Origin of the sequence: Lentzea sokolovensis (genome assembly GCF_033949975.1) — a bacterium.
GTDB lineage: Bacteria > Actinomycetota > Actinomycetes > Mycobacteriales > Pseudonocardiaceae > Lentzea > Lentzea sokolovensis.
In genome coordinates, this window is the sequence record NZ_JAXAVU010000008.1 from 1 (window position 1) to 57,671 (window position 57,671).

At 68.7% G+C, this 57,671-nt stretch carries 49 protein-coding genes, 1 tRNA gene, 1 pseudogene and 1 riboswitch (1 of these 52 running past the window's edge); of the genes and pseudogenes, 22 read left to right on the plus strand and 29 right to left on the minus strand.

Annotation, left to right across the window (positions count from 1 at the left end; genetic code table 11):
* The first annotated feature begins 743 nt into the window (after window positions 1-743).
* Window positions 744-944 carry a hypothetical protein gene (locus SK854_RS14530; RefSeq protein ID WP_319975616.1) on the plus strand — a complete coding sequence of 67 codons (201 nt, stop codon included), beginning with the start codon at window positions 744-746 and terminating at the stop codon, window positions 942-944.
* A 100-nt stretch (window positions 945-1,044) separates the two neighbouring features.
* Here the strand turns inward: SK854_RS14530 and SK854_RS14535 are convergent, their stop codons facing one another.
* From SK854_RS14535 to SK854_RS14555, 5 genes are all read right to left on the minus strand, one after another.
* A complete protein-coding gene (locus SK854_RS14535; protein WP_319975617.1) occupies window positions 1,045-4,215 on the minus strand; it encodes a S41 family peptidase in 3,171 nt (1,056 codons plus the stop codon).
* A gap of 29 nt (window positions 4,216-4,244) precedes the next feature.
* A complete protein-coding gene (locus SK854_RS14540; protein ID WP_319975618.1) occupies window positions 4,245-5,165 on the minus strand; it encodes a MazG family protein in 921 nt (306 codons plus the stop codon).
* Window positions 5,162-6,103, minus strand: a complete 942-nt coding sequence (locus SK854_RS14545) for a hypothetical protein (RefSeq protein WP_319975619.1) — start codon at window positions 6,101-6,103, stop codon at window positions 5,162-5,164. The genes SK854_RS14540 and SK854_RS14545 overlap by 4 nt, the downstream gene beginning before the upstream one ends.
* A gap of 14 nt (window positions 6,104-6,117) precedes the next feature.
* The gene (mfd, locus tag SK854_RS14550) at window positions 6,118-9,672 is read right to left on the minus strand and encodes a transcription-repair coupling factor (RefSeq protein WP_319975620.1); all 3,555 of its coding nucleotides are present in this window, start codon (window positions 9,670-9,672) and stop codon (window positions 6,118-6,120) included.
* Between the two features lie 169 nt (window positions 9,673-9,841).
* The gene (locus SK854_RS14555; RefSeq protein WP_319975621.1) at window positions 9,842-10,159 is read right to left on the minus strand and encodes a hypothetical protein; all 318 of its coding nucleotides are present in this window, start codon (window positions 10,157-10,159) and stop codon (window positions 9,842-9,844) included.
* Window positions 10,160-10,211: 52 nt separating this feature from the next.
* Here SK854_RS14555 and SK854_RS14560 point away from each other — a divergent pair, with 52 nt between their 5' ends.
* A complete protein-coding gene (locus SK854_RS14560) occupies window positions 10,212-10,745 on the plus strand; it encodes a DUF4291 domain-containing protein (RefSeq protein ID WP_319975622.1) in 534 nt (177 codons plus the stop codon).
* 7 nt (window positions 10,746-10,752) lie between these two features.
* On the plus strand, window positions 10,753-11,862 hold the full coding sequence (locus SK854_RS14565; RefSeq protein ID WP_319975623.1) for a PQQ-dependent sugar dehydrogenase: 1,110 nt from the start codon (window positions 10,753-10,755) through the stop codon (window positions 11,860-11,862).
* Between the two features lie 87 nt (window positions 11,863-11,949).
* On the opposite strand, the gene SK854_RS14570 is transcribed toward SK854_RS14565, so the two are convergent.
* Complete coding sequence (locus tag SK854_RS14570) at window positions 11,950-12,549, minus strand: TetR/AcrR family transcriptional regulator (protein WP_319976106.1); 600 nt, start codon at window positions 12,547-12,549, stop codon at window positions 11,950-11,952.
* A 33-nt stretch (window positions 12,550-12,582) separates the two neighbouring features.
* Window positions 12,583-13,524, minus strand: coding sequence for an acyl-CoA desaturase (locus SK854_RS14575; RefSeq protein WP_319975624.1), 942 nt, complete (start codon window positions 13,522-13,524; stop codon window positions 12,583-12,585).
* 173 nt (window positions 13,525-13,697) lie between these two features.
* On the opposite strand from SK854_RS14575, the gene SK854_RS14580 reads away from it, so the two are divergent.
* From SK854_RS14580 to SK854_RS14625, 10 genes are all read left to right on the plus strand, one after another.
* Window positions 13,698-14,837: an alpha/beta hydrolase family protein gene (locus tag SK854_RS14580; RefSeq protein ID WP_319975625.1), complete on the plus strand. Its 1,140-nt coding sequence runs from the start codon at window positions 13,698-13,700 to the stop codon at window positions 14,835-14,837.
* Between the two features lie 88 nt (window positions 14,838-14,925).
* Window positions 14,926-14,996, plus strand: a tRNA-Gln gene (locus tag SK854_RS14585).
* 14 nt (window positions 14,997-15,010) lie between these two features.
* On the plus strand, window positions 15,011-16,708 hold the full coding sequence (locus tag SK854_RS14590; RefSeq protein WP_319975626.1) for a GGDEF domain-containing protein: 1,698 nt from the start codon (window positions 15,011-15,013) through the stop codon (window positions 16,706-16,708).
* Between the two features lie 47 nt (window positions 16,709-16,755).
* Window positions 16,756-18,228: a bifunctional UDP-N-acetylglucosamine diphosphorylase/glucosamine-1-phosphate N-acetyltransferase GlmU gene (glmU, locus tag SK854_RS14595; protein WP_319975627.1), complete on the plus strand. Its 1,473-nt coding sequence runs from the start codon at window positions 16,756-16,758 to the stop codon at window positions 18,226-18,228.
* 14 nt (window positions 18,229-18,242) lie between these two features.
* Complete coding sequence (locus tag SK854_RS14600; protein ID WP_030482093.1) at window positions 18,243-19,214, plus strand: ribose-phosphate diphosphokinase; 972 nt, start codon at window positions 18,243-18,245, stop codon at window positions 19,212-19,214.
* An 851-nt stretch (window positions 19,215-20,065) separates the two neighbouring features.
* Window positions 20,066-20,665 carry a 50S ribosomal protein L25/general stress protein Ctc gene (locus SK854_RS14605; RefSeq protein ID WP_319975628.1) on the plus strand — a complete coding sequence of 200 codons (600 nt, stop codon included), beginning with the start codon at window positions 20,066-20,068 and terminating at the stop codon, window positions 20,663-20,665.
* Window positions 20,666-20,727: 62 nt separating this feature from the next.
* Entirely contained in the window at window positions 20,728-21,234 is a 507-nt protein-coding gene (locus SK854_RS14610; protein ID WP_319975629.1) for a DivIVA domain-containing protein, read from the plus strand.
* Window positions 21,224-21,787 carry an aminoacyl-tRNA hydrolase gene (pth, locus tag SK854_RS14615; RefSeq protein WP_319975630.1) on the plus strand — a complete coding sequence of 188 codons (564 nt, stop codon included), beginning with the start codon at window positions 21,224-21,226 and terminating at the stop codon, window positions 21,785-21,787. Before SK854_RS14610 ends, pth begins: the two co-directional genes overlap by 11 nt.
* An 83-nt stretch (window positions 21,788-21,870) precedes the next feature.
* Window positions 21,871-22,086, plus strand: coding sequence for a hypothetical protein (locus SK854_RS14620; RefSeq protein ID WP_319975631.1), 216 nt, complete (start codon window positions 21,871-21,873; stop codon window positions 22,084-22,086).
* On the plus strand, window positions 22,073-22,399 hold the full coding sequence (locus SK854_RS14625) for an NAD-dependent epimerase/dehydratase family protein (protein WP_319975632.1): 327 nt from the start codon (window positions 22,073-22,075) through the stop codon (window positions 22,397-22,399). The genes SK854_RS14620 and SK854_RS14625 overlap by 14 nt, the downstream gene beginning before the upstream one ends.
* Here SK854_RS14625 and SK854_RS14630 read toward each other — a convergent pair.
* Complete coding sequence (locus SK854_RS14630; protein ID WP_319975633.1) at window positions 22,396-24,009, minus strand: fatty acyl-AMP ligase; 1,614 nt, start codon at window positions 24,007-24,009, stop codon at window positions 22,396-22,398. The genes SK854_RS14625 and SK854_RS14630 overlap by 4 nt on opposite strands.
* Window positions 24,010-24,109: 100 nt before the next feature.
* Here SK854_RS14630 and SK854_RS14635 point away from each other — a divergent pair, with 100 nt between their 5' ends.
* A complete protein-coding gene (locus SK854_RS14635; protein ID WP_319975634.1) occupies window positions 24,110-25,447 on the plus strand; it encodes a DivIVA domain-containing protein in 1,338 nt (445 codons plus the stop codon).
* Window positions 25,448-25,460: 13 nt separating this feature from the next.
* Here the strand turns inward: SK854_RS14635 and SK854_RS14640 are convergent, their stop codons facing one another.
* The 9 genes from SK854_RS14640 to metG form a co-directional block, all read right to left on the minus strand.
* Entirely contained in the window at window positions 25,461-27,227 is a 1,767-nt protein-coding gene (locus tag SK854_RS14640) for an ABC-F family ATP-binding cassette domain-containing protein (protein ID WP_319975635.1), read from the minus strand.
* 64 nt (window positions 27,228-27,291) lie between these two features.
* Entirely contained in the window at window positions 27,292-28,254 is a 963-nt protein-coding gene (locus tag SK854_RS14645) for a 4-(cytidine 5'-diphospho)-2-C-methyl-D-erythritol kinase (protein WP_319975636.1), read from the minus strand.
* Between the two features lie 57 nt (window positions 28,255-28,311).
* On the minus strand, window positions 28,312-29,109 hold the full coding sequence (locus SK854_RS14650; RefSeq protein ID WP_319975637.1) for a MetQ/NlpA family ABC transporter substrate-binding protein: 798 nt from the start codon (window positions 29,107-29,109) through the stop codon (window positions 28,312-28,314).
* A gap of 28 nt (window positions 29,110-29,137) precedes the next feature.
* A complete protein-coding gene (locus tag SK854_RS14655) occupies window positions 29,138-29,821 on the minus strand; it encodes a methionine ABC transporter permease (protein ID WP_319975638.1) in 684 nt (227 codons plus the stop codon).
* Complete coding sequence (locus SK854_RS14660; RefSeq protein ID WP_093606456.1) at window positions 29,818-30,816, minus strand: methionine ABC transporter ATP-binding protein; 999 nt, start codon at window positions 30,814-30,816, stop codon at window positions 29,818-29,820. Before SK854_RS14660 ends, SK854_RS14655 begins: the two co-directional genes overlap by 4 nt.
* Window positions 30,817-31,035: 219 nt before the next feature.
* A riboswitch (SAM riboswitch) is annotated at window positions 31,036-31,129 on the minus strand.
* Window positions 31,130-31,217: 88 nt separating this feature from the next.
* Window positions 31,218-32,048: a 16S rRNA (adenine(1518)-N(6)/adenine(1519)-N(6))-dimethyltransferase RsmA gene (gene rsmA / locus SK854_RS14665; RefSeq protein WP_319976107.1), complete on the minus strand. Its 831-nt coding sequence runs from the start codon at window positions 32,046-32,048 to the stop codon at window positions 31,218-31,220.
* A gap of 220 nt (window positions 32,049-32,268) precedes the next feature.
* Complete coding sequence (locus tag SK854_RS14670) at window positions 32,269-33,678, minus strand: transglycosylase family protein (RefSeq protein WP_319975639.1); 1,410 nt, start codon at window positions 33,676-33,678, stop codon at window positions 32,269-32,271.
* Between the two features lie 302 nt (window positions 33,679-33,980).
* A complete protein-coding gene (locus tag SK854_RS14675) occupies window positions 33,981-34,802 on the minus strand; it encodes a TatD family hydrolase (RefSeq protein ID WP_319975640.1) in 822 nt (273 codons plus the stop codon).
* 7 nt (window positions 34,803-34,809) lie between these two features.
* Window positions 34,810-36,600, minus strand: a complete 1,791-nt coding sequence (metG, locus tag SK854_RS14680; protein WP_319975641.1) for a methionine--tRNA ligase — start codon at window positions 36,598-36,600, stop codon at window positions 34,810-34,812.
* 54 nt (window positions 36,601-36,654) lie between these two features.
* On the opposite strand from metG, the gene SK854_RS14685 reads away from it, so the two are divergent.
* From SK854_RS14685 to SK854_RS14695, 3 genes are read left to right on the plus strand one after another with little or no spacing between them, the layout of a single operon-like run.
* Complete coding sequence (locus SK854_RS14685; protein WP_319975642.1) at window positions 36,655-37,209, plus strand: PadR family transcriptional regulator; 555 nt, start codon at window positions 36,655-36,657, stop codon at window positions 37,207-37,209.
* Window positions 37,210-37,267: 58 nt separating this feature from the next.
* Complete coding sequence (locus SK854_RS14690; RefSeq protein WP_319975643.1) at window positions 37,268-38,200, plus strand: ATP-binding cassette domain-containing protein; 933 nt, start codon at window positions 37,268-37,270, stop codon at window positions 38,198-38,200.
* Window positions 38,190-38,903: an ABC transporter permease gene (locus SK854_RS14695; protein WP_093606461.1), complete on the plus strand. Its 714-nt coding sequence runs from the start codon at window positions 38,190-38,192 to the stop codon at window positions 38,901-38,903. The genes SK854_RS14690 and SK854_RS14695 overlap by 11 nt, the downstream gene beginning before the upstream one ends.
* Here SK854_RS14695 and rsmI read toward each other — a convergent pair.
* Window positions 38,895-39,740 carry a 16S rRNA (cytidine(1402)-2'-O)-methyltransferase gene (gene rsmI / locus SK854_RS14700; protein WP_319975644.1) on the minus strand — a complete coding sequence of 282 codons (846 nt, stop codon included), beginning with the start codon at window positions 39,738-39,740 and terminating at the stop codon, window positions 38,895-38,897. The two genes, SK854_RS14695 and rsmI, sit on opposite strands and share 9 nt — an antisense overlap.
* A 24-nt stretch (window positions 39,741-39,764) precedes the next feature.
* Here rsmI and SK854_RS14705 point away from each other — a divergent pair, with 24 nt between their 5' ends.
* Window positions 39,765-41,303, plus strand: a complete 1,539-nt coding sequence (locus SK854_RS14705; protein ID WP_319975645.1) for a dolichyl-phosphate-mannose--protein mannosyltransferase — start codon at window positions 39,765-39,767, stop codon at window positions 41,301-41,303.
* 112 nt (window positions 41,304-41,415) lie between these two features.
* Window positions 41,416-43,536 carry an acyltransferase family protein gene (locus SK854_RS14710; RefSeq protein WP_319975646.1) on the plus strand — a complete coding sequence of 707 codons (2,121 nt, stop codon included), beginning with the start codon at window positions 41,416-41,418 and terminating at the stop codon, window positions 43,534-43,536.
* On the opposite strand, the gene SK854_RS14715 is transcribed toward SK854_RS14710, so the two are convergent.
* Both SK854_RS14715 and SK854_RS14720 read right to left on the minus strand, forming a co-directional pair.
* Window positions 43,523-44,182: a hypothetical protein gene (locus SK854_RS14715; protein WP_319975647.1), complete on the minus strand. Its 660-nt coding sequence runs from the start codon at window positions 44,180-44,182 to the stop codon at window positions 43,523-43,525. The genes SK854_RS14710 and SK854_RS14715 overlap by 14 nt on opposite strands.
* The gene (locus SK854_RS14720) at window positions 44,172-44,693 is read right to left on the minus strand and encodes an RNA polymerase sigma factor (protein ID WP_319975648.1); all 522 of its coding nucleotides are present in this window, start codon (window positions 44,691-44,693) and stop codon (window positions 44,172-44,174) included. The genes SK854_RS14715 and SK854_RS14720 overlap by 11 nt, the downstream gene beginning before the upstream one ends.
* A 64-nt stretch (window positions 44,694-44,757) precedes the next feature.
* Between SK854_RS14720 and SK854_RS14725 the strand changes: the two genes are divergently transcribed.
* Window positions 44,758-45,354, plus strand: coding sequence for a hypothetical protein (locus tag SK854_RS14725; protein ID WP_319975649.1), 597 nt, complete (start codon window positions 44,758-44,760; stop codon window positions 45,352-45,354).
* A 142-nt stretch (window positions 45,355-45,496) separates the two neighbouring features.
* Here SK854_RS14725 and SK854_RS14730 read toward each other — a convergent pair whose 3' ends face one another.
* From SK854_RS14730 to SK854_RS14755, 6 genes are all read right to left on the minus strand, one after another.
* The gene (locus SK854_RS14730) at window positions 45,497-46,891 is read right to left on the minus strand and encodes a hypothetical protein (protein WP_319975650.1); all 1,395 of its coding nucleotides are present in this window, start codon (window positions 46,889-46,891) and stop codon (window positions 45,497-45,499) included.
* A 97-nt stretch (window positions 46,892-46,988) separates the two neighbouring features.
* A complete protein-coding gene (locus SK854_RS14735; protein WP_319975651.1) occupies window positions 46,989-48,971 on the minus strand; it encodes a serine/threonine-protein kinase in 1,983 nt (660 codons plus the stop codon).
* 256 nt (window positions 48,972-49,227) lie between these two features.
* Window positions 49,228-49,782: a hypothetical protein gene (locus tag SK854_RS14740; protein WP_319975652.1), complete on the minus strand. Its 555-nt coding sequence runs from the start codon at window positions 49,780-49,782 to the stop codon at window positions 49,228-49,230.
* A gap of 41 nt (window positions 49,783-49,823) precedes the next feature.
* On the minus strand, window positions 49,824-51,605 hold the full coding sequence (locus SK854_RS14745) for a peroxidase family protein (protein WP_319975653.1): 1,782 nt from the start codon (window positions 51,603-51,605) through the stop codon (window positions 49,824-49,826).
* Between the two features lie 144 nt (window positions 51,606-51,749).
* On the minus strand, window positions 51,750-52,124 hold the full coding sequence (locus SK854_RS14750) for a cupin domain-containing protein (protein ID WP_319975654.1): 375 nt from the start codon (window positions 52,122-52,124) through the stop codon (window positions 51,750-51,752).
* Window positions 52,125-52,217: 93 nt separating this feature from the next.
* The gene (locus SK854_RS14755) at window positions 52,218-52,973 is read right to left on the minus strand and encodes a hypothetical protein (protein ID WP_319975655.1); all 756 of its coding nucleotides are present in this window, start codon (window positions 52,971-52,973) and stop codon (window positions 52,218-52,220) included.
* A gap of 27 nt (window positions 52,974-53,000) precedes the next feature.
* On the opposite strand from SK854_RS14755, the pseudogene SK854_RS14760 reads away from it, so the two are divergent.
* Window positions 53,001-53,995, plus strand: a pseudogene (locus SK854_RS14760) (IS481 family transposase).
* Here the strand turns inward: SK854_RS14760 and SK854_RS14765 are convergent.
* Genes SK854_RS14765 through SK854_RS14775 form a run of 3 tightly spaced genes read right to left on the minus strand, consistent with a single transcriptional unit; the run spans window position 53,992 to window position 56,478 of the window.
* Entirely contained in the window at window positions 53,992-54,987 is a 996-nt protein-coding gene (locus SK854_RS14765; RefSeq protein ID WP_319975656.1) for a mevalonate kinase family protein, read from the minus strand. The pseudogene SK854_RS14760 and the gene SK854_RS14765 overlap by 4 nt on opposite strands.
* A complete protein-coding gene (locus SK854_RS14770; RefSeq protein ID WP_319975657.1) occupies window positions 54,968-55,354 on the minus strand; it encodes a cupin domain-containing protein in 387 nt (128 codons plus the stop codon). Before SK854_RS14770 ends, SK854_RS14765 begins: the two co-directional genes overlap by 20 nt.
* 14 nt (window positions 55,355-55,368) lie before the next feature.
* Complete coding sequence (locus tag SK854_RS14775) at window positions 55,369-56,478, minus strand: radical SAM protein (RefSeq protein ID WP_319975658.1); 1,110 nt, start codon at window positions 56,476-56,478, stop codon at window positions 55,369-55,371.
* A 144-nt stretch (window positions 56,479-56,622) separates the two neighbouring features.
* Between SK854_RS14775 and SK854_RS14780 the strand changes: the two genes are divergently transcribed.
* Window positions 56,623-57,671: the 5' portion of a UTP--glucose-1-phosphate uridylyltransferase gene (locus SK854_RS14780; protein WP_319975659.1), read on the plus strand. 277 nt of this gene lie beyond the right edge of the window; the window shows 1,049 of its 1,326 coding nt (coding positions 1-1,049); the start codon lies at window positions 56,623-56,625; its stop codon lies off the right edge, out of view.

Here is a 57,671-nt window from a genome sequence, read left to right on the forward strand (position 1 = left end):
AGCAACAGGCGTGCCATCAACCCGCGCACGGCGTAGACCCCGGCTTTTGATCAGATTGGCGGGGTCTGGGGCGGAGCCCCAGGAATCAGCCGCCACACCAGCAAGCAACCCAACCACCTACGGACTCGCAGCGCGCACCCGCCGACGCAACCGGGGGACGACCCACCCAACCGACGCGCAGAAACGACGCAGAACCGGAGGAGGGCTGGGGCCAGGCGGAAGAAGGCCCCAGCCCCCTCTCTCAAACCCCTGCCAAGGGCGCGGAGGACGTGGCCAGATCCTCAGCAGGGGAAACCACAGGCACCTCACCCGACTCCTCCGAAGGAGGCTCGGCCCGATCACAAGGAGGCACAACAGGCGAAACAACAGGCGGAACAGGCTCCTCAGCCCGAGGCGTGGAAGGCGGAGCCTCACCAGGCGGAGCCACAGGCGGAGCCGTGGAAACAGGCGGCACAACCACAGGCGTCTCCACAGACGTCTCCACCGGCGGAGGCTGCACACTGGACCCGGTGGACGGCACCGAAGTCGTGACCACAGGCGGTGAAGCCGACTCAGAAGACGACGGCGAAGCCGGCTCTTCCTCCTCAGGCAAGTCAGGCTCATTCCGCCCGGTAGCAGCAGGCTTGGTGGAAGAAACCCGAACAGTCTCGGTGACAGTGGCCCCGACAACCCGAGTCTGCGTAGCCAGACGAGCCGCCCGAACCTCCCGAGCCGCCCCCTCCACCATCACGGTCTCGGTAACGGTGGCCAACGAGACCCCGGTCTCGAAGGGCTCAGTCCACCACTGGGACGTGGAGGGCCGAGCAGGTGGAGGCGCAGCCAACGGCGCCTCCGACGGCGACCCCGTCAAGGCGATCAACGCGAACATGCCGCCCAGTGCCAGGAACGGCACGACGACCACGGCCCCGAAGCACCCGCGGCCACTGCGCGGCTCATCACGGTGACTCATCTTCAGCACACCCCCGAACGGTGAGAACTGTTCCATCTGGTTGATCGTCCACATGGAACAGTCCGTCACAGTTCTTTAGTCACACGATGGGGTGTTCAGCTCAGCGGAGGCAACTCCGGAGCGTGAGCGGCGGGTGAAGATGAAAGGGTTTCCAGGGCCAGCGAAACGGCCTTCTCCAGCTGTGGATCGCGGCCGGAAACGCGGTCGGACGGTGTCATGACCACCTCGATGTCCGGGTCTACACCGTAGTTCTCCACCGCCCAGCCGTGGCCCTTGAAGTAGGACGCGTACCTCGGCTGGGTGACCATCGTGCCGTCGACCAGCGTGTACAGCATGTCGATGCCGATGACACCGCCCCAGGTGCGCACCCCGACGACGGGGCCGATCCCGAGTTCCTTGATGGCCACGTTGACGATGTCGCCGTCCGATCCGGCGTACTCGTCGGCCACCGCCACCACGGGGCCACGAGGTGCGTCCTGCGGGTACGACTCGGACGCCGTGTAGCCACGCGCGACGGACCAGCCGATCACCTTGCGGCCGAGCTTCTCGATGACCAGCTGCGAGGTGTGCCCGCCGCCGTTCTCGCGGACGTCCAGCACCAAAGCCTCGCGAGTCAGCTCGACCCGCAGGTCCCGGTGCAGCTGGGCCCAGCCGGCGCCCATCATGTCCGGCACGTGCAGGTAGCCCACACGGCCACCGGACTGCGCGTGTGTGAACGCACGACGGTTGGCGACCCAGTCGTGGTAGCGCAGAGGCTCCTCATCAGCCAAAGGCACCACCACGACCCGACGCAGCTCGCCGCCACCGCCGGGCCGCACGGTCAGTTCCACGGGCTTCCCGGCGGTGCCCACCAGCAACGCCCCCGGCCCGGCCAACCCGACCGGGCGGCCGTCCACGGCCACGAGAGCGTCGCCAGCGCGCACGGCGACACCAGGCGCGCACAGCGGCGAACGCGCGTGCGGGTCGGACGTCTCGCCGGGGATCACGCGCTCGACGACCCATGAGTCGCCGTCACGAACCAGGTCGGCGCCCAGCAGTCCCTGACGACGCGAGGCGGGCACGTGCGGCGATGAGCCCCAGACGTACGCGTGCGAGGTGCCGAGTTCGCCCTGCACCTCCCACAGCAGGTCGACCAGGTCGTCGTGGCTGCCCACCTCGGCCACCAGCGGCCGGTAGCGGTCCAGTTCGCCCTGCCAGTCGACGCCGCCCATGTCGGTGCGCCAGAAGTGGTCGCGCATGAGCCGCCCGTTCTCGGCGTACATCTGCGCCCACTCCAGCGCGGGATCGACGACGACGCGCACGCGCGCGAGGTCGATCTCCACGTAGTCGGCCGAGTCCTCGTCGGCCTTGCTGTCGGACGGCACCACCCGCAGGTCACCGCGGTCCTCGACGACCATCCGCTTGCCGTCGCCGGACACCGCGAACGCGTCCGCGCTGTCCGCCAGGCACTCGGTCTTCTGCTTGGTGAAGTCGTAGCGCTCCAGCACGGTGCGCGGCGGGCGCGCCTCGGGCGACGCCAGGTTGTCCCCCAGCACGCCGAGCAACGGCCGGCGCAGCCACAGCAGACCGCCGCGAGCCGCCTTCAACGACACGTAGTCGGCGGCCGCGACGGGCACCGGCACCACGCGGTCGGCGAGGCCTTCGAGGTCGACCTTCGTGACCGAGGCCTTCTCGTCGTCGTCCTCGGAGTCCTTGTCCTCGTCACCGACCGGGCGGCCGCCGTGCATCGGGGCGAACGGCGACGGCGTCGTGGCGGCCAGCGGCACGAGGTGCGGGCGGCATCCGGTCGGGAACGACAGGTCGAACACGTGCGCGTCGTAGACCGGGTCGAACGTCCGGATCGACAGGAACGCCAGGTACTTGCCGTCCTCGGTGAAAGTCGGCGCGAAGTCGGCGAACCGCAGCGGCGTCACGTCCACAACGGACAGATCCGCCGCGTTCACCATCTTGATGTGCCGCAACGGAGTCGGCCCGGGATGCGACCACGCGAGCCACGCGGAGTCCGGCGAGAACGCGAGGTGCGTGATGTGCGCGTTCGCACCGCGAACGACCTCACGGATCTCACCGGAAGCGATGTCCACCAACAACAAACGGCCGTCGTGCGTGGCGACGGCGACGCGCGAACCGTCCGGCGCGGCAGCCAGGGACATGACCCGCCCGAGCTCACCGGAGGCGATGCGGCGTGCGGTGTTGCCCGGCTCGACCCCGCCGACGGGCGCGACCTCCAGGGCCTCCTCGCCCTCGACGTCGGTCACCCACACCACGTGATCGGTCTCGCCGAGCACCTTCGGCAGGCGCGCGCGGACGTCAGAGCGGTCGGCCAGCACGCGAACGGGGCCGTCGCGATGCGTCACCCAGTGCACGGAGCCGCGGACCTCGACGGCCGAGGCGCGGCCGGTGTGGTCGACGCTGAACGACTCGACGTTGCCGGAAGCCTTGACGTGCCGCGGTTGCAGGCCGGTGCGCGGACCGCCGAGCTTGATGTCGAGCTTGCGCAGTTCGGACAACCCGTCGAGCAGCCACAGCTCACCGGCCTGGTGGAAGATCACCCGCGAGCCGTCGGTGGAAGCGTTGCGGGCGTAGAACTCCCCGGAGGTGTGGCGCTGGAGGTCGGTGCCGTCCGGCAGCACCGAGAACACGCTGCCGACGCCGTCGTGGTCGGAGATGAACGCGATGCGCCCGTTGACCCACATCGGGTTCGCCAGCGACGACTGCAGGCCGGACAGCACGCGGACGAAGTCGCCGGAGCCTTCGGCGTCCACCCAGAGCTTGCCCGCCGTGCCACCGCGGTACCGCTTCCACCACGCCGGTTCCTGCATGTAGCTGGAGGAGGCGACGACCTGGCCGTCCGGGCCGAACGACACGTCGTTCACCCACCCGTACGGCAGCACCTCGGAAGGTCCGCCGTCCAGGGGAACGGCGTGCGCCTGCTTGCGGTGCCGCGACATCTGGCCCGTGGTCGACACGGCGAGCACTCGCCCGTCCGGCGTCCACCCGGACACGGCCGTCCGGGCCACGCCCCAGTGCGTCAACCGGCGTGCGGGGCCACCGTCCACAGGAGCCACGCGCACTTCCGGGGCGCCGTCGATCCAGCTGGCCCAGGCCAACTGCGTGCCGTCGGGCGAAAACCGGGGCGTGCGCGCCGGTACCTGATCAGCGGACGCGCGCCAGGCCCTTCCTCCGTCGACGGGCGCGAGCCACACGTCGTCCTCGGCCACGAACGTCACCAAGTCACCGCGCAGATGCGGATACCGAAGGTAAGTCACGAGATCGACGTTAGCCCACGCTCACCGTTTCAGGAGGGCAAAAAACGCCGCCAGTCCTCAGCCATAAGAGAATCTAGACCTTCGGCCCGTGCCTTGGCCTCCGCCTCGCGGACGTTCGCGGCGAAACGGCGGCAGACCTGGCGAAGCTCCGTCTCCGGGTCCTCACCGGCGAGCTTGGACAAAGCGGTCACGGCGAACAAAGTCGTGCCCGTGTCGTCACCCTCCGGCAGCAGGTCGACGGGGAAGCCCGCGCGTTTGGTGCGCTGCACCAGCTTCGCGGCCAGCGCGACGGCCGGCTGACCCAGCGCGACACCGTCCACACTGGACTCGCGCTGCTTCTCGGCCTGCTTGAGCTCCTCCCAGCGGTGCTGCTGCGAGGTCGCGTCGTGCACGGCCGGGTCGTTGCCCTCGAAGACGTGCGGATGCCGTCCGACGAGCTTCGCGACCAGTTCGGACGCGACGGCGTCGATGTCGAACGGGTCCTCGGGGTCCTCGGCGGCGACGCGGGCGTGGAACAGCACCTGCAGGAGCACGTCGCCGAGCTCCTCGCGCATCGACGCGCGGTCGCCGTCCTCGATCGCCTCCAGCAGCTCGAAGGTCTCCTCGACGAGGTACTGGCGCAACGAGTCGTGGTCCTGCTCGGCGTCCCACGGACATCCGCCCGGCGAACGCAGCCGGTGCATCACCGCGGCCGCGTCGAGCAGTGCGGCACCCAGCGGCTCCGGCGTCGTGATCACGGTCGCGTCCGGGTACTGCGAAGCGTTGGTGGTGATCACCACCGCGCCGTCCTCCACGACGGCGGGCGCGAGGCCGTCGACCCCGAGCGAGGACCAGAACTCCAGCGGCACGCCCTCGCCCGCGTAGACGGCCGTGGCCGTGCGCAACGCGGGCAGGGCGGCGGCGGGCAGCACGGCGTCGAGCCGCTCGCTCAGGACGACGACGGTGATCAAGACTTGTTCTTGGTCGAGCTCACGCCGACGAAGCCGGCGCGCTCGCCGGGGTTGCCGACGATCTGCGCGTTGGTCGGGTCCCACACGCCGTAGCGGGGGTTGACCTCGATGTTCAGGTCAGCGGTGAGGAACTGCGCGATCCGCAGGCCGAAGGCGGCGAGCAACTGCGGGTCGATGCGCTCGATCAGGTCCTCCTCGCCGGGCGTCGGCGAGACCTTGTTGCGCTCCTTGACCAGCGCGACCATCCAGCTGGACTGCTGCTCGTCGGCCGGGAAGGCGACGACGGTGCCGGGCTTCACGCCCCACAGCATCGTGTGCACCAGCGACGGGTTCTCGGTGACGCGGACCTTCTGGTTCGTCGCCGACGCCTGCTGGCCGCTGGTGGTGCGCGGCGCCTCCTGCACGAACTTCGACATCTTCGAGGAGTCCGCGGTGACCTCGGCGGCCTTCTCCTTGGCCTCCTTCGGGTCCTGGACCTGGAAGAAGTCGATGACGACCTCGAGCGTGGAGAGGTTGCGGCGGGCGAGCTCACCCATCACCAGCACGTCGCGCTGACGGCGGTAGATCGTGGTCTCGTCCTGCTCGCTCTGCTTGGCGGCGGCCTCGGGGCCGCCCTTCTCCTTGATCGCGTCGAACACCTTGGTCTCGTCGACCGTGATGTTCTCCAGCTGACCGGCCCGCTCGGCGATCTTGTGGTTGATCTCGTCGGCCAGCACCAGCTTCGAGACCTGGTCGAGCTTGCCCTGGTCCTGCATCTGCTGGGCCGCGGGCTCCTTCTTGAGCACCTTCACGGTGCGGTCCTGGACGGTCTGCAGACCGATCGCCTGGTCCCCGACGATCGCGGCCGAGGTGGCCTTCGCGGGCCCGGTGCCGCAACCGGTGGCAAGCAGCGCCACAGCCACACCGACCAGCGAGAAACGCTTCAGAACAGTGCTCACGAGGATCTACCCTCTCACGCCTTGGTGACCGGGGTCACGGGAGTCCCCGCGAGTGAGTCGAGGAACGCACCGCACCAGTTCAACAGCTCCTGGTCGCGCAGCTGTGGTGCACCCATCCGGCCGCCCGCTGCTCCCTCCGTCGGCCTAGGGACGGTGACCGTCCCCATGGACTGCTTGTAGACGGCCTTGGGGAACAGCCGCCGCAGCCTGACCAGCTGCGAGTCGAGCAGTTCCAGCTTCGCGAACCGCAGGTTCTGCCCCATCGCGATCACCTCGGTGACCCCGTGGCGGCGGCAGGCGTGGCGCAGGCGGGCCACGCCGAGCAGGCGCTCGACCGGCTCCGGAGGCGTGCCGTAGCGGTCCTTGAGCTCGTCCCAGACGGACGTCAGCGCGGCCTCGTCGGAGGCGGCCGCGATCTTGCGGTAGGCCTCCAGCCGCAGCCTTTCCCCCGGCACGTACTCGTGCGGGATGTGCGCGTCGACCGGGAGATCGACGCGGACCTCGGCGAGGTCCTCCTCGATCTCGCCGCCGTCGGCGCCGGCGTGCTTGCGGAACGCCTCGACGGCCTCGCCGACCAGCCGGATGTACAGGTCGAAGCCGACACCCGCGATGTGACCGGACTGCTCGGCGCCCAGGATGTTGCCGGCGCCGCGGATCTCCAGGTCCTTCATCGCGACGGCCATGCCGGCGCCGAGCTCGGTGTTCTGCGCGATCGTCGCGAGCCGGTCGTGCGCGTGCTCGGTCAGCGGGGTCTCGGCCGGGTACAGGAAGTACGAGTACCCGCGCTCGCGGCCACGGCCGACCCGGCCGCGCAACTGGTGCAGCTGGGCCAGGCCGAGCAGGTCGCCGCGCTCGACGATCAGCGTGTTGGCGTTGGAGATGTCCAGGCCGGTCTCGACGATCGTCGTGCAGACGAGCACGTCGTACTCGCGTTCCCAGAACCCCTGGATGAGGTGTTCGAGCTTGTCCTCGTTCATCTGGCCGTGCCCGGTCACGACCCTGGCCTCGGGCACCAGTTCGCGGATGCGCTTGGCGGCCTTCTCGATCGTCGAGACCCGGTTGTGCACGTAGAAGACCTGGCCGTCGCGCATCAGCTCGCGCCGGATGGCCGCGCCGACCTGCTTGTCGTCGTACGCGCCGACGTAGGTGAGGATCGGGTGCCGTTCCTCCGGCGGGGTCAGGATCGTGGACATCTCGCGGATGCCGGCCAGCGACATCTCCAGCGTGCGCGGGATCGGCGTCGCGGACATCGTCAGCACGTCGACGTGCGTGCGCAGCGCCTTGATGTGTTCCTTGTGCTCCACACCGAACCGCTGCTCCTCGTCGACGATCACGAGGCCCAGGTCCTTGTACCGCACGTTCTTCTGCAGCAACCGGTGCGTGCCGATCACGATGTCGACCTCGCCGTCCGCGAGACCGGCGATGGTCTGCGCGGACTCCTGCGCGTCGGTGAAGCGGCTCAGTCCCTTGACGTTCACCGGGAACTGGCGCATGCGCTCGGCGAACGTGTTGAGGTGCTGCTGGGCGAGCAGCGTCGTCGGCACCAGCACGACGACCTGCTTGCCGTCCTGCACCGCCTTGAACGCCGCGCGGACCGCGATCTCCGTCTTGCCGTAGCCGACGTCGCCGCAGATGACGCGGTCCATCGGCACGGACCGTTCCATGTCGGCCTTGACCTCGTCGATCGCGGCCATCTGGTCCTGCGTCTCGGTGAACGCGAACGCGTCCTCCAGCTCGCGCTGCCAGGGCGTGTCGCTCGCGAACGCGTGGCCGGGGGCGCTCTGCCGGGCCGCGTAGAGCTGCACCAGCTCGGCCGCGATCTGCTTGACCGCCTTGCGCGCCTTGGACTTCGTGTTCTTCCAGTCGCTGCCGCCGAGCTTGTTCAACGACGGCAGCTCGCCGCCGACGTACCGGCTGACCTCGTCGAGCTGGTCGGTCGGCACGAACAACCGGTCGCCGGGCTGGCCGCGCTTGCTGCTGGCGTACTCGAGGACCAGGTACTCGCGGGTGGCGCCCGCGACCGTGCGCTGGACCATCTCCACGTACTTGCCGATGCCGTGCTGCTCGTGCACCACGAAGTCGCCGGCTTTGAGCGCCAGCGGGTCGACCGCGTTGCGCCGCTTGGACGGCATCCGGCGCATGTCCTTCGTGGACGTGCCGCCGCGGCCACCGGTCAGGTCGGTCTCGGTGAGCACCACGAGCGCGAGATCCGGCAGCACGAACCCGTCTTCGAGCGCGCCGCGCACGACCGTGACGGTGCCCGCTTTCGGTGCCGCGTCAAGGGATTCGACGCAGACGGCCGAGACTTCGGCTTCCCCAAGCCGTTCGACGGCGCGCTGCGCGGTACCGGCGCCGGGCACGACCAGCACGGCCGCGCCACCCGTCGCCGTGTGCGCCTTGAGGTCCGCGAACGCGCGCTCGACGTCGCCCTGGTAGGCCTCGACCGGCTTGACGTCGAGGTGCACGACGTCGCGGGCGTCACTGGTGAGCTGGCTGAGCGTCCACCACGGACGGTCGTTCGCCTTGGCGTGCTCGGAGATCTCGCCGATGCCCTGGTATCCGCTGCGGCCGAGGTCGATCGGCGCCTTGCCACCGGCGGCGGCCGCCATCCAGGACGCTTCGAGGAACTCCTGCCCGGTGCGGACCAGGTCGGCCGCGCGGGCCCGGATCTTCTCCGGGTCGTTGAGCAGGACGTGCGTGCCCTTCTCGACCACGTCCGTGAGCAGCTGCAGCTCGCCGGGGCACAGCGCCGGGATGAGCGCCTCCATGCCCTCGACCGCGATGCCGCCCGAGATCTTCTCCAGCATCTCCGCGAGGTGCGCGTCGGACCGGTGCTCCTCGGCCAACTCGGCCGCGCGGTGCCGCACGTCGTCGGTCAGCAGCAGCTCACGGCACGGCGGCGCGACGAAGTCGGTGACCTCCACCGGCAGCGAACGCTGGTCCTGCACCGAGAACGGCCGGATCTCGCTGACCTCGTCGCCCCAGAACTCGACGCGGAACGGGTGCTCCGCGGTCGGGGGGAAGAGGTCGAGGATGCCGCCGCGCGTCGCGTACTCGCCGCGCTTCTCGACCATGTCGACGCGGCTGTAGGCGTTCTCGGCGAGCCGCGTGATCAGCTCGGCGAAGTCCTGCTCCTCGCCGACCTTCAGGTGCACGGGCTTGAGGTCGCCCAGGCCCGGCGCCATCGGCTGGATGAGGCTGCGGACCGTCGTGACGACGACCCTGATCGGGTCGCCCTCGGGATGCTTGAGCCTGCGGAGGATCTGCAGCCGCGCGCCGACCGTGTCCGCGCGCGGGCTCAGGCGCTCGTGCGGCAGCGTCTCCCAGCTGGGGAAGAACGCGACCTTGCCCGGGCCGATCAGGTCCTTGAGGACGTTCGTCAGCTCTTCGGCTTCCCTGCCCGTGGCGGTGACGGCCAGCACCGGCCGGACCGTGGACAGCGCGGCGGTGACGAGCGGGCGGGCGGCCAGCGGACCGTCCAGCTCCAGCTCGGGGACACCCGCCGATTCGATCAACGTGCGGAGGGCTTTGTCGGGCAGGACACCATCGAGCAGGCCGAGCAGCGACATGTGAGAAACCCCGGTCGAGTGCGGAATGGCGCACGAGGTGCGAACGCCGGACAGACCCCTGCCTGGGACGAGGGGTCTCACCATCCACCTTAGCTCGTTCCGCGACCCCTTATCGGGTGGCTTGAGCGCGGCTCCGGGAGCGCGGCGGTCAGGCCTGTCCCGACGATCGTCACGTGGTGGTGGCCGGGCGGTTCGCGCAGGCAGCCCGCCAGGTGGCGAGGGCTTCCTCGATGGCGCTCGACGAGTGCACCTCGACGCCTGCGCCCCCGTGCCGGACCGTGGTTCGCGCCGAGTCCGTCCACACCAGGCCGAACCCGTGCACCCGCACCAATGCCGACCACACCATCGGATCGTCGACCCGCGGGTCGTCGGCCTCGACCCAGCGCGCCGCCCAGCGGTGGGCGGCGGCCCGGTTGAGCGTGCCGTCCAGCACGGCCTGCCACACGAGCTCGACCGTCTCCCTGGTCGCGTGATCGGGAACGATCACGTCCAGCACACCTCCGGTTCTATTCGGTTGACCGCGGCCCGATCCTGAAATCGTGTCAACGAGAGAGATCAGGGCTGACTACGACGATCAGTCCATCGTGGTCTACCAGGCCTATTCACCCGCCATCGCCGACCCGGCCGTGGCGGCGCAACGGTTCGTGCCGCCGTTCAAGACGGAGCGGATGACGTGGATCAAGCCGTCGTTCCTCTGGATGATGTACCGCTGCGGGTACGCCCGGAAGGAAGGCCAGGAACGCGTCCTGGCCGTGCGCATCACCCGTGCGGGGTTCGATTGGGCGGTCTCCAACGCGGTCGAGAGCACCATCGGGGGCAAGCCGTCGGTGCGGGTGCAGTGGGATCCCGAACGCGGGCTGAACCACGAAGCGCTGGAGCACCGCTCCATCCAGATCGGACTGACGCGCGAGGCCTCGGCCATGTACGTCAACGAGTGGATCACGAGCATCACCGACGTGACGGCCCTTGCGCGTGAAATCCACGGGAAGGTCCGTGCACTCGATCTGGACGGAGCGCGCGCGTTGCTGCCCGTTGAGCGGCCTTACGGAACCTCCACGGCACAAATCGCATAGTTGGGACATGCGCGCACTCGTTGCTGCTGGGTTGGTGCTGGTCGTCGCGGCGTGCTCGTCGCCGGAGCCCGGGGGCAACGCGCCGTCGAAGGCTCCCGCGCCGGCGGGGCTCAAGGTCGAGGAGGTCGCGGGCGGCTTCCAGCACGCCTGGGACGTCGGGTTCCTGTCTGACGGCTCCGTGCTCGTCACCGAACGGCCGGGCACCATGAAGCTCGTCAGGAACGGCCAGGTCACGCCTGTCGACATCGACCTGCAGGACATCCAGGCGCGCGGCGAGGGCGGCCTGATGGGGCTGGTGATCCACCCCGACGACCAGCGCTTCACGGTTTGCCACAACACGTCCAAGGACGTGCGGCTGGTGACGTTCCGCCTGGACGGCGCGAAGGCCACCAAGACCAAGGACCTGCTCACCGGCATGCCGTCGAACTCCAGCGGCCGCCACTCCGGCTGCCGGCCGACGCTGGCGCCGGACGGCTCGATGTTCGTCGCGACCGGGGACATCGCGCAGGCCCGCAACCCGCAGGACCGGACCAGCCTCGGCGGCAAGGTGCTGCGGATCGACCCGGAGACCGGCGAGGGCGCGGCCGGCAACCCGTTCATCACCTCGGCGAACGCCAACGAGCGCCGGATCTACTCCTACGGGCACCGCAACGTGCAGGGCGTGGTGTTCCGGCCGGGCGGCGACCAGATCTTCTCCAGCGAGCACGGACCGGACGTCGACGACGAGGTCAACCTCGTGCAGAAGGGCGCCAACTACGGCTGGGACCCGTCCAAGGGCGGTGCGCAGAACAGGTACGACGAGAGCGTGCCGATGACCGACCTGCAACGGTTCCCCGACGCGGTGCCGGCGGTGTGGTCGTCGGGATCGTCGACCGAGGCGATCTGCCAGGCGGCGTTCTGGAACGGCAAGCTCGCGATCACCGCGCTCAAGGGCTCGAAGCTGCTGCTCTTCACGCTCGACGCCGCCGGCAAGGTGCAGAACGTGAGCATCCCCGATGAGCTGAACGACAAGTACGGACGCCTGCGTGCCGCCCGCACCGCTCCAGACGGGTCGCTCTACATCACGTCGTCGAACGGCACGGACGACAAGCTGCTCAGGCTCACCGGAACGGTCTGAGACCCTGGATGGCCGCCCGACCCCTCGACGAACGGCCACCCCGAGGAACATCGCTCCAGGGGGCCCGGACCGTTTCAGCGAAACAGATCAGGAACGGCTGCGCAGCCTGGGCTTGTGCTCCATCGCGGAGAGCCCGTTCCACGCGAGGTTGACCAGGTGCGCCGCCACCTCGTCCTTCTTGGGCTTGCGCGCCTCCAGCCACCACTGGCCGGTCAGCGCGACCATCCCGACCAGCGCCTGCGCGTACAGCGCGGCGAGCTTGCGGTCGTAGCCCTGCTTGGCGAAGTGCAGCCCGAGGATGTGCTCGACCTGCGACGCGATGTCGTTCAGCAGCGAGGAGAACGTGCCCGAGGACGACGCGACGGGCGAGTCGCGCACCAGGATGCGGAACCCGTCCGTCGAGCCCTCGATGTAGTCGAGCAACGCGCAGGCGGCCTGTTCGAGCAGCTCACGCGGGTGCGAGCCGCCGTCGAGGGCCGTGATGATCTGGTCCATCAGGCGCTGCATCTCGCGGTCGACGACGACGGCGTAGATGCCTTCCTTGCCGCCGAAGTGCTCGTAGACGACGGGCTTCGACACGCTGGCGCGGTGTGCGATCTCCTCGACCGACGTCGCGTCGAAGCCCTTCTCGGCGAACAGGGCCCGGGAGACGTCCAGGAGCTGCTCTCGGCGTTCCTTGCCCGTCATCCTGACCCTGACCATCGAGTCAGCCTACAAAGCTCACGTCTTCGCGGTGATCCTGGCCAGCCGCTGTTCACTCGGCCAGCGCACGTTCGTCGCCCAGCCGAGTTTCTCGAACCCCCAGATCACACGGGCCGAGATGTCGATCTGGCCGCGCCTCACGCCGTGCCGCGCGGAGGTCGGGTCGGCGTGGTGCAGGTTGTGCCACGACTCGCCGAAGCTCAGGATCGCCAGCGCCCAGACGTTGGCGGAGCGGTCGCGGGCGGCGAACGGGCGGTCGCCGACCATGTGGCAGATCGAGTTCACCGACCACGTGAGGTGGTGCAGGAACGCGACGCGGACCAGACCGGCCCAGAAGAACGCGGTCAGGCCTCCCCAGAACGACCACGTGAGCAGGCCGCCCAGCACGCCGGGCGCGGCCAGCGAGATCGTCGTCCACAGCACGAAGTGCTTGTCGACCCACACGATGTCCTTGTCGGCCAGCAGGTCCGGGGCGAAGCGCTGGTGGTTGGTCTTGTCGCGGTTGAACAGCCAGCCCATGTGCGCGTGCCAGAAACCCTTGGCCAGTGCCGCGGGGCCGCTGCCGAACAGCCACGGCGAGTGCGGGTCGCCCTCGCGGTCGGAGAAGGCGTGGTGGCGGCGGTGGTCGGCCACCCAGTCGATCACCGGGCCCTGCAACGCCATCGAGCCGGCGATCGCGAGCGCGATCTTCAGCGGGCGCTTGGCCTTGAACGAGCCGTGCGTGAAGTACCGGTGGTAGCCGGTCGTCACGCCGAGGCCGGAGAGGTAGTAGAAGCCGACGAAGAGGATCACGTCGACCCAGCCGAGGCCCCAGCCCCACGCGAAGGGGACGGCGGCCAGGAGAGCGATGAGGGGAACGACGACGAACACGTACACGCCGGATTGCTCGGCGTTGGTTCGTCGTTTGCCGAACAGCGGCTTGGGGCCCTGATCCGTGGACTGGTTGATCGTCGTCGTCATGCGCGAACCTCTGGGGGTGAGGGGGCGAACGGACCTACGCGACCGTAACTTACGGAAGCGTAGGTTAGGGCCGCCTGCTTTCGCCATACCCCGCGTGGAAACTCTCGGACAGTTCTCAGGATCAGCACGCTGTGTCGCCTGGAATCGAGACCTCGACCCGGCATCATCGGAAGATGGCCAGACGCAAGATCATCCGGATCACCGTGACCTCGTTGCTCGTCGTGCTCGTGCTGGTCACAGCGGCTCTGGGCGTCGTCGGCTGGTACTACAGCGGTGAGCTGCTCGAACCGGAGGAAGTGCCGCGGCGCTACCCGGAGACCGCGCTCGGCGTCGACGACAAGAACGTCGTTCTCGCCGAATCGAAGCTCACGACGCTGCGCGGCACGTTCGGCATCGTCTGGCCCGGCGGCACCGCGAAGGTCGGCGACGTCGCCTCGGCCAAGGACGGCCGCGTGGAACGTCCTCTGCTCGAAGGCACCGCACCGCCGGAGGGCACGAAGGTGCGCATCGAGACCGACGTCTACGAGGGCACCCCCAAGACGTCGCTCGGCCTGGTCTACAGCGACGTCGCGATCCCCGGCGAGCTCGGCGACATGCCCGCGTGGTTCGTCCCGGGATCGAACCAGGACACGTGGGTCATCACCGTGCACGGGCGGGGCGCGTCGCGTGAGGAGGCGCTGCGCGTGGTGCCTCAGTTGCACGGCGCGGGCCTGCCCGTCCTGCTGATCACCTACCGCAACGACGCCGGCGTGCCGAAGTCTCCGGACGGCCTCTACCACCTCGGCGACACCGAGTGGCACGACGTCGAGGCCGCCATCAAGTACGCGCAGGGCCAGGGCGCGAAGAAGATCGTGCTCTACGGCTGGTCGATGGGCGGTGCGATCGTCGGCCAGACCCTCGCCCGGTCCGGCCTCGCGGCGGCCGTGACGGGCGTGGTGCTCGACTCCCCCGTCACGAACTGGACGCAGACGCTGAACCTGCAGGCCGCGAACCGGGGCGTGCCGACGTGGCTCACGCCGGTGGCCGAGCTGGTGTCCGGCTGGCGCGCGGACATCGACTTCGACCGGTTCGACCTGGTCCGCAACCCTCCGGCGCTCAAGCCCCCGACGCTGCTCATCCACGGCTCGGCGGACGGCACCGTGCCGGCCCAGTCCTCGCGCGACCTCGCGACGGCGGCGAGCGGGCTCGGGTGGCCGCTGCAGTACGTCGAGATCCCCGGCGCCGACCACACGTCGGGGTGGAATGTGGCGACGGACACGTATCGCGGCGCGCTCGGCGACTTTCTGACCAGGTCAGTCGGCGCCAAGCCGTGATCTTGAACTGAGCCGAGCGAGTGGTGGTTGGACAAGAAGAGGACCACTCGTGACAACATGTGCCCTGAGCGGACGCGAGTTCGTTCATTCCGCCATGGTGTAAAGGCAGCACCTCTGATTTTGGTTCAGATGGTCCAGGTTCGAATCCTGGTGGCGGAGCAGGGCACGAGTCAGTGTGGTCTTTGGGAGGTGCGAAGCTGCCCGAGGAAACGGTCGACGAGCAGGGCAACGTGGGCCACCGCCATCACGAGATGTCCGACGCGTGGCTGGTTGGTCGCGCGTCCGAACTCGTCGCCGTGGCCCAGAGCAGCCACCTCGCCGCGCAGCTGGACGCGGCCACGGAGATCGACCGCATCCTCGCCGAGGCGCAGGGTCGTGGTGAACCCCGGATCGTCGCGCAGCTGCTCAGAGCCGCGGCCGTGGTCAGGCTGGTCACGCCGGGCCTCGTCGACATGTCCGATCCACAGCTCGACGAGATGCTCGCCCACTGCCGCCGTCACGGCCTGATCGTGCTGGAGGCGGACGCGCGGGCGTTGCGCGGACGCCGGTTCCTGCTGGGCAACGCCGAGGACAAGGCGCTGACCGAGATCGCGTCGGCGCTCGCGATGATGCTCGACGAGGAACCCGAGGTCGACCCGGTCTTCGACAAGCGGATCTGGGACCAGCTGCTCGCCACGACGCTGCAGGACATCGCCCTCGTGCTGACCCAGCTCGGCGTCTACGAGATGGCGGACGACGTGCTGGCGGGCGCGAACAACGCGTTGCGCGAGAGCGGCCAGCCCCACCAGATCTACGTGCACCTGGTCAACCGCGCCCGGCTGCGGATCGGCTGGGGCCTGCGGCTCGAACGGGTGAACCTGCACGACGCCGCGCACGAGCAGTTCAAGGTCGCCTCCGGGCTCGCCGAGGCAGCCGAGGTGCCGTTCCGGCAGTCGCTGCACCCCGGCAGGCGCGACCTCGACGCCGCCGAGCAGGTGCCGATCCTCGGCGCCGCGCACGCGCTGACGAACCCCAAGGAAGGCCACCTCGACCGGCTGTGGTCGTTGCGCGGCCTGTCGATGTACGCGCGGGAACTGATCATCGTCGCGATCGCGCTGGCCAGGTGCCTGGTCGAGGCGAACCGGCTGGACGACGCCCTCAAGGTGCTCGACGACACCCGCACGCAGATGGAGCACGACACGTCGGAACCGTCGCTGGTGCTGTCGCTGGAGCGCGAGTACGCGCACATGTCCGGGCCGCACACGACGTCGGCGTTGCAGGCCTACAACGCCGCCCTGGAACTGGAGCTGTGGCAGATGCGGGAGTCCCGCGTGGCCACGTTGCAGACGCGCCGCGAACACGAACGGCTGACGCGCGCGCACGGCCAGATAGCGCAGCAGGCGTTGCAGGACCCGCTGACCGGACTGCCGAACCGCCGCGCGCTCGACGACAAGATGGGCGAGCTCATCGCCGGTCAGGTCGATCCGTTCTCGATCGCGCTGGTCGACCTCGACGGGTTCAAGGGCGTCAACGACCGGCATTCACATGCCGAGGGTGATGATGTTCTTCGGGTGATTGCCAGCACACTCCGGCAGGCCCTGCGGGGTGACGACATGGTGGCCCGCTACGGCGGCGACGAGTTCGTCGTGCTGCTGCCGGGAGCCCCTCTGCACGCCGCGGAAGCGGCACTCGGCCGCGCCGTGGATGCCGTGGCAGGCTTGCCAATCGACCTCTCCCGGGGTGTGACGCTGTCGGTCGGCGTCATCTCGCTGCGCCCCCGCGAATCCGCCAACCAGGCCCTGTCAAGGGCGGACTCGGCGATGTACGTGGCGAAGCGTCAGGGTGGCTGCCAGGTTGCGGCCGTGGCCGGGGAGCCGTCCGCGGAGGCTTAGGCTGGTCCGCGGACTTCGAAACACCCAGCCTGTTAGGGAGAGCATTGATGCTCGAGGGCCCTGTCAGCACGGTCGTGCTCGCCGCCGGGGAAGGCACCCGCATGCGGTCGTCCACGCCCAAGGTGCTGCATCGGATCGCCGGACGCTCACTCGTCGAACACGCGGTGCGCGCGGCGGCCGGCACAGATCCCGACCACCTGGCCGTCGTCGTCGGCCACGGCCGTGAAGCCGTCACCGAGCATCTGGACACCCTCGCCGGTGCACTGGGGCGCAAGGTCACCGTCGCGGTGCAGGCCGAGCAGAAGGGCACCGGGCACGCCGTCTCGTGCGGCCTGGCCGAGCTGCCCGACGGCCTGGGCGGCACGGTGATCGTCAGCTACGGCGACGTGCCGCTGCTCGACACCCAGACGTTCACCGCGCTGCTGGCCGAGCACTCGGCCGCGGGCAACGCGGTCACCGTGCTCACGGCCGTGCTGGAGAACCCCACCGGGTACGGCCGGATCGTGCGCGACGCCGACGGCACCGTGCAGCGGATCGTGGAGCAGAAGGACGCCTCCGCCGCCGAGCAGCTGATCACCGAGATCAACTCCGGCGTCTACGCGTTCGACGCCGCGGTGCTGCGCGACGGCCTCTCGCGGTTGTCCACCGACAACGCGCAGGGCGAGCTCTACCTGACCGACGTCCTGGGCATCGCCCGCGGCGACGGCCTCCGCGTCGGCGCGCTGATCGCGGCCGACCCGTGGCTGGTCGAGGGCATCAACGACCGCGTGCAGCTCTCGGCCGTCGGCGCCGAGATGAACCGCCGCATCGTCGAGGGCCTCATGCGCTCCGGCGTGACCGTCGTCGACCCCGCCTCGGTGTGGGTGGACGCGGACGTGCAGGTCGGCCAGGACGCCCTGATCGAGCCGAACGTGCAGCTCCGCGCGGGCACGGTGATCGGCTCGCGGGCGACCGTCGGCCCGGACACCACCCTGTCCGGCGTGACCGTCGGTGCCGGCGCCTCGGTGATCCGAACCCACGGCAGCGACTCGGTGATCGGCGACAACGCGTCCGTCGGCCCGTTCGCCTACCTGCGCCCCGGCACGTCGCTGGGTGTGAAGGGCAAGATCGGCACGTTCGTCGAGACGAAGAACTCGCAAATCGGCGACGGTTCGAAGGTCCCGCACCTGTCCTACATCGGCGACGCCACGATCGGCGACCACAGCAACATCGGCGCGGCTTCGGTCACCGTCAACTACGACGGCGTGAACAAGCACCGCACGATCGTCGGATCCCACTGCCGCACCGGTTCGGACAACATGTTCGTAGCGCCGGTGACCGTGGGCGACGGCGCGTACACCGGCGCGGGCACCGTCCTGCGCCGCAACGTCCCGCCGGGCGCGCTCGCCGTGTCCGGAGGCCCGCAGCGCAACCTCGAAGGCTGGGTCCTCAGCCGTCGTGAGGGCACGGCCGCCGCTCAGGCAGCAGCCGACGCCCTGGCGAAGCAGAATGCCGACGAGAACACAGAGGAGGGTCGCTGACCGTGAACCCGCAGATGCCCGGCACACCGAAGAAGAACCTGATGCTCTTCGGCGGGCGTGCCTACCCGGAGTTGACGGAAGAGGTCTCGAAGCACCTCAACGTCACGGTGACTCCTCAGTCGGCCTACGACTTCGCGAACGGCGAGATCTTCGTCCGCTTCGAGGAGTCCGTGCGCGGCTGTGACGCCTTCGTCATCCAGTCGCACACCGCGCCCATCAACCAGTGGCTGATGGAACAGCTGATCATGGTCGACGCCCTGAAGCGGGCCTCCGCCAAGCGCATCACCGTGATCATGCCGTTCTACCCGTACAGCCGTCAGGACAAGAAGCACCGAGGCCGCGAGCCCATCTCGGCCCGCCTGGTGGCCGACCTGTTCAAGACGGCAGGCGCCGACCGCCTCGTCTCAGTCGACCTGCACACCGCCCAGATCCAGGGCTTCTTCGACGGCCCGGTGGACCACCTGTGGGCCATGCCCCTGCTCGCGGACCACATCCGCGGCAAGTACGCGGGCCACGAGATCACCGTCGTCTCCCCCGACTCGGGCCGCACCAAGCTGGCCGAGAAGTGGGCGGACACCCTGGGCGGCACCCCGATCGCGTTCATCCACAAGACCCGCGACCCCCTCCGCCCGAACGAGGTCGTCTCGAACCGAGTGGTCGGCAAGGTCGAGGGCCGCCTCTGCATCGTGATCGACGACATGGTCGACACCGGCGGCACCATCGCAGGAGCCGTGAAGCAACTCCTCAACGAGGGCGCCTCCGACGTGGTCATCGCCGCCACGCACGGCATCCTCTCGGGCCCGGCAACCCAGCGCCTGCAGGACTCGGGCGCCCGCGAGGTCGTGTTCACCGACACGCTGCCGATCCCAGCGGAGAAGCGCTTCCCGAACATGACCGTGCTCTCGATCGCACCGCTCCTCGCGCGCGTGATCCAGGAAGTGTTCGAGGACGGCTCCGTCACCTCACTGTTCGACGGCAACGCCTGACCTTCAGCTCAGGGGGCCTCCCGCTGTCCATTGGACGCGGCAGGCCCCCTTTGCTTTCTGCGAGGCCGAAGGCGAGCCGTCCTTACCGAGCGGGCCCGGCGGTGGGGTCCCGTCACGAGTCGCACCACAGCACTTGCTGCATCTGGAAGGGGAGGACAAGTCGACACGCTTTTCGTCGACTTGACCTCCCCTTCCAGATGTGGCCCGCTCCTGGTGCGGCTTGGGACGGGACCCCACCGCCAACGCAACTCTCTAAGCAACCGGCGGCCGCCCAACGCAACAGGCGTGCCATCAACCCGCCCACGGCGCCACCCCCCGATCAGATTGCCGGGGGTCTGGGGGCAGAGCCCCCAGGGGAAGCACGCAACGCAAGGTCGCCGCCCGCAAAGTAACCACCCGCCCGGCCGCGGTTGGCAGGGCAACCACCCGCCAGGTCGCGGTTGGCAAGGCAACCCCCGCCCGGCCGCGGCTGGCAAGACAACCACCCGCCCGGCCGCGCCCAGCAAAGCAACCACCCGCCCGGCCGCGCCCAGCACGACAACCGCCCGCCCGGCCACGCCCAACACGGCAACCACCCGCCCGTGACCACCCGCGAGCCCACGAACCGCCCCCCACCCCACAACCCGACCCCCGATTAGGACCCCACCCCCACACTCACCTACACTGGTCGGGTTGCCTCGGCGAGGGCGAGCTATCCAAGCTCAACGTGATCGACGCGGTGGCTTGATGCCGCGCGTGTTGACGTTATCCGCGTGCTGCTCGCCGCCGCTGGCCACCACCCCAAAGCTGAACCGCTGATACTTGTGCACCGCCCCGACGTACAAGGCCAGACTTGTAAGGAGTACCCCACCGTGTCCGAGGTCCGTCTCGCCGCTGAGCAGCGCACTGAATTCGGCAAGGGCGCCGCCCGCCGTACCCGTCGCGCCGGCAAGATCCCCGCGGTGCTCTACGGCCACGGTTCCGACCCGCAGCACCTGGCCCTGCCGGCGCTCGAGTTCGCCCGTGTTGTCCGTGAGCACGGCCAGAACGCCGTCCTCACTCTCGCCCTCGAAGGCGCGAGCGAGCTGGCGCTCACCAAGACCGTCACCACGCACCCGATCAAGAACTACATCGAGCACGTCGACCTGCTGCTCGTGAAGCGCGGCGAGAAGGTCACCGTCGAGGTGCCGCTGGTCATCTCCGGCGAGCCCGCGTCGGGCACGCTGCTGACGCAGGACCTCAGCACGATCCAGATCGAGTCCGACGCGATGAACATCCCGGACCAGATCGAGCTGTCGATCGCCGGTGTCGCCGCGGGCACGCAGATCCACGCCAGCGACCTGACCCTGCCCGAGGGTGCTGTCCTGATCACCGACGCCGACGCTCTCGTCGTCGCGATCAACGAGGCGCCGTCCGCGGCGCAGCTCGAGGGTGACGAGGCCGCTCCGGCCGAGGCCACCGAGGAAAGCTGAGCCCCATCACGTCGGGCCGAAACGACGGCGCGTCACCTCCTCACAAGGGGGGCGGCGCGCCGTTGCAGTACCTGCGGCCCGCCGACGTCCGGACCAAGACCTTCCGGCGCAAGCGGCAGGGGTACGACCCGGATCAGGTCAACGAGTTCCTGCAGATCGTCGCCGACGCACTGGCCGGGCGTCTGCGCCTGAACCCGGACCACGTGCGCACCGTCCAGTTCGCCGCGGTCCCGAACGGCTACGACCCGCTCAGCGTCGACGGCGTCCTGCACCTGCTGGAGTTCCAGATCCGCAACGGCATCGTGCCGCCGACGGGCCTGAACACCGGCGAGGACATCCGCGCGCGCAAGCTCACCAAGGCGAACACCGGATACGATCGCGCCGAAGTCGACGCCTTCATCATCCGGGCCGCGGCCAACCTGGACGGCCGGGGCGCCATGACCTCCACCGAGGTCCGCAACACCCGGTTCAGCACCACGTCCGGCCTGCTGGGCAAGGGGTACCAGGTGCAGGCCGTGGACACGTTGCTGGACGATCTCGAGCAGGAGTTGCGCTTCCGTGGACGCTGACCTCGCCCTCATCGTCGGCCTGGGCAACCCGGGCCCCAAGTACGAGGGCAACCGTCACAACATCGGCTTCCTGGTCCTCGACGAACTGGCCGCCCGCGTCGGCGGCAAGTTCAAGGCCCACAAGTCCGGCGCCGAGATCGTCGAGGGCCGTCTGTCCGGCCACCGCGTCGTCCTCGCGAAGCCGCGCAGCTTCATGAACCTGTCCGGCGGCCCCGTCGCGAGCGCCGTGAAGTTCTTCAAGCCCACCACCATCGTCGTGATCCACGACGAGCTGGACCTCCCGTTCGCCGCGCTGCGCATGAAGCTCGGCGGCGGCGACAACGGCCACAACGGACTCCGCTCCATCACGAAGTCCCTGGGCGGCCCGGACTACCACCGCCTCCGCTTCGGCGTGGACCGCCCCTCCGGCCGCCAGGACCCCGCCGACTACGTCCTGAAGGACTTCTCGACGGTGGAACGCAAGCAGCTCGCCCTGGAGATCGACCGGGCGGCGGACGCGGCGGAGGCCATGGTCACCAAGGGCCTGGAAGCCGCGCAAAACGCTTTCCACTGAGGGCCGTCGACGGTCCACAATGGGCGGCATGACGAACCGAAAGGTCCATGTCGCGTAGGCGCCCGGCCGACTTCCGTGACGACTTGACCGTTGCTCAGGCGTTGGCCTACTGGGAGGCCTTCGTCCGCTACGAGTACCGCTGGTTCTGGGTGGACATCGCGACGAAGTGCGGCGAGCTGTACTGCTGCCCCGATCCATGGGGCGCCCGAGACGTACTGCAGAACGCCGCCCGCGCCCTCCCCCGCAAAAGCGCGAGAGAGCTGCGCAAGCGACTCGACGAACTCGATGCCCTCTACTAGCGCCAAGCGCCACAGGCGCCTCGACGTGCTGAAGGGCTTCTCCGGCCGGTTCATCGCCGACCTGGACCACCTCGAACGCACCCGCAACTACCTCTGGCCAGGCGACGTCGCGCGCGCTCTCGAAGCGTGGATCCGATACGAGAACTCCCCGGCTCGCCGCTTCTGGCTGAACGAGAGTTCAGCCGACGACTGCGGGTGCTGCCCCCATCCCGTCGAACAGCGGGAACTCCTCGGCTTCGTCGCCCGCGCACTCCCCCGCAAGAGCGCGAGGGAGCTGCGCAAGCGACTCGAAGAGCTCGACGCCCTCTACTAGACCAGAGCAGCCGCCGCGGACCGCCGGAGCTTGCCGGACGGCGTCTTCGGCAACGTCCCCGGCGGCTGCACCACCACGGCGAACGGCCTCAGCCCGACGGCGTCCACGACCCGAGCGGTGACCTGCTTGACCAGATCCTTCTCGGCGGCGGAGTCCCCGGCCAGCTTCGACTCCAGCACGACGGCGAACCGTTCCCGCTTCGTCCCCGCGTCCAGCCGCACGGCCACGGCGTTGCCGGCCCGCACTCCGTCGACCGAGCAGGCGGCACGCTCCACGTCGGTCGGGTAGATGTTCCGGCCGCCCATGATGATGACGTCCTTGCGGCGCCCGCAGACGACCACCTGGCCGTCTTCGACCACGTACCCGAGGTCCCCGGTGGACAGCCAGCCTTCGGCGTCCTGCGTGGCGAGTGGACCGTTCACCGTCAGGTAGCCGGGGGTGACGGCCTCGCCGCGGATCTGCAGTTCGCCGACGTCCCGCACGCCGAGCACGTCACCGGAGTCCGAGACCACCCGCAGTTCCAGGCCGGGCAACGGCGGGCCGAGCAACGGGAACGCGCGACCGTCCGAAGCGGGCACTGCCTTCTTGTCCGCCTCCACGGCGTCCGCGTCGACCACGTCCACCGACAGGCCGGTGAACAACGGCGCGAAAGCCACACCCAGAGTGGTCTCCGCCATGCCGTAGGCCGCCAGGATCGACTCCGGGCGCAGCCCGAACCGTTCGCCCGCGGACACGAAGGCATCGACGGCGGACGGATCGATCGGCTCGGCGCCGTTCAACGCCAGCCGCAGAGACGACAGGTCGAAGGAATCCGACGAGGACGCCAGGCGGCGCGCCACGATCGCGTAGGCGAAGTTCGGCGCGGCGGTGATGGTGCCGCGGTACCGGGTGATCAGGTCTGCCCACAACGTCGGGCGTGACAGGAAGTCGACGGGTGTGACCTTCACCAATTCCAGTCCGAACAGCATCGGCACGGTCAGGAAGCCGACCATCCCCATGTCGTGGAACAGCGGCAGCCACGAAACCATGACGTCAGAGGCAGGATCGAGCGCCGCCGCGATGCGCATGCCCTCGGCGTTGGCCATCAGATTGCGGTGCGTGATTCGCACCGCCTTCGGATCAGCCGTCGATCCACTCGTCAACTGCAGCAGTGCCGTGGCATCCTCGTCGGTGGGAACAGGAGCAGAGATCGGTTCCGCGTCGAGTTCGGAGAGCAACCTGTAAGGCACTCCGTGCTGGTCCAGAACGGCAGCCAGAGCGTCGAAGGGGCTGCCGAGCAGGACCAGACGCGAATCGATCATGGCGAGCACCCGCAGCGTGTCCTCGGCCCACTCGGCCAGGTCGGTGCGTGGTGTGGGTTGATGCAACATCGTGACGCTGCCACCACACAGCCATGCGGCTTGCACGGCTGGGGCGATCACGGCTGGTTCGGCGGCGAGCACGGCGATCGCGGTGCCCGGCGCCACGTCGAGCGCACCGGCCATCCGCCGGGCGCGTTCGTGCACCTCGGCCCAGGTCTGGCGGACCGGCGCGGCGGGTTCACCCGTCGTCATGCCCCTGTCCCCACCGCTGGAGGCCGTCGCCAGCATCACATCCACGAACTGACTCATGTTCGCGATCGTAGTGGCGCCGTTTGGTCCATCAGGGCGAAACGTTATGCCACGCGAAACGCGATACTCCCCAGTACAGGTACGCAGGAGGAGGTCATTGGTGGATCGGGGCGGCCCCGGAGCGCAGCATCGTCTACCCGCGCATCCGGCACCTCTGCTCTCCGCGCAGGACGTGGCCCTGGTCGCGTTCCACCGTCCCCCGCGTGGTCAGCGCGGGTACGACGCGGCTGAGGTGGACGCGTTTCTCGACCGTGTCGAGAGCACCATGAAGAGCAAGGACATCCTCACGCGCGAAGACGTGCTCAACATCAAGTTCAGCACCGCGACCCGTGATCCGGGCTACGACGTGAACGAGGTCAACGTCTTCATGGAACTCGTCGCGGACACGTTGCGGTCCACTCCGCAACGCCAGCAGGCCTCCGCACCGGCCCAGGGCGCCCACGCCACGTCGCAGGCGATGAGACCCGCGGTGCGACTGTCCCCCGACGACGTCGCCGCCGTGCGCTTCCACAAGCCCAGACCGGGGACCCGCGGCTACCACGAGGGCCAGATCGACGCGTTCCTCGACCGCATCGAAGGCACTCTGCGTGGCAGGGACAACCTGACCGCCCAGCAGGTGCAGGACGCCGTGTTCGGCGAGACCGCACCGGGCACGTTCGGCTACGACGAGGAAGACGTCGACACGTTCCTCGACCTCGTGGTGCTGATGTTCGAGACCGCACCGCCGCTCAGGGCGGCCCCGCCGACGACGCAGCTCCCGCAGCAGCAACAGCGGCCGCAGCAGCGCCGCCCGCAACCAGATCCACGCCCGCGGCCCGAGCCGCGTCCCCAGCCGCAGCAGCGCCGCCCGCAGCCGCCGGCCCCGCTGCAGCCCGTTCAGCAGGCCGCGATGCCGCAGTCCATCGACTCGCCGAAGCTCACCGCGGCGGACATCCGCAACATCGCGTTCCACCGTCCTCCCCGTGGCCGCCGCGGCTACCAGGAGTCCCAGGTGGACGCGTTCCTCGACCGCATCGAGGCGACGCTGCTCGGCCAGGACAACCTGACCGGCAAGGACGTCCGCGACGTCCGGTTCTCCCGCCCGCTGATCGGCAGGCGCGGTTACGACGAGACCGAGGTCGACGGGTTCCTCGGCCAGATCGAGCAGCAGCTCTCCGGACCGGTGCGCAGCATGCCGCAGGTCAAGTCGTGGAAGGACCTTCGGCAGCTGCGGATCCCGCAGGCCGCGGCCGGTCAGCGCGGCTACCGCACCGCGCAGGTCGACCGGATGCTGGAGGAGATCGGCGTCGCGCTCGACGGCATGCTCGGGGCGAGCTCGGAAGAGGTCATGAAGGCGCGCTTCAGCTACGCGTTGCTCTCCGGGCAGGGCTATGACACGTCGTTCATCGACGAGCTGCTGCCCCAGCTCGCCGCCGAACTCCGCCGCAAGGGCAAGTAGTCCAGGGCGGGTATCAGCCCTCGACGACCTCGGCCGCCGCCATCCACTGAGCCTCCACGTCGGACTCCTCCGCCAGCACGGCGCGGAGTTCGGCGTCGAGCTTCAGCAACCGACCGGAATCGGTCGCGGCGTCGGCGAGCGCGGCGTGCAGTTCCGCTTCCTTCTTGTGCAGCACCTCAAGACGCCGTTCCAGCCGAGCCAGCTCCTTGCGAGCGGCGCGCTGATCGGCGGCGTTGGACGGCGCTTTGCCGGCGGCAGGAGCGGCAGCCTCCCTGTCGCGCATCGAGTCGCGGCGCTTGAGGTACTCCTCGATGCCGCCGGGCAGCTCGGTCAGGCCGCCGTCGCCGAACAACGCCACGACCTTGTCGCACACGCGCTCGACCAGGTACCGGTCGTGCGAGATCACGACGAGCGTGCCGGCCCACGAGTCGAGCAGGTCTTCCAGCTGCTGCAACGTGTCGATGTCCAGGTCGTTCGTCGGTTCGTCGAGCAGCAGCACGTTCGGCTCGGCCATCAGCAACCGGCACAGCTGCAGCCGCCGCCGTTCGCCACCGGACAGGTCCGAGACCGGCGTCCACTGCTTCTGCGCCGAGAAACCGAACCGCTCGCCCAGTTGTGACGCCGACATCTCGTACTTGCCGAGCACGACGCGCCGCGCGACCTCCTCGATCGCCTCCAGCACGCGCATCGACCCGTTCAGGTCGAGCAGCTCCTGCGAGAGGTGCGCGATCTTGACCGTCTGGCCCTGGATCCGCTTGCCCGTCTCGGTTTCCCGTTCCCCGGCCAGCAGCTTCAGCAACGTCGTCTTGCCGGAGCCGTTGACGCCGACCAGACCGATCCGCTCGCCGGGGCCGATGCGCCACGTCAGGTCGCGCACCAGGTACCGGTCCGGAATGGACAGTGTCACGTCCTCGAGCTCGATCACCGTGCGCCCCAGGCGCTTCTTGGCGAACGCGAGCAGCTCGACGTTGTCCCGCAACGGCGGCACGTCCGCGATCAGTGCCTCGGCGGCCTCGATCCGGTAGCGCGGCTTCGAGGTCCGCGCGGGCGCGCCGCGGCGCAACCAGGCGAGCTCCTTGCGCGCCAGGTTCTGCCGCTTCTCCTCCAGCACGCCCGCGAGCCGGGTCCGCTCGGCGCGGGCGTAGATCCAGTCGGCGTAGCCGCCCTCGTACTGCTCGACCTTGCCCAGCACCACTTCCCACGTGCGGTTGCAGACCGTGTCGAGGAACCACCGGTCGTGGGTGACGACGACGAGCGCGCACTTGCGGGCCAGCAGGTGCTCCGCGAGCCACCGCACGCCCTCGACGTCGAGGTGGTTCGTCGGCTCGTCGAGCACGAGGAGTTCGAGGTCCTGGATCAGCGCGGCCGCGAGCGCGACCCGGCGCCGCTCGCCACCGGACATCGTGGAGACCACGGAGTCCAGGCCCAGCGCCGTGATCCCGAGTCCGTCCAAAATGGACCGGACGCGGGCGTCGGCCGCCCACTCGTGCTCGGCGTCGAAGCCGAGCGGGTCGATCACCGCGTTGCGCACCGTGGAACCGTGCGGCAGTTCGGTCCGCTGCGTCACGACGGCCATCCGCAGATCGCGCGACCGCGACACCCGGCCGTCGTCGGCGGGCTCCACCCCGGCCAGCACCTCGAGCAGCGTCGTCTTGCCACCGCCGTTCAGGCCGACGACACCGATGCGGTCGCCCTCGTTGACGCCGAGCGACACGCCGTCGAGCAGCGGCCGGACGCCGAACGACTTCGACACGGACTCCAGGTTGACCAGGTTGGCCATCAAAACCTCACGACTAGTAAGAAACTGCCCGGTGCAGGCTACCCAGCAGGGCCAAAGCCCTCGGCTACGCGTGCACCTCGGGGGGCGTCGGCTTGGGCTCTTCAGTCGCGATCACGCGCGCTCCGGGCACCGGCCCGTGCGCCACCCGCACCGTCCGGCACACACCGGCGCCGGCGAGCTCAGCGGCCACGCGGACCGCCGTGTCGCCGTCCTCGCACAGGAACGCCGTGGTGGGCCCGGATCCGGACACGATGCCGGCCAGCGCGCCCGCGTCGACGCCCGCGCGCAGAGTGCGGCGCAGGTTCGGGCGCAACGAGACGGCCGCGGCCTGGAGGTCGTTGCCCAGCAGCAGGGCGAGCTGACGGGGGTCGCCGGAGGACAGGCCCTCCAGCACGGCCTCGACCGCGCCGACGCGCGGCGGGTCCCCCTCGGCGCGCAGGCGGTCCAGCTCGTCGAACACGTCCGGAGTGGACAGTCCGCGGCGGTCGAACGCCAGCACCCAGTGGAACTGGTGGCGGCCCAGCACGGGGACGATCCGCTCGCCGCGGCCGGTGCCCAGAGCGGTGGAGCCGTACAGGGCGAAGGGGACGTCCGCGCCGAGCTTCCCGGCCAGTTCGGCCAGCTCGTCGCGGCTGATGTCCAGGCGCCACAACGACGACAGGCCGACCAGCGCCGCCGCCGCGTCCGCGCTGCCGCCCGCCATGCCGCCCGCGACCGGGATGGCCTTGCGGATGACGACGCGGACCTTGGGGTCGTCCGCGTCCTTGCCGACGTGGGTGGCCAGCAGCTGGACCGCGCGCCAGGCGAGGTTCGAGGCTCCGGTGGGCACCTGGTCGGCGCCCTCGCCGTACACCTCGACTCCTGGCTCGTCGGCGACCGCGACCGTGACCTCGTCGACCAGGGACAGCGCCTGGAAGATCGTCACCAGGTCGTGGTAGCCGTCCGGGCGCACGTCTCCCACGGCCAGGTGCAGGTTGACCTTGGCCGGGACGCGAACTGTGACCGGGGGTGGAACGACTGCGAGCACCATGTCAGCGTACGGGCGTTCTGGTGTCCCGGACTCCTCCCCCGGCCACTGTCACCGTCAGACCGGGATGACCGAACCGTTGAAGGTCTGCTTGATGTAGTCCTTGACCTGCTGCGATCCGAGCAGCTCCGCCAGGTCCCTGACGCGCTTGTCGTCCTTGAGCTCGGTGCGCGTGACCAGGCCGTTCGCGTTCGGGTTGCCCTCGGCCTTCTCCAGCGCGAGCGAGTCGGTGGCGGGCTTGAGGCCGGCGTCGATGGCGTAGTTGCCGTTGATCACGGACGCGTCGGTGTCCTCCAGCGAGCGCGGCAGCTGAGCGGCCTCCAGGGGCACGAACTGCAGGTTCCTGGGGTTCTCCGCGAGGTCGCGCACGGTCGGCTGGTCCACGGCCTTGAGCTTGATCAGGCCGTTGGCCTCCAGCAGCTTCAGGCCGCGAGCCTCGTTGGTGGCGTCGTTGGCGACGGCGATCTTGGCACCCGACGGCAGCTCGTCGAGCTTCTTGACCTTCTTCGAGTACAGGCCGAGCGGCTCGACGTGGACGGGCTCGACCCACTCGACCTTGGCGCCACTCTCCTTGGTGAACGTCTCCAGGTACGGGACGGTCTGGAAGTAGTTGGCGTCGAGCGACCCGTCGACCAGCGCCGTGTTCGGCTGCACGTAGTCGGTGAACTCGACGACCTCGATCTTGAGACCCTTCGACGCGGCGAGGTTGTCGGCCACGTACTTGAGGATCTGGGCGTGCGGGACCGGCGAGACACCGACCTTCAGCGTGTCGGACGCGCTGGCACCCGACGAGCAAGCGGACAGAGCAGTCAAACCGGTCAAAGCGACTGCGATCAGGGCAGCACGAATACGCATGACGTTCCTTTTGAGAAATTGCTACGGGTCAGACGGAGGCGTGCCGGCGCCGGTCGGACGCACGGGCGGCACGGGTGAAACCGAGTTGGATCACGGTGGTGAGCACGGCGAGCCACGCCACGGTGCTCCACAGGATCCGGTCGTTGAAGCGCTGGTAACCCTCGCGGATCGCCAGGTCGCCGAGACCACCGCCACCGATCACGCCGGCCATCGCCGAGTACCCGATCAGGGCGATCACGGTGACGCCGATGGCGTTGATCAGCGCGGGCAGCGACTCGCGGATCAGCACGCTGCGCACGATCCTCAACGTCGAGGCGCCGGTCGTGATCGCGGCCTCGACCACGGTCACGTGCACCTCGGACAGGATGTTCTGCACGAGCCGCCCCACGAACGGGATCGCTCCCACGGCCAGCGGAACGATGACCGCCGTGCTGCCGATGGAGCCGCCGACGATGAGGCGGGTGACCGACGTGAGCGCGACGAGCAGCACGATGAACGGCATCGAGCGGCCCAGGTCGGTGACGAAGCTCAGGATCCTGTGCACCGCGGTGTTCGGCCGCAACCCGCCCTTGGCGGTGAGCTGCAGCCAGACACCTACGGGAACTCCGAAAACCGTGGCGATGACGGTGGAGACGCCGACCATGTACAGCGTCTCGCCGGTCGCTTCGAGGAGGAACGAAAGAACGTCGGACCAGGGTGTTGCAGACCTCACGCAGCTACTCCCTGGGGGCCCTTCAGGGACCTCTGCACCGAGCCGCCGGCCTCGCCGATCCACTCCAGGGCGGAGTCCGAGCGCTCGCCGTTCAGGCCGAGCCGGAAACGCGCGACCGGGGTCTCGCCCAGGCGCGTCAGACCGCCGCCGACGATGTTCAGCTCGACGCCGAACCGGTGCGCGGCCTCAGGCAGCAACGCGCCGACCGCGGCGAACCCGACGAGCACGACGTCCGCGACGCGGTCGTAGCTGCTCTCGTTGATCGGGTTCAGGTCGACGGCGGGCAGCAGCGCACTGCTCGTGCGGCTCGCGACGTCGTTGACCAGGTCCAGAACCTTGCCGTGCTCGACGACGCGGCCCTGCTCCAGCACAGCGACGTCATCGCAGATCTTGCGGACCACGCCCATGTCGTGCGTGACGACGAGAACGGTCACACCCAGCTCGGCGCGCGCACGGTCGAGCACGGTCAGCACGGAACCGGTGGTCTCCGGGTCCAGAGCGCTGGTCGGCTCGTCGGCGAGCAGCACGGACGGGTTGGCGGCGAGGGCGCGTGCCACGGCGATGCGCTGACGCTGCCCGCCGGACAGCTGGTCGGGGTAGGAGGCGGCCTTGTCGGTCAGCCCGACGAGGTCCAGCAGCTCGCCCACACGGGTGCGGCGCTGCGGTCCGGGGATGCCCGCGGACTCCAGCGGCAGTGCGATGTTGCCGGCGGCCGTGCGCTGACGGAGAAGCGAATCCCCTTGCGGCACAACGCCGATCTGGCGGCGGGCGGCACGCAGGGCCGACCCGTCGAGGCTGGTGATGTCGGTGCCGTCGACGCGGATCGCACCCGAGTCGGGACGCTCCAGCAGCGCGACGCACCGGGCGAGCGTCGACTTGCCGGCGCCACTCGGGCCGACGACGCCGAGCACGGTTCCGGCCTCGACGTCGAGGGTCACGCCGTTGAGGGCACTGACGCCCTGGAAGGACTTGGTGAGGTTTTCGACAGTGATCACGTCTGCTCCACGGCTGCGCGCGACAGCACACTGTCCGATTGAGACGGACGTGCGCGGTCGAAGTTTCTGCTCAGGTGTGCGCCACTCGATGACTGAGTGCGCGTCAAAGGACTCTGAAAAGGCGCCTTAGACGAGGTGGCGACGACATGCAGAAGACGAGCGACGGCACTGGTCGATGACTCGACGGCGCGTCAGCATTCGCACGGTACCCATGGTGCTCCTCCATCGGTCCTGGCGTTAGCACCTGCCCGCATCCAGCGGGTGGTTGCTGCGACGTCGTAGAGCCAGGTCTCTCAGTCGCTCCGGATGGCAAGTAGCAGTCAACCGGACGGACGTTCGGTTGCGCAAGCCAGATTCCGATTCGTTCGACAGATCACACTGTTGGCCGAAGGATCCCCGGCCTAGACCTCGGCGATCCGGATGAAGTCGATCACGCTCAGCTGCTCGCCCCGCTGCTGGGGATCCACACCCGCTTCGGCGAGCAGTTCGTCAATGTTTCCCGGGTTGCCGGCCCAGCCCTTGAGGGCGGCTCGCAGCGTCTTGCGGCGCTGCGCGAAAGCGGCGTCGACGATCGAGAAGAGCTTCTTCCGGTCCACTGTGGACAGCGGCTTTTCGTGGCGCTGGAACCACACCAGGCCCGAGTCGACGTTGGGCGCCGGCCAGAAGACGTTCTTGCCGATGGAGCCGGCCTTCTTGGACTCCGCGTACCAGGCGAGCTTCACACTCGGGACGCCGTAGATCTTGCTGCCGGGCTTCGCGGCCATCCGGTCGGCCACCTCGGCCTGGACCATGACGAGGCCCTTTTGGAGGCTCGGGAGTTCGGCCAGGAGGTGGAGCACCACCGGGACCGCGACGTTGTACGGGAGGTTCGCGACGATCGCGGTCGGTAGGACCGGCAGGTCTTCTTGGGTGACTTTCATGGCGTCCTTGAGGACGACGTGCAGCTTGCCCGCGTTGTCCGGGTCCATCTCGCCGACCGTCTGAGGCAGCCGCTGCGCCAGCGGCGGGTCGATCTCGACCGCCACGACCTGCTTGGCGGCGGGCAGCAGGGCGAGCGTCAGGGAGCCCAGGCCGGGGCCGACCTCCAGGACCACGTCGTCCTCCGTCAACCCGGCGGCGGCGACGATCTTGCGGACCGTGTTCGGGTCGTGCACGAAGTTCTGGCCGAGCTTCTTGGTCGGGCGGATGCCCAGCTCTTCAGCCAGACGACGAACTTCGGCAGGTCCCAGCAGGCTCACCGGTGCATTCTCGCAGGCTCGCCGGTGGAGGGATGGCTGGGCATGTCATGACCGCTTCACCGGGCAGGTCTTGGTTCACCCGCCTCGGCTTCGTCGTGACCCTGCGCGAGCCGCATCCGCGTGCACACCATGAGCCGGCCCCCGGAAACGACGAAGACCGCCCGTGGCGAACCAGGGCGGCCTTCGTCAGGGGGACGGAGAGGGTGGTGCGTGTTTACGGCAGGCCGAGCTTGGCGCGGCAGCCCGGCCAGGCGCCGTACGTGCCGCCGGAGCGGTCGCGGAGCTTGGTCGCGATGGCGATCTGCTGCTCGCGGGTCGCCTGGTGCGGAAGCTGCGCGTAGACGGTGCCGCCGTTCGAGGCCCAGGTGCTGGCCGAGAACTGGAGACCGCCGTAGTAGCCGTTGCCGGTGTTGATGGCCCAGTTGCCACCCGCCTCGCACTTGGCGAGACGGTCCCAGACCTCGCCGTCGGGCAGCGGCTTGGTGCCGACCGTGATCTTCTTCGGCTTCGGCTCCTTGGTGACCTTGCCGCCGATCTTCTCGCGGCTGATCTCCTTGCCGTTCTTCACGGTCACGCGGTACGTCGACGTCTGCTCGCCCGGCGTGCCGGGGTCGGTGACGGTCTGCTGGCCCGCGGTCATGTTCGGGTCGTTGGTCTTCTCGACCGGAGGCGCGACGGGCTCGTTCACGTTGATGACCGTGACGCCGGTGCGCGAGATGTAGACCTCGGCGCCGGTCGCGAGCTTCACGTCCATGCCGGACGCGACGGCGTCCTCGGGGCCGAGGGAGAGGTTCTCGGCCTTGAGCAGCTCGTCGACGGTCAGTGCGGTCGTCTGGACCTCGCGGACCGGGTTCGCGCCGTCGAAGAGCTTGATGTTCTTGCGGGTCTTGACCTCGACGCTCATGCCTTCCAGCGGCACGTCGTGCGAGCCGGGCATGGACATCCAGGCGCCTTCGAGCGGCACGCCGAACTGCTTGGCGGCCTCCTCGACGGTGACCGAGCGGACCCAGTCCTCGCGGGCCTGGCCGTCGATGCTCATCTTGATCAGGCGGCCGCGGTCGAGGCTGATCTTGCCGCCGTCGGAGACCGGGGCGTTCAGCGAGGGCGACAGGGCGTCGTGCTCACCGACGACGATGCCTTCCTCCGCCAGGACCTCGCCGACCGTGCCCTCGTAGGAGTGGACGGTCTGCATCGCGCCGTCGACCTCGACGGTCAGCGACTTGTCCATCGCCATCGCGGTCACGCCGCCACCGGAGATCGACACGAGGATCGCGGCGACGGTGCCCTTGAGGAAGCGGCGCTTCCACGTCGAGGCGGCCGTGACGAGGACCTGCGGGTCCTTGAGCTCCTCTTCCTCCGACGGGAGGACGAGGGGCGGCATGATCGTCGTCTCGGCGTTGATGAGACGGATCAGCTCGTCGACGTCCACGTTCGCCGAGGCGAGCAGGTCGTCGGCGTCCGGGCCGAGCACGTCGAGCACGTCCGCGGGCGTGATGGTCAGCGCACCGGCGGGGAAGCTCGGGTGGGGATCAGCGACGTCAACCGCCGTGCCGCCGACCGGCGTGAACCAGTCGGTGTCGTCGTTGAAGTCGTACGGAGCAGCAGCTCTGTCGCTACCAGACAAGGGTCGATACCTCCATTGCGGAAGCTGTGAGGCCACCGCACAGTTGGCGTTGACAAGATCATTCGAGTTGGAGCTCGAAGGTTCCCGGCAACTCCTCCTACGTGGTCTCGCTTCTTCGCGCTTCTGGCTTCGGTCCCGCCCCGACTGCGGGCGTGCTCCGAACCGACTGGGTCGGTTCAGGTGGCACGGTCACGGGACAGTAACGGGGTGAGGCACGTTGCGCAAACACCCCCACCGATGTTGTGACCTCAGTCACCCCATGGGGGTAGGAACCCTTTGCTCCGTTCGCTCTAAGTCGCATTTCAGTGGTCAAGCCCGAACACTCGTTGAGCAGTACGGGTGACGGCGGAGCAGAGTTCAGAAAGATCTTCGTTACGCAGTGTCGCGAGATCCCGAATTGTGTAATTCACACAATAGGGTTCGTTCGGGCGGCCCCGGAACGGATGGGGCGTCAGGAACGGGGCGTCCGTCTCGACGAGCAGCTGGTCCTGGGGCACCAGGGCCGCCGCCTCCCGCAGCGCACGGGCGTTCTTGAACGTCACCGGGCCCGCGAACGAGAGCACGTACCCCGCGTCGACGCACCGGCGGGCGAAGTCCGCGTCACCGGAGAAGCAGTGGAACACCACTGTGGACGGTGCGCCCTCGGAGTCGAGGATCTTGAGGATGTCCTCGTGCGCGTCCCTGTCGTGGATCATCAACGGCTTCCCGACGCGCTTGGAAAGGTCGATGTGCCAACGGAACGCCTCGTGCTGGGCGACCGGCGGCGAGTAGTCCCAGTAATAGTCCAAACCGGTCTCGCCGATCGCGACCACACGGGGCAGGACAGCCAACCGCTCCAGTTCGGCCTTCTCCGCGTCCCCGAAAGAAGAGGTGCGCGTCGGGTGCACGGCCACCGCCGCGTAGACCCGAGGGTCCCAAGTGGACGCCTCGGCGGCCCACTGCGCGGCCTTCAGGTCGTCTGCCACGGTGATCACGTGCGAGACGCCGGCGGCCTCCGCCCGGTCGAGCAGGACCGCCACGTCGGCGGCGTCGACGGCCCCGCACGCGTCGAGATGGGTGTGGGCGTCGATCACCGGTGCCGGAAGAGCTTCCGGCACCGGCGGTCGTTCACGCTTGTCCGTCACAGGGCGGTCACTTGACGATCGGAGCCCACTCGGGCCCCTCGTCGCCCAGTTCCTTCTCCAGCCTCGCGAACAACGGCGACGGCTTCTGCAGCGGCCGGCCGACCTCCAGTGGCACGGACTCCCACTTGGCCTGCTCGCTCGCGTAGTCACCGGTCAGCACCGGGTACGAGCGCTCGGGGATGTCGAGGTCGGTGACCTCGGTCATCTCCGGCTGTGCGGCCCACACGCCCGTGCCGCCCAACGCCTCGTGCACCTTCTGCGCCGAGTGCGGCAGGAACGGCGTCATGAGCGTGTTCGCGTCCTGCACGACCTGCAACGCGGTGTGCAGCACCGAGTCACGGCGCTCCAGGTCGTCCTTGAGCTTCCACGGCTCCTGGTCGGACAGGTACTTGTTCGCCGCGGAGATGACGCGCATGGCCTCACCGGTGGCCTGCTTGAACCGCGAGCGGCGCAGGTGCGCGCCGACCGTGTCGAACGCCGCCTTGGACTGCGCGAGCAGCTCGTGGTCGGCGGGCGTCAGCGCGGTGGCCTTCGGGATCGCGCCGACGTTCTTGTGCGCCATCGAGATCGAGCGGTTGACCAGGTTGCCCCACTCGTTCGCCAGCTCGAAGTTCGTCCGGCGGACGAACTCCTCCCAGGTGAAGTCGGTGTCCTGGTTCTCAGGGCCCGCGACGGAGATGAAGTACCGCAGCGCGTCCGGTCCGAACTCCTTGAGGAAGTCGCCGACGTAGATCACGGTGCCGCGCGAGGTCGAGAACTTCGAGCCGCTCATCGTGAGGTACTCCGACGACACGACCTCGGTCGGCAGGTTCAGCGTGCCGAACCGGCCGGGCTCGCCGCCCTTGTCGCCCGCGCCGTTCTGCCCGAGCAGCAGCGACGGCCAGATGAGCGAGTGGAAGACGATGTTGTCCTTGCCCATGAAGTAGTAGCTCTGGGCGTCACCCGTCCAGAACTCCTTCCAGGCGTCGGGGTCCCCGGTGCGCCGCGCCCACTCGACGGAGGCGCTCAGGTAGCCGATCACCGCGTCGAACCACACGTAGAACCGCTTCATCGGCTGGTCGCTCCACCCGTCGAGCGGGATCGGCACACCCCAGTCGAGGTCGCGGGTGATGGCGCGCGGCCGCAGGTCCTTGATCAGGTTCTGCGAGAACTTGAGCACGTTCGGACGCCAGTCCGACCGCGTGCCCATCCAGCTGCCCAGCGAGTCGATGAACGCGGACAGGTCGAGGAACAGGTGCTCGGTCTCGACGAACTTCGGCGTCTCGCCGTTGATCTTCGAGCGCGGGTTGATCAGTTCCGACGGGTCGAGCTGGTTGCCGCAGTTGTCGCACTGGTCGCCACGCGCGCCCTCGTAACCGCAGATCGGGCAGGTGCCCTCGATGTAGCGGTCGGGCAGGGTGCGGCCGGTCGACGGGCTGATGGCGCCCATCTCCGTCTTGGGGACGACGTAGCCGTTCTTCCACAGCGCGGAGAACAGGTCCTGCACCACCTGGTAGTGGTTGCCGGTGGTGGTGCGGGTGAAGAGGTCGTAGGACAGGCCGAGGCCCTGCAGGTCACCGGCGATGACGCGGTTGTACTTGTCGGCGAGCTCGCGGGCGGTGAGCCCTTCCTTCTCGGCCTGCACCTGGATGGGTGTGCCGTGCTCGTCCGTGCCGCTGACCATGAGCACCCGGTGTCCGGACATTCGCATGTAGCGGGAGAAGACGTCGGACGGGACACCGAAACCGGAGACGTGACCGATGTGCCTGGGGCCGTTGGCGTAAGGCCAGGCCACCGCGGTCAGTACGGAGGCACTCATGGACATAGCCTACGGAGGCGGTGCCAGGGTGTTTTCACCGAGTGGGAGGTCTGTTTGTCCGCGACCAGGATGCTGGTGCTCGGCGTGGTCAAGCTCGTGGGCGAAGCACACGGTTACGTGGTGCGCCGCGAGCTGAAGTCGTGGTCGGCGGACAGCTGGGCGAACGTGCAGCCGGGCTCGATCTACCACGCGCTGAAGTCGCTGGCGAAGGACGGACTGCTGGAGCCGGTCGGCACGACGGAGTCCGAGGAGGGCCCCGCCCGCACGACCTACCGGATCACCGCCACCGGCGAGCACGAGCTGCGGGACCTGCTGGCGCACGCGCTGGCCGATCCGGCCGCCGGCAACGACGAGGTCTCCGCGGGCGTGGCGATGCTCAACCTCGTCCCCCGCAGGCAGGCGGTCGTGCTGCTGAAGAACCGGCTGGCGGGGCTCGAAGGGCAGCTCACCCCCACCCGGCACGGCATCTCCTCGATGCCGGAGATGGGCAAGCCCGCGCACGTCAGCGAGCTGTTTCGACTCTGGCTCGTCCATCTCGAAGGCCAGGTGCGCTGGACTCAGGAGCTGATCGAACGCCTAGAGGCCGGTGCGTACGAGCTGAAGGACTAGTCAAACTTGATTAGTCCTCGCTAGCCTCTAGTCAAAGTTGACTAGAGGGGATTCAGTCATGATCAAGGCACGCGGCCTCGCGCGCCGATTCACCACGAAGACCGGTCCGGTGGACGCGGTCGCAGGGGTGGACATCGACGTCGCCGAGGGCGAGCTCGTGGGGTTCCTCGGCCCGAACGGCGCAGGCAAGTCCACGACGTTGCGCATGCTCACCACGCTGTTGCAGCCGACCGCGGGCGAGGCGACCATCGCCGGCCACGACCTGCTGACCGACCCGGCCGGAGTGCGCCGCAACATCGGTTACGTGGGCCAGAAGAACGGCTCCGGCCAGGACCAGCGGGTCGCCGACGAGCTGGAGTTCCAGGCCCGCTTCTACGGCCTGTCCAAGCACGACGCCCGCACGAAGGTCGCCGACCTGCTCGACCGGTTCGATCTACAAGGCCTGGAGAAGCGCGGCGTCATCACGTTGTCGGGCGGCCAGCAACGCCGGCTCGACATCGCGATGGGCATGCTGCACGACCCGCGGCTGCTGTTCCTGGACGAGCCGTCCACGGCCCTCGACCCGCAGAGCCGCCGCAACCTGTGGGACCACATCAAACAGCTCAAGGCCGACGGCGTCACGGTCTTCCTGACCACGCACTACCTGGACGAGGCCGACTACCTGAGCGATCGGCTGCTGGTGATCGACCACGGCTCGATCGTGGGCGAGGGCTCACCGGACGACCTCAAGCAGCGCGTCTCCGGCGATCTGGTCGTGCTCGGCACACCGCAGGCCTCGATCGTCGCCTCGAAGTTCGAGAACGCGGTCGTGGACGGCGAGAAGGTCAGCTTCCGCATCCCGAACGGCGACCGCGCGTTGCCGGGGCTGCTGCGCGACCTCGACAACATCGGCGTGGAGCTGCACTCGGTGCAGGTCCATCGGCCCACGCTCGACGACGTGTTCCTGACCATGACCGGCCGTTCCCTGCGGGAGGAAGCCAATGCTGCGTGACACCTGGCTCGTGTTCTCCCGCGTGATGCTGCCCGTGCTGCGCAACCCGGTCGCCGTCGTGTTCGGCATCGCCCAGCCGTTGCTCTACCTCGGCCTGTTCGGACCGCTGCTGGGCGAGGGCGGCTGGCAGTGGTTCGTGCCGGGCCTGCTGGTGCAGATGGCGTTGTTCGGCACGGCCTACGCGGGCTTCTCGCTGCTGCCCGAGGTGCGCACCGGCGTGATGGAACGCCTGCGCGTCACCCCGGTCAGCCGGGTCGCCCTGCTCGTCGGCAGGGTCGGCAAGGACGTCGTGCTGCTGGTCGTGCAGAGCCTGCTGATCATGCTGGCCGCGATGCTGTTCGGCTTCCGGGCGTCGGCCGGGCAGATGCTGCTCGGGCTCGGACTGGTGGCGTTGCTGGGCATCGCGATCGGCTCGGTGTCGTACGCGATCGCGTTGAAGGTGAAGCTGGAGTACGTCTTCGCGTCCGTGCTGTCGGCGTCGATCGTGCCGTTGATGCTGCTTTCCGGCGTGCTGCTGCCGATGTCGAACGGCCCGCAGTGGCTCTACTGGCTGTCGCGGATCAACCCGCTCGCGCACGTCGTCGACGCCGAGCGGTCGATCTTCAACCCCGGCTCGATGTTCTACGGGCTGGTCTCGGTCGCGGCGTTGGTGCTGGTCGGCGTGTTCTACGGCGTGCGGACGTTCAACAAGGAGTCAGCTTGACTTGATCGCCGCGTCGTAGAGCGTCTTCTTGCTGATCCCGGCCGCCTCCGCGACCTCGGCGGCGGCCGACTTCATCCGTTCGCCGTCGGCGACGCGCTGCTTGACCTCGGCGACGAGCGTGTCGAGGTCGGGCGTCTCCTGGACGGGAGCCGGAGCGAGCACCACGGTGATCTCACCGCGTGCGCCTTCCACGGCCCACTCGGCGAGTTCGGCGAGAGAGCCGCGCACGACCTCTTCGTACTTCTTCGTCAGCTCGCGACACACGGCGGCGCGGCGGTCCGGTCCGAGCACCTCGACGGCGTCCGCGAGCGTGTCCGCGAGCCGGTGGGGCGCCTCGAAGAAGACGACGGTGCGTTGCTCGGTGGCCAAAGGTGCGAACCAGCGCTTGCGTTCACCGGACTTGCGCGGCGGGAAGCCGTCGAACGCGAACCGGTCGCTCGGCAGGCCGGACAGGGCGAGCGCCGTCGTCACCGCGGACGGCCCCGGCAGACAGGTGACCTTCAGGTCCTGCTCGACGCACGCGGCGACGAGCCGGTAGCCGGGATCGGACACGGACGGCATTCCGGCGTCCGTCACGAGCAGCACGGTCGCGCCGCTGTGCAGTGATTCGAGCAGGCCCGGCAGGCGCCCGATCTCGTTCTGGTCGTAGAAGCTGATCACCTTGCCGGACGGCTTGACCTGCAACGCGGCCGCGAGGCTGTGCAGGCGCCGGGTGTCCTCGGCGGCGATCACGTCGGCGGTCTCCAGAGCCTCGATCAGGCGCGCGGAGGCGTCGCGGATGTCCCCGAGAGGGGTGGCTGCCAGGACGAGACGGCCTGAACCGGATACAGGACTCACAAGCTTCACCCTACGATCGGCGGCGTGACAGTCCTCGTGCAGCCAGGAGTGGCGCCCGTCGTCGTCGAGGAGCCGCGCACGGATCGTGCGGCAACGCTCGACCCGCCGCCGTCCGGAGACCGGATGCGCGGATGGCTCATGACGATCGTCGTGACGCTGGTCGGTGCCGTCGTGCGCTTCTGGAACGTCGGTTATCCGACGGACAAGGGCACGCCGATCTTCGACGAGAAGCACTACGTGCCGCAGACGGCGCAGGTGCTGCGCAACGGCGGCTACGAGGACAACCCGGGCTACGAGCTGATCGTCCACCCGCCGCTCGCGAAGCAGCTGATGGCGATCGGCCAGGAGCTCTTCGGCTACGACGGCATCGGCTGGCGGTTCGCCTCGGCGCTCGCGGGTGCGATCACGATCCTGCTGATCGTCCGGATCGCCCGCCGCCTGACCCGTTCGGACCTGCTGGGCGCGCTCGCCGGCGTCCTGCTCATCGCGGACGGCGTCTCGCACGTCCAGTCGCGGATGGGCATGCTCGACATCTTCCTGGCGTTGTTCGTCGTCGCCGCGTTCGGCTGCCTGGTCGTCGACCGCGAACAGATGCGCGAACGCCTCGCCGTGGCCGTGCGCGAAGGCTTCATCAACAACTCGGCGTTCGGTCCGTGGATCGGCTTCCGCTGGTGGCGCTTCGGTGCGGGCGTGATGCTCGGCGCCGCGTGCGGCATCAAGTGGTCGGGCATCTGGTACATCGCCGCGTTCGGCCTGCTGACCGTCGTCTGGAGCGCGCTGGCACGCCGGGCCGCGGGTGTCGAGGAGCCGTGGCTGGGTGCGCTGGCCAAGGACGTGCTGCCGTCGCTGGGTGGCCTGGTCGCCGTCCCGGTGCTGGTCTACGTCGCGACCTGGTTCCCGTGGATGGCCAGCGAGACCGGCATCGACCGGCACGTGGTCGGCGGCAAGGTCAAGGACATCTCGTACATCCCCGACGTCCTGCAGTCGCTCTGGTACAACGCGAAGAACGTCTACAAGTTCCACGTCGAGCTGGTCACCTCGGAGACCAACCGGCACCCGTGGGAGTCGAAGCCGTGGACGTGGCCGATGGGCCTGCGTCCGATGCTCTACTACTACGACAACTCCGTCACGGGCTGCGGCGCGGCGTCGTGCCTCGGCGCGATCATGCTCATCGGCACGCCCGCGATGTGGTGGCTCGCGTTCCCGGTGATCGGCTGGGCGATCTTCCGCACCATCGGCCGGATGGACTGGCGCTACGCCGGCGTCCTGGTCGCGTACGCGGCGGGCCTGCTGCCGTGGTTCCTCAACCTCGACCGGCAGATGTACTTCTTCTACGTCACGCCGATGGCGCCGTTCCTGGTGCTGCTGATCGTGCTGGCGCTGGGCGAGATCCTGGGCCGGAAGACCGCGGGTTCCGAACGCCGTGGCACCGGTCTGCTGGTCGTCGCGCTGTACGTCGGCATCGTGGTGGCGAACTTCGTGTGGCTGTGGCCGATCTTGAACGGCAATCCGATCACGCCGGAGATGTGGCAACAGCAACTGTGGCTGCCCAGTTGGCGCTGAAAGTAATTCGCGTTGGGTTAGTATCCCCCGACTTCAGCACGACCGGGTGACCCCTGACCAGGGGTTAAGTCACTGAGCGTGGTCGTGCTGATCAATCCTGGGGGATTCAGCCATGAGCACGACCGCCGAACTGAGCGAGAAGCCGGACACCGAGAGACCCGGCAGCGGCAAGCCGGCGGGTGCCGGTTTCCGCACCGACATCCAGGCACTGCGCGCTGTCGCGGTGCTGGCCGTGGTGGTCAACCACTTCTGGCCCGACGGACTGACCGGTGGTTATGTCGGTGTCGACGTCTTCTTCGTCATCTCCGGTTTCCTGATCACGTCCCACCTCGACAAGGAGATCGTCCGCACGAGCCGGGTGCGGCTCGGCACGTTCTACGCGCGACGGGTCAGGCGACTGCTGCCGGCGGCGTTCCTGGTGCTCGGTTTCAGCATCGTCGCCGCCTACTTCCTGCTGCCCTACCCGCGCTGGACGGCCAACGCCTGGGAGTCCTTCGCCGCCGCCTCCTACTGGGAGAACTGGCTGCTCGCGGGCAAGTCGGTGAACTACTCCGCGCAGAACGAGGCCGCGAGTCTCGTCCAGCACTACTGGTCGCTGTCGGTCGAGGAGCAGTTCTACCTGTTCTGGCCGCTGCTGCTGATCGGCTTCTTCAAGATCGGCAGGCGCCGCTGGGTGGTGCTCGGCGTCGCGATCCTCGGCGTGGTGTCGTTCGCGCTGAGCGTCTACTACACGATCGCCTCGCCCAGCCAGGCGTACTTCATCACCCCGGTGCGGGTGTGGGAGTTCGCGATCGGCGCCGGTGTGGCACTGGCGTCCATGAAGCTGGTGCTGCCCCGCGTGGCGGCCGAGCTCGCGGCGTTCGCGGGCCTCGCGATGATCATCGCGACGGCGTTCCTCTACGACCACCACACGGCGTTCCCCGGCTACCTCGCGATGATCCCGGCGGCCGGCACCGGCCTGGTGATCATGTCCGGCCTGCGTCCCGGCAGGCAGTGGCACACGGCGGTGACCGCCTCACGGCCCGTGCAGTTCATCGGCGGCATCAGCTACTCGCTGTACCTGTGGCACTGGCCGTTCTTGCTGCTCGCGCCGTTCGCGCTGAGCGGCCTGCTGGACAAGGGCAAGCTCGGCACGCCGTGGCTGCTGGGCCTGCTCGCGCTGTCGATCGTCGTCGCGTGGGTCTCGAAGGTGGTCGTCGAGGACCACGGCATGTCGTGGGGCCCGCTCACCCGCAGCCGCGGGCTGACGTTCTCGAGCATGATGATCGGCATCGCCGTCGTGACGATCATGGCCGGCGGGCTCCAGTGGACCTACCACCGGCACGTCGCCCAGGCGGACCGCGACGTGGCCGCGGGTCTCGACGGTCCGTGCCACGGCGCCAACGCCATGATCGGCATCAACGGCTGCCCGACTCCGTTCGGCCCGGCCCGCGTGCCCGCGATGGGGCCGGCCAACGAGTACTGGCCGATCGCGCCGGAGTGCAAGCGGGTCCAGGACTACAAGGCCGAGGACAAGGACACCACGTCCGTCTGCGACTTCTCCGGTGGTGCCGCGGGCGAGAAGGTCTGGCTCGTGGGCGACTCACACGCCCAGCAGTGGCAGCCGCCGATCTTCGAGATCGCCCGAGAACGCAAGTGGCAGCTCAAGGTCAGCTTCCTCGGCGCGTGCCCGTTCGCGGACGTCCAGAACCCGTCGTTCCGCGGTGACAAGCACACCGAGCAGGAGGTCAAGCGCTGCGCGGACTGGACGAAGCGGATGACCGACGTGATCGCCGACGACAAACCGTCGATGGTGCTGACGTCGTTCTACTCCCGTGAGGAACCGGCGGACGACAAGAGCGGCCGCAGCCAGACCGAGCAGTACCGCGCCGGCCTGGAACCGCGGTGGCGCAAGTGGACGGACGCGGGCGCCCGCGTGGTCGTGATGGCCGATCCGCCGTACAACGGCAAGGTCCGCTCGCCCGACTGCGTGACCCTGAACGCGTCGAATCCGGAGGCTTGCGCGATCCCACGCGCGGTGGCGCACCCGGCCGACCCGTTGGCCGAGGTCGCCCGCAGCACGAGCAACACCGGGGTGTCCCTGGTCGACCTGTCCGAGTACTTCTGCGACGACAAGCAGTGCCACGCCGTGGTCGGGAACGTGGCGGTGTACTACGACTCCGACCACCTCAACAGCCAGTACACCCGCAGCCTGGTGCCGATGATCGAGAAGGCCCTGGCTAGCTCTCGCTGATCTTCAGCGCCCGCTCCCTGGTCAGGTCGCCTTCAAGTCTCATGGTGACCTGACCTCGTTGCCAGAGAAGGGTTTGCGCGGCGGCCTGTGGCTCCTCGGTGTGCCACTGGCCGTCGCGGTCGATGTAGAAGAACACGTGCGGGTACGGGATCCAGATCCGGTCGTTGATCTGCTCGACGCCGTCCTGGTGGATCAGCTTGCCGACGGTCGTGCTGATCGTGCCGTCGAACTGGTCGAGCCGCAGGGGTCCGTAGTGCAGGGTGACGAACCGTCCTTCGTGGACGGTGATCTTGTCCGGCTCGCCGAGTTCCGCCGGGAGGTGGATCTCGAACGGCATCTGCTCACGCGCTTGGTCGAGCGAGACCTCCTGGCTGGGCAACGGAGGCGCGACGCTCCGCGGTGCCTCGGTGCGGAACTCGACGCCGGCGAACTCCAGGAGGTTCTGCACGCCTGCCCGCACCGCCGGCGACACGGCGAAGGCGATCGCGAAGGCCGTCACCGCCGCCACCAGTGCGGTGAGCCAACGGTTTCCGCGCTTGGGCGCGTTGATCCGGGTCAGCACTTGAGCGGTGACGTCCGGCGGTTGCGGCACGTGGATCCGCCGGCCCAGGTCGAGGAGGGCGGCCTCGGTCGGTTCATCGGTCATGGGCCACCTCCTCCAGCATCGGGCGCAGCTTGGCGAGTGCCCTGGACAGCCGCGACTTCACGGTTCCCTTGGCCAGGCCGAGGGTCTGCGCGGTCTCGGCCTCGCTCAGCTCCAGCAGGTACCGGCAGGTGACGACCTGGCGATCGTGCTCGGGCAGGCTCTGCACGGCCTTCAGGAGCTGGGCGCGGGAGTCGTCCACGAGCGTGCCGGGGTCGTCGTGGTCGACGGTCTCGGTGACGGTGGCGAGCTTGAGCTCCATCAGGTTGCGCCGCCGCCGGCCGCGGTGCAGGTTCTTGGTCTCGTTGGCGACGATCTTGAGCAACCACGGCTTGAAGTCGGCTTCCGGCTTGAACGTGCCGAGCTTCCGATACGCCTTCACGAACGCCTCCTGCACCACGTCACCGGCGTCCGCACCCGCCCCGAGCAGGTACGCCGTCCGGTGCGCGAGCGCGGTGTACCGGGCGACCAGCTCGCCGTAGGCCGCCTGGTCACCTGCGATCGCCCGTGCCACCGCTTCGTCCGTGATGCCCTTCCTACACCGGGAACCTCACTTCGGTTCCCGGTGTAGTCGCGTCATGAGAATCCTCGCCTTGATATGCGCTTTTCTGCTGATCAGCGCCCCCAGTGCGCTCGCGGGCGGCTGGGCGGTCACGTACGTCGACCCGGTGCCGTCGATCCAGGCCTCGACCACCCACACCGTCGGCTACTGGGTGCTGCAGCACGGCACACACCCGTTCTCCGGCGACCTCGGCAAGACCGGCCTGCGGTTCCAGTCCGGGGCGGACTCGCGGCAGTTCGTCGGCGTGCCGCTGGGCGAACCCGCGCACTACGCCGTGACGTTCTCCTTGCCCAACGGCACCTACGAGGTGTTCGGCGTGCAGGGCATGTTCCAGGACCACCGGCTGGGCACGCTGACGGTGCCAGGCACGTTGCTGGTGAAACCGGTCGACCCGCAGATGGTCCAGGGAACGACGGAAGGCGCGTGGCCGTGGCAGGAGATCGCGCCGCCGCTGAAGAAGGCAGAGGCCACCCCCGAACCGGCCGCCGTGACGGTGCCGGACGAGTCACCGGGAAAGCCCTTGCCCGTGTGGATCATCGGCGCGGTGGTGTTCGGCGCGGCCGGGCTGTTCTTGCTGCTGCGCAAGCGGTTGCGGCCATTTGCCCGAAGGTGAGTGGTGAGGCGATCGGCGGAAACCGCCTCACCACCCTTCGCGTGGCATCCCGTGAGATGCCGAGGCTTTCCGGGTGAACCACGGCTTAGGTCGGTGAACGGTGAACCACCGTTACGGCCCAACCACACGTTCACCCGGATGCCTAAGCGTCGACCGAAGCCTCGTGAGGCACCGGTGCCTCCGCCGACACCTGGAGTTCGGGTCCGTCCTGTGATGACGGCGCCGTCGAGACGAGTGCCACGGGGACGTCCGCAGGCGGTGTGAACGCACCTTCCGCCCTGATCTTCGGCGGTGTGGCGGACCACGGCTTGAGGTTCTGCACGATCTCCTCGTAGAACGACGAGACCGCGTTCAGCACCGAGTCGATGAAGGAGTTGCGCCCGGTGCCGCGTTTCGAGCCCATGGGGGCCGAGATCTCGACCCGGAACCCGCGGATCTCCTTCTGCGGATCAATGATCAGCAGCGCGGGATTCGCTCGGACCGCACCCAGCAACTCCGACGCGCCGGCTCCCCTGCCGTGTGCGACGAACGCTTCCAGTCGAACCGAGTCGGGCGCGTTCTTCAGCTGCCGGAGCAACCAGTTGATCCGGGTCGCAGGGCGTCCTTCCCTGGGACCTTCCACGTCGACACCGCAGATCACCCTGCCGGCCCGCAGATCGGCGACGACGTGCAGCGTGCCGACCGTGTCGGGAATGCGAATCCCCCCGGACAGCCTTCCGTCAGCCACGAGCTGCGCGAGCTGCCGGGAGAGACGGACCTGCGGCTCCGCGAGATCTTTGCGGGACAACGCCGGCGTGACGTCCGTGCCGAGGCGTCTGCCGAGCTGCAGTCCGGCGAACCGGAGCAGAGCCTCGAACCGGAGCACCACGTCGGGTGCGATCTTGTCGGTCGTCCGCAGCGTGCGCGCCTCCACCGCGTCACGCAGCGGAACCCACGACTGCCCCATGTCCTCGAACGCCATCGCACCTGATCGCGGATGCTCGAGGTACCTGATCAGCTCGCCGAGGACCCACGCCTGGTCGGGGTCGGCAACCCCGCGGTGCTCTTTCTGCATCACGGCTTCGCAGAGCACCTCGCTCCACGACCAGTGATGAAGCGCGACCTTCTTGAGCTTCTTGCGATCCACCGGCGTCGGATGTTGACCAGGCAGCGGCGAAATCTCGTTCGAGATCGTGATGACCGCGTCGAACCCGAACTCCCGCGCGACGTCCAGGTAGTTCTCCAGCTGTTCCACCTGGAGCTCGTTGGATCCGGTCTTCACCTCGACCAGCGCGGTCCACGACCTCTGCCCGCGGGTCACCCTGATCAGCCCGTCCGGGATGAGCTTGCGACCGTCGAGTTCGAACGGGACCTCGATGAAGGTCTGCACCGCGGCGGCAGGCGCGCCCAACGGCTGGGTCAACGCCCGCCCGAACTCGCGCACCGCCGACATGACAGCCAGCAATGCCGATGTCGCCCGTCGCTCTTGTTCTTCAGCACCGTTGATGCCCGAAGTCGGAATCAGGCGTGCGGCATGCCAGCTCTCTTCAGCGGTCATAGTTCCCTCGCATGGCGGCTTTGCGGTCAGGAAACAACGCTGTCGTCGTTGAACTCTTTACGACCGTTACCGCCGTGCGAGGTGTTCACCCGGATGCCTACGTCGGCATGTGCCTCGTGGGAGGTGGCGTCGGCTTGCTGATCATCTTGGTGACCGGGCCTTCCTTGCTCATGCCCTGCTGGTCGAGGAACTGCGAGAGCTGTCCCCGCACCTGGGCCAGCGACGGACGGCGGCCCGGTTCGGGGTCCATCGCCGCGAGCAGCAGGCGGGCGTGCGCGCTCTTCTGCGGCAGCTTGGTGATCGGTTCGCCCTGCGCTGCGGCCATCAGCGAGGAGATCGGGTTCTCGCGGGAGCCGCGCGGCGGGTGGCCGGTCAGGGCGTAGGAGACCGTGGCGGCCAGCTGCCAGGAGTCGGACGCCGGCGAGGCCGTCTCACCGCGCGCCGTCTCCGGGGCGAGGAAGTCCGGCGTGCCGACCATCATGCCGGTGGCGGTCAGCGTGCTGTCGCCCTTGGAGCGGGCGATGCCGAAGTCGATCAGGTGCGCGGTGCCCTGGTTGTCCACGATCACGTTGGACGGCTTCACGTCGCGGTGCAGAACGCCGCGGTCGTGGGCCGCTGCCAGCGCGTCGGCCATGTTCAGCCAGAGGCGGGCGGCGAGCTTGTCGTCGATCAGGCCGTTCTTCAGCACCGTCTCGGACAGCGAGGCGCCCTCGATGTACTCCATCACCAGGGCAAGGCCGTCCGGGTCCTGGACGATGTCGAAGACCCGCACGCAGTTCGGGTGCCGGACGGCGGCGAGCGCGCGGGCCTCGCGGAGCATCCGCGCCTCGGTGTCGTTGTCCGGGGCGTGCGCGAGCTTCACCGCGACCGTGCGGTCGAGCTGCTCGTCCACGGCCAGCCAGACCGTGCCGAAGCCGCCGGAACCGAGCTGGCGGACGCGGCGGAACCTGCCGTTGCCGGGGTTCCAGACCTTGCCCGACTTCTGCACGGGCGCGGGCGACTCGGCGTTGGCCGCGCCCGGTCCGAACGGCAGCGGGCCCGGCGTGTCCGCGAGCACGGCCGGGTTGGACGGCTGCGGCGGCTTGGGCTGGGGCAGAACCTCGGCGACACGGGTCGGCGGATACTGCCGCGGCGGCTGGTTCTGGGGCGGCTGCTGCGGCTGCGTGACCGGGCGCATCGGCCGGTTCATCGGGGCCGGCTGGTACTTCGGCACCTGCGCCGGCTGATACGGCGGCGGGTTCTGGGGCGTGTTCTGCGGCGGCGGCCGGTGCGCCGAGGCGTCGATCGGCTTGGTCGGCGCCTTCTTCTGAGCAGGCTGACCAGCCGGAAGCTGGTTGTTCTGAGGCTGCGGCGTGCGCGCCACCGGCTGCGGTGGCGGCGAGTTCTGCGAGTTCCGGTCGGCGGACCGGTCGCGGCCGGGGCGGTTCAGCATGGCGGTAGTCAACCCGAAAATCCGCACGACGATTGAGCCGATTACCGCAATTGGCAGAAACCCGAGGAGCACATGGCCCACAAGTGTCACGGGGAATGCCGACGTCGTCACCAGCAGTACCAGGAACATGGGCCAGAACACCCGGCGCGGCCAGTTCGGCCCGAGCCGGAACGCCGAGCCCGACTGCAGCATCACGAACAGCAGGCACAGCAGCGCGAGCACGACGGTGATGACGGCGGCGACCAGGAACACGGGCTCCGCCATCGGCCGCTGGGCCACGCCGATGATCGACGGCGCCCCGTCGACCAGGTAGCTCCCCTGGGAGAACGTGCCGAAGCAGGTGTTCTCGTCGAGCGAGGCGGACCCGTCGATGGCACGCTTGGCCAGGCCCTGCACGGTGCCGCGCATGATGAGCCACGGCAGCACCAGACAGCTGGCGACGCCGAGCACGGTGAAGATGGCACCGGTCACGGGGCCGTAGGAGTTGCCCACGATCCGGCGCACGGCGATGGACAGCAGCGCCCCGATCGTCGGGAACAACCCGAGCACCGCACCGAGCGCCGTGGTGGTCCACACCCAGTCACCGGGGCAGACACTCGCGCCCACGAAGCCGTGCAGCCACGTGAGCAAGGACTCAGCGAGCCCCACGACTCACACCACCCCTTCCGAGATCACCCCCAGCCTAGGCGACCTGTCAGCGTACGGTGCGTGATTGGTCTGCGGTTGATGCCACAGCAACCCTTTCCTTGATCACCGCGTTGTACCTCCGTCCGGCACGCGTTGGGCCTCTTGGCTCTAACACGTTGCGATGGACGGCTCCGTTGACCGATGTCGCTCTGAGTGCACGATTCGTTATCGAACGCAGCACTGACGGACACCTGGCAAACGGGTGGAAGAAACGGCCTCAGCCGTGGTGAACCCGGTGATCGGAGTGGGTGCGCGTGCTTCCTCGCCCCGCCGACGCGCTGGAAGTCGTGACAGCCGGATCGGGCGCCACGGGCAGGTCACCGAGGCCCGCGACGAACTCGACGGTCCACCGGTGCCGCGCGGCCGGGGCGGGCTCCGCGTAGGAGTCACCGAGGCCGTAGGTGGCGACGCGGGTGTTCTGCTGGTCGTACATCTCGGCGGTGAGCTGCGAGCCGACCAGGCCCTTCTCACCGGGTGCGCATTCCAGTTCGAGCCGGGTGCGGATCCACTGCGGCTCGGTGGCCGGGTCCGCTTCGAGCTCCTCGGAGACCGCGGCGCAGGACGTGCCGTGGGCACGGACGATCAGGGCGGCCCGGAAGACGACGAGCTCACCGGCCGTGCAGCCGGTGAGAACGCGCGCTTCTACAGCTGTCTCCGTGCTGGAGACGACAGGTCGGGCGGCCGTGCACCTGGCGGCAGGGGCTTCGGTCGACGCCGCTGCACCACTGGAGGTGCCGGCCACGAGTAATAACGCGGCGACCACAGATCTCATGAGAGAAAACTATTTGTGGACGCCGCGTTCTTCACCGAACTTCACCCCATAGATGGGTGAGTGCGAAACACGTTGTACGCCAGGCCGTCCCTGCGGATGTCGGTGTTGGCGGAGATCAGATCACCGAGAGTGCGGCGGTACTCGATGCCGTACCGCGCTTTGATCGACCGCAGGGCCGGATCGTTGGCGTGGAAGAAGCGGTCGCCGTCGCGCAACGCCTCGAACTGCTTCTTCCAGATGGCCTGCTGAAGCTCGCCGAACTCGCTGCCGGGCAGCCGCGGCTCGGCCATCATGCCGACGATCGCGTCCAGGCCGCCCACGTCCCCGTAGATGGCCTTCATCCGCGCGGCGACCGTCGTGCGGCGCTGACCAGGGCTGATCCAGTCGAGGCTGTCCGGGTCGTCGATCTCGGCGCCGGGCGTGAGCTCGGGGTCGGCGGGGAACGACTCGGTGGCCTCGCCGGAGATCGCCTGGAACGACGGCTTGGGCGCGAGTCCGTACGCACGGCGCACGTCGTTGTACGAGGCGATGCCGTGGTCACGGCCGCGTTGGACGTCCAGCGCGGCGACGTCGATCACCGCGGTCAGGCAGCGCGGCTGGCAACCGGGAATGACGAAGATGATGCTGCGCAACGTGTTCTCGTCGATCAGCTCGTCGTTGAGGCCCTCGTCCTGCCGGCCGAAGCTCTGCAGCAACGGACCGAGCTGCACGTCGTCGACGAGGTCGGGGTTGAACGGCAGCAGCTGCGGCGGCACCTTCACCTCGGCCTTGGGTCCGGTGATCGTCACCGTGAAGCCCTTGTCGCGCAACGTCTTCAGCTGCGTCTCCGAATAGCGGCTCGCCTCGGTGACGACCGAGAGGTCGCCGCGCACCATGCTGTGCGACCGGTAGCCGACGGTCGCGAACTCGTTCGCCAGACTCGTTCGCACGGACGGGTCGTAGCCGCGGTAGGGAGCGAGCCGCACGCCCATCGCCGGCAGGAACTCCTGGTAGGTGATCCACTGCTGTTCGGCGCTCACGACCCTGCGCGCGATCTGGAACTTCTCCTCGTCGGAGAGATGCGCGGGGAGCCGGTCCACGATCCTGTTGTGCTCGCGGGCGAACAGCGTCTGCACTGCGGTGATGGTGCCGTTCTCCATGCCGCGCATGTCACCGGTGACCACGCCGGGCCCGCTGGTGATCGCGCCGAACGGACCGGTCATCGGCGGTGCGGTCTCGGAGTTGCCCCGCGCGTCACGGCGCGGCAGGAGGTTGTTCGGCAGCAACAACTTCGCACCGTCGCGCAGCCAGTCGAGCCGCTCCTGGCTGCCGCCGTAGACCGCCCAGCCGTCGAGGTAGGAGCTGACGATGTTCTTCTGCTCGCGCGGGCTCGACCCCGGCACCTCGCCGCTGCGCCGCATGGGCGTGGACAGCAGGTCGTTGCGCACGGTCTCCAGCGGCGCCTCGTTGTCCCACGGGATCGAGGCGTCGACGGCCGTGTCCTCGCGCAGCCCGAAGGTGTGGTCGACGAACTGGGCCCACACCTGCGCCCACTGGCTGACGTGCCGTTCGGAGAGGTACCGCTGCCCGCCCTCGGCGAAGATCCGGTTGCTGACGTACCGCGCGTTCGGCCCGTCCGCCGGCTGCCCGGCGCCGTCCGCGTATCTCGTGGGAGCCAGCCGGGTGTACCCCTCGCCGACGGTCCCCCACTCGGGATGGGCGCGGTTGTTGCCGCGCCCGTCGAGACTCTGCACCTCGAAGAACGGGGACTCCGCGTGCGCGATGCCGCCCCCGAGGAACGCCCCGATCGCCACCAACGCCGCTGCCTTGCGCAAGACCTGCATGGGCTGATGATGGCGACGGGCGCCGTGACCGACCGTGTCCAGTTCTTCACGGCGTGACAGATCCAGGCCCCGCAACTGGGAATTCCCCTGGACTTCCCGCCTTTGCCGGACTTCAGGTCCCGTCCGGTTCCTGGCAGCGACCTGTCAGTGGTCGTGGTGGTCGTGCTCGGGAGCGAACGGCTGGTAGAGGTAGAACATCGTCACCGGCTCGTCGCCCGCGATGGTCTCGTGGTCGACACCCGGCGGCACGAACGCGTACGAGCCCGCCGTCGCCTCGACGCCACCGATGCTCACCGTGCCGTCGACAACCCACGTGTGCTGCGTCGCCGACGGGTGGTTGTGGCCGACGTCGCGCGCACCGGGCGCCATCTGGATCAGGCCGACGATCGTGTCGCCGTTCGGGGACTTCCACAGCAGCTTGTTCTGCAACCGTTCGTCGCCGTGCAGCGGGAACGACTTCAACTGGGCAAGGGCCTCAGCGGACAGGACCGTCACTTTGTCCTGCGGCGCGTCGCTCATGGGGAACAGCCTTTCGGGAGCCGAACGAACTTACGGCCCTTATATAGACGAAAGAGCCGTCCACATTACGGTGAACGGCCCTTTCGACTCAGCTCAACTGCACTTCGCGGCGCTGTTGAACAGCAGGAACGTCTCCAGCTTCCCGTCGGTGAAGTAGAAGTTCAGCGCGACACCCTGCTGATCGGGCACCGGCACTTCAAAGGTCTTGCCGGCTTCCTTGTCCACGACGTTCGGGTACGCGGCCTTGAGCTGCTCGACCGTGGCACCCTTGCCGATCTTCTTGGCCGTCGTGGCGCCCGGCGGCGGCACGATCATCCGGATCTTGTCGCCGGCGAACATGACGCCACCGTTGGCCTCACGCGCCTCGGCCCGTTCGGCGATGCGCTTCGTGGACTCCGCGATGAGCTCGGTCGCCTTGGCCGAAGCCTCCGCCGACGCCGCGAGCTTCTCCGCGTGGGCGGCGTAGTCCGCGGCACCCGCGTTCGCTCCTGGTGCGGGTCCGACCGCTGCCTCCGCTGCGTCCGCGGCCTTCTGCGCGGCCTCGTACTTCAGCTCGAACTCCGCGTCGTCCGCGAGCTTCTTCGCGTCCGGTGCCGGCCCGTTCTGGTACCGGTAGTCCTCGCACGTGCCGGTCTTGCCGGCGCCGGTGGCGGCGAGCTCACCGGTGGCCAGTGCGTCCTGTTTGGACATTCCGGGCTTCAGCTTGCCGAAGCCCGTGACGTCGAAGTGCTTCTCCTGCGTCGCCGGCTGTTGGTCCCCCGACCCCGAACTCGGCTCCGGCGTGCAGCTGACGGCGGCGAGCGCCACCGCCGCGACGAGCACGGCTTTCAATCCCCCATGGTTGTTCACGCGCACAAGATATCCGGCGTCGCGGCAATGGCCGAACGCGTTTCAGGACGGGTGGGCAGGCTACGTCTGGCCCGGTGTGTCGTCGATGACGGGTGGCCGTTGCGGCGGGCCGCCGAGCGAATCCAAGTCTCGGTCAGCACCGCCTGGCGATGGGCAAGCCGCTAACGCGAGTTCGGTGCTGCGGGGCATGGCCGACCGGTCCTCACGCCCGTTGTCGTGCCCGCGCCGGACCCCGACCCGCACCGAACGACGGATCATCAAAGTCCGGCCGTCCCGTCGGTGAGGGCCGGCGCGGATCGCGTACCTGCTGGGGCTGGTGCCCTCGACCGTGCACCGGGTCCTGACCCGCTACGGTCTGGCCCGGCTCAGCCACGTCGATCGCGCGACAGGCCAGCCGGTGCGACGCTATGAACGCGCCGCACCGGGTGAACTGGTGCACGTCGACTTCAAGAAGCCGGGCAACATTCCCGACGGCGGTGGCCACAGGTTCCACGGCAGGCACACGGGCAAGCGCAACAGTTCCGCACACCGCGACCCTGACCGGCTACGCAAGATCAGCAGCCGCACCAACCTCGGCTACAGCTACCTGCACAACGCCGTGGACGACCACTCCCGCCTGGCCTACACCGAAATCCTGGCCGACGAGACGCAGGAGACCGCTGTCGCGTTCTGGCAACGAGCACAGATCTTCTTCCACAACAACGGAATCACCGTTGAGCGAGTACCGACCGATAACGGATCGTGCTACCGCTCCCCGGCTCTGGCGCGACACCCTCGCCGCAGCCGGGATCACCCACGAACGCACACACCCCTACCGGCCCCAGACCAGCGGAAAAGTCGAGCGGTTCAACCGCACCCTGCTCGACGAATGGGCCTACGCCCTCCCCTACCGCACCGAAACCGAACGCCGCGAAGCGTTCCCGCGATGGCTGCATACCTACCATCACCACCACGGTCACACCGCACTCAAAGGCCTACCACCCGCCAGCCTCGTTCCTAACCTCGCCGGTCAGTACAGCTAGCCCGGGCACACCCCGGCTTTCGACACCTCCGTCAAGGTCGCCGCGAACCCCTCGGCGACCAGCGCGCCCACGGCGACTGCGGCACCGGACCCCGGGAAGACGCCGAAGACACAGCCGCCCTTCCCGGTTCCGGTGATCTTCGCGCCCAGAGCGCCCTGTCTCTTCAGCGCTTCTATGCAGCCGTCGGTCACGTCGTCACTGACACCCATGTCCTCCCGGAGCGTGCTCTGCGCCCTGTCGAGCGCTTCGCCGATTGCGACAGGATCCGGCGCCTCGTCCGCGAGGAGTGCACCCAGCGTCTCGACGACTTCAGTAGTGCGGCGAACGTAGGCCGCGATCGCCGGGTCCCCGGCCTGGCTCCGCGCCCGTTTCCACCGGATGACCTCGCTGGTGTCCCGTGTGCGCCGGGTGTCCACCACGACGATCGCCAGGTCGCTGGGCCACTCGAGCTGCCCGACCGACTCGATCCGCCCTTCGTGGCAGAAGACCCGTACAACACCGCCCGCCGTGCAGGGCACGTAATCCATTGGGCCGACATCCCGGCCCGCCAGTTCCCGTTCCACGACCAGGCCGGCGTCGATCGGCTCACCGGGGACGGCCCAGTCCGCGGAGATCGCCAAGGTGGCCACGCACAGCGCCGCGCTGCTCGCCAGCCCCGCGCCGGGCGGGATCGCCGAGACAATGTCCAGCCGGCTGGGCCACCGGTCGTCGTCCCGGTCGTGGTGGAAGGTCACGGCGAGCCGGGCGAGATCGGCCCAGGCCTCGTCGGCCGGTGTCCAGACGTCGGCGGAGGAGGCCCGGCCGGTGAGCGTGCCCGAGGCGCGGACCTCGAACCCGGAGGGACGCGGTGCCAGGGTGAGCGCGCAGCGGATCCGGAGATCGATCGCGGCCTGGAGCGACGAGCCGCCGAGCCAGTCCAGGTCTTCGCCCGCCAGGCAGATCCGGGCGGGCGCGGATCTCGCCGTGTCCGGCTCAGTCGAGTTGTTTGTCATTTCGGAAGATCTCCCGCTTGTCGACCCCGTCGAGCACCAGCTTGAAGACGATGAACCGGACCACCTCACCGGATTTGTTCTCCCACGTGTGCGGCGCGGCACCCAGCCGCGCGACGTCGCCGACCTCCAGTTCCTCCACGCATTCCCTGCCGTCTTCGCGCCAGCGCAGCAACATCCGCCCGGCGACGACGCAGACGGTCTCTTCGATCGTGTCGTGGTGGTGCCATTGCTGGGTGACGCCGTCGGGCAGCTCGTTCCAGTGGATCTCGTATTCGGGGAACAGGTGGTAGCAGACCGCGGTGCCGTCGGGTTTGACCGTCTTCTTTCCGTCCGCCGCGCGGGAGATCAGCGGGGTCGTCGTACGCACAGTCAGGAACTCCGTCACAGGAAGGGGTCGTAGTCGGGGACCGGTTCGAAGGGCTGGTCACGCATCCCGAACAGGGCCAGGTTGGAGCCGTGACGGATGCAGTGGAAGCGGCAGTGTTCGTCGGGCCGGAGGCCTTCGCGCACCCTGCGCCGGAGTTCACCGTTCCACATCCCGGCGAACGACTCGGTCTCGGGATCCCCGTACCGCGCCGCCGGATTTCCCCGGTGGTAAGGGCAGAAGTAGGCGCCGGAGGTGGTGATCAGGGTGCGGAGATCGGCGACCGGACAGGTCGTGTAGTCCTTCACCTCGACGGGGGTGCCACCCCCGCTGTCGACCACGCCGAGCGTGGCCGGGCTCAGCACCTTGAAGCCGTCATCGTCGAGTTCACGGATCCGGGCGAGCTGTTCGGAAAGGACTGCCAGCAGGTCGGGATCCCGACCGAGAATGAAATGCTCCATATCGTATTCGGGTTTCACTTCGAAGTAGTCGCACCCGATCCATTTCGCCAGTTCGGCGGCCGCGGCGATCTCGCCCACATTGCTTTCGCCCGATGAAGGCCGCCCCATCACGAGAAACGAATAGCCGAGCTTTCCGCTTTTACGGGAGGCGAGCAGTTCCATGTTCCGCACGACTTCAGCGAAACGGTTGCGGCCACCACGGCCGGGCCGGAATCGGCCGTAGGTTTCCGCCGTCGCCGCGTCGACCGAAACCCTCGTCCAGTGCGCGCGCTCCGCGAGGACGTCGATATGCCGGTCGATCATGGTGCCGTTGGTGGTGATGCCGACGCTTATCCCGCCGTCGTGCAGGAGGGTGATCGCCTTCCCGATCGACGAATGCAGCAAAGGCTCACCACCGCCGATGAGGATCACCGCCTCGACCCCGGCCTCGACGAGTTCACCCGCCAGGCCGATCAGCCGCTCCCCAGAGAACCGACCGCTGTTCAGCAGCTTCCCGCTGATGCATTCGGGACAGGCCAGATCGCAGAACGAGGTGGGGTCCAGCTCCACCACCAGCGGCGCGGGCGGCTGCTCGCCGGCGGCCGCCAGGGAAACTTGCTGGTGAGCGAATTCCTGGTAAAGCTTTGCAGTGAGATCAAGAGGTCCGCCGGGAAGGTCTGTAGACATGCGTGCTGCCTTCGGTCATCCCGACCCGGTGCCGCGGTGGGCCGAGTCTGTGCTTCACCCGCGTCGGATACACTAACATCCGGAGCAGTGTTCAGAAAGGTCACAATGAGCTTGCCTGATCGTTTCACGAATACGCTGTCAAAAATGCGGTCCGCGGGAGCGCACGCCATGGAACTGGCGGCCTTGCGACGGCGTCTCGAGCAACTGTCCGAGGACGGCGCCGGTGAATTGCCGGGTTCGGAACTCGAACCGCTCGAGGAGATCAGCCGGCTGGTGGACCTGCCTGAGCCGGATGCCGAGGTTTCCCGTCATGTACTGGACCGGACAGCGGTACTGAAGCTGAACGGTGGCCTCGGCACCAGCATGGGCCTCACCGGTCCGAAATCCCTGCTCGAAATCAAACCGGGCAAAACGTTCCTCGACGTCATCGCGATGCAGGTGCTCTCGGTCCGTGAGACCTACAAGGCCCGGCTGCCGCTCATCCTGATGAACTCGGCCGGCACGCGTGAGCCCTCGCTCGACCTGTTGAAGACCTACCCCGGCCTGGCGGACGACGTCATCCCGGCCGACTTCCTGCAGGGCCGCGAGCCGAAGATCGCCGCGGACGGCTTCCAGCCGGTCGACTGGCCCGCGAACCCGGAACTCGAATGGTGCCCGCCCGGCCACGGCGACATCTACATCGCGCTGGCCGTCAGCGGGATGCGCGACCTGCTGCTCGCCGAAGGCATCCGGTGGTGCTTCGTCTCCAACGCCGACAACCTGGGCGCGGTGCCGGACGCCCGGATCGCGGCCTGGCTCGCCGACCGGGACATCCCGTTCGCGATGGAGACCGTCCTCGGCACGCCCGCCGACCGCAAGGGCGGGCATCTGGCTCGGCGTGACGGCCGGATCGTCCTGCGCGAGTCCGCCCAGGTCCCCGAGGGCGACAACTCGTTCGGTGACGTGGCCAAGTGGCGGTACTTCAACACGAACAACATCTGGTTCGACCTTCAGCGCCTGAAGGAGCTGCAGGACGCCGACCCGGCCGCGCCGGCACTCCCGCTGATTGTGAACCGCAAGACCGTCGACCCGACCGATCCAGGGAGCACGCCGGTCATCCAGCTCGAAACGGCGATGGGCGCGGCGGTCGCCTCGGTCGAGGGCGCTCAGGCCATCGAGATCCCGCGGACCCGGTTCGCGCCGGTCAAGACCAC

Excerpts from the sequence above, each read along its gene's own strand:
- mfd (WP_319975620.1), bottom strand. The coding sequence starts at position 9,672 with ATGTCGCTGCTCGGCCTGCTCGATGGTGTCCTGCCCGACAAAGCCCTC.
- SK854_RS14565 (WP_319975623.1), top strand. The coding sequence starts at position 10,753 with ATGCGCGCACTCGTTGCTGCTGGGTTGGTGCTGGTCGTCGCGGCGTGC.
- SK854_RS14570 (WP_319976106.1), bottom strand. The coding sequence starts at position 12,549 with ATGACGGGCAAGGAACGCCGAGAGCAGCTCCTGGACGTCTCCCGGGCC.
- SK854_RS14575 (WP_319975624.1), bottom strand. The coding sequence starts at position 13,524 with ATGACGACGACGATCAACCAGTCCACGGATCAGGGCCCCAAGCCGCTG.
- SK854_RS14580 (WP_319975625.1), top strand. The coding sequence starts at position 13,698 with ATGGCCAGACGCAAGATCATCCGGATCACCGTGACCTCGTTGCTCGTC.
- glmU (WP_319975627.1), top strand. The coding sequence starts at position 16,756 with ATGCTCGAGGGCCCTGTCAGCACGGTCGTGCTCGCCGCCGGGGAAGGC.
- SK854_RS14600 (WP_030482093.1), top strand. The coding sequence starts at position 18,243 with ATGCCCGGCACACCGAAGAAGAACCTGATGCTCTTCGGCGGGCGTGCC.
- SK854_RS14625 (WP_319975632.1), top strand. The coding sequence starts at position 22,073 with ATGCCCTCTACTAGCGCCAAGCGCCACAGGCGCCTCGACGTGCTGAAG.
- SK854_RS14630 (WP_319975633.1), bottom strand. The coding sequence starts at position 24,009 with ATGAGTCAGTTCGTGGATGTGATGCTGGCGACGGCCTCCAGCGGTGGG.
- SK854_RS14640 (WP_319975635.1), bottom strand. The coding sequence starts at position 27,227 with ATGGCCAACCTGGTCAACCTGGAGTCCGTGTCGAAGTCGTTCGGCGTC.
- SK854_RS14650 (WP_319975637.1), bottom strand. The coding sequence starts at position 29,109 with ATGCGTATTCGTGCTGCCCTGATCGCAGTCGCTTTGACCGGTTTGACT.
- metG (WP_319975641.1), bottom strand. The coding sequence starts at position 36,600 with ATGAGTGCCTCCGTACTGACCGCGGTGGCCTGGCCTTACGCCAACGGC.
- SK854_RS14690 (WP_319975643.1), top strand. The coding sequence starts at position 37,268 with ATGATCAAGGCACGCGGCCTCGCGCGCCGATTCACCACGAAGACCGGT.
- SK854_RS14695 (WP_093606461.1), top strand. The coding sequence starts at position 38,190 with ATGCTGCGTGACACCTGGCTCGTGTTCTCCCGCGTGATGCTGCCCGTG.
- SK854_RS14710 (WP_319975646.1), top strand. The coding sequence starts at position 41,416 with ATGAGCACGACCGCCGAACTGAGCGAGAAGCCGGACACCGAGAGACCC.
- SK854_RS14715 (WP_319975647.1), bottom strand. The coding sequence starts at position 44,182 with ATGACCGATGAACCGACCGAGGCCGCCCTCCTCGACCTGGGCCGGCGG.
- SK854_RS14725 (WP_319975649.1), top strand. The coding sequence starts at position 44,758 with ATGAGAATCCTCGCCTTGATATGCGCTTTTCTGCTGATCAGCGCCCCC.
- SK854_RS14730 (WP_319975650.1), bottom strand. The coding sequence starts at position 46,891 with ATGACCGCTGAAGAGAGCTGGCATGCCGCACGCCTGATTCCGACTTCG.
- SK854_RS14740 (WP_319975652.1), bottom strand. The coding sequence starts at position 49,782 with ATGAGATCTGTGGTCGCCGCGTTATTACTCGTGGCCGGCACCTCCAGT.
- SK854_RS14745 (WP_319975653.1), bottom strand. The coding sequence starts at position 51,605 with ATGCAGGTCTTGCGCAAGGCAGCGGCGTTGGTGGCGATCGGGGCGTTC.
- SK854_RS14750 (WP_319975654.1), bottom strand. The coding sequence starts at position 52,124 with ATGAGCGACGCGCCGCAGGACAAAGTGACGGTCCTGTCCGCTGAGGCC.
- SK854_RS14765 (WP_319975656.1), bottom strand. The coding sequence starts at position 54,987 with ATGACAAACAACTCGACTGAGCCGGACACGGCGAGATCCGCGCCCGCC.
- SK854_RS14775 (WP_319975658.1), bottom strand. The coding sequence starts at position 56,478 with ATGTCTACAGACCTTCCCGGCGGACCTCTTGATCTCACTGCAAAGCTT.